This is a genomic window from Synechococcus sp. 'PEA 65AY6A-5F PE A' (assembly GCF_047462575.1).
Taxonomy (GTDB): Bacteria; Cyanobacteriota; Cyanobacteriia; order Thermostichales; family Thermostichaceae; genus Thermostichus.
In genome coordinates this window covers 1-55,731 of sequence record NZ_JAOALE010000002.1, presented here as the reverse complement: position 1 = coordinate 55,731, position 55,731 = coordinate 1, and the positions used below count along the sequence as shown (strand labels likewise).

General features: G+C 60.0%; 57 protein-coding genes and 1 pseudogene (1 of these 58 only partly in view). 27 read left to right on the top strand and 31 right to left on the bottom strand.

The features are described from left to right. A protein-coding gene (gene dxs / locus GG26_RS01075; protein WP_011430533.1) for a 1-deoxy-D-xylulose-5-phosphate synthase crosses the window boundary here: on the bottom strand, positions 1-1,071 show its 5' portion. Its footprint begins 879 nt before the window's first position; 1,071 of the gene's 1,950 nt are visible here — the first part of the coding sequence; its start codon is at positions 1,069-1,071; the stop codon falls past the left edge of the window. A 146-nt stretch (positions 1,072-1,217) separates the two neighbouring features. Between dxs and cysK the strand changes: the two genes are divergently transcribed. Further along, positions 1,218-2,198, top strand: coding sequence for a cysteine synthase A (gene cysK, locus GG26_RS01070; protein ID WP_414388478.1), 981 nt, complete (start codon positions 1,218-1,220; stop codon positions 2,196-2,198). Between the two features lie 29 nt (positions 2,199-2,227). Here the strand turns inward: cysK and ileS are convergent, their stop codons facing one another. Continuing rightward, positions 2,228-4,993, bottom strand: coding sequence for an isoleucine--tRNA ligase (gene ileS, locus GG26_RS01065; protein ID WP_414388576.1), 2,766 nt, complete (start codon positions 4,991-4,993; stop codon positions 2,228-2,230). A gap of 564 nt (positions 4,994-5,557) precedes the next feature. After that, positions 5,558-6,331: a nuclear transport factor 2 family protein gene (locus tag GG26_RS01060; RefSeq protein WP_240527866.1), complete on the bottom strand. Its 774-nt coding sequence runs from the start codon at positions 6,329-6,331 to the stop codon at positions 5,558-5,560. A gap of 202 nt (positions 6,332-6,533) precedes the next feature. Here GG26_RS01060 and GG26_RS01055 point away from each other — a divergent pair, with 202 nt between their 5' ends. From GG26_RS01055 to GG26_RS01040, 4 genes are all read left to right on the top strand, one after another. Continuing rightward, positions 6,534-6,947, top strand: a complete 414-nt coding sequence (locus tag GG26_RS01055) for a rhodanese-like domain-containing protein (RefSeq protein WP_414366866.1) — start codon at positions 6,534-6,536, stop codon at positions 6,945-6,947. Positions 6,948-7,078: 131 nt separating this feature from the next. Further along, positions 7,079-8,926: an aminopeptidase P family protein gene (locus tag GG26_RS01050; protein ID WP_240527865.1), complete on the top strand. Its 1,848-nt coding sequence runs from the start codon at positions 7,079-7,081 to the stop codon at positions 8,924-8,926. A gap of 88 nt (positions 8,927-9,014) precedes the next feature. Then, positions 9,015-9,440, top strand: a complete 426-nt coding sequence (locus tag GG26_RS01045) for a TerB family tellurite resistance protein (RefSeq protein WP_011430539.1) — start codon at positions 9,015-9,017, stop codon at positions 9,438-9,440. 184 nt (positions 9,441-9,624) lie between these two features. Beyond that, positions 9,625-10,752, top strand: coding sequence for a TMEM43 family protein (locus GG26_RS01040; protein WP_414388475.1), 1,128 nt, complete (start codon positions 9,625-9,627; stop codon positions 10,750-10,752). A 248-nt stretch (positions 10,753-11,000) separates the two neighbouring features. Here the strand turns inward: GG26_RS01040 and GG26_RS01035 are convergent, their stop codons facing one another. The 9 genes from GG26_RS01035 to GG26_RS00995 all read right to left on the bottom strand — a co-directional run bounded on the left by GG26_RS01035 (position 11,001) and on the right by GG26_RS00995 (position 16,805). Continuing rightward, on the bottom strand, positions 11,001-11,147 hold the full coding sequence (locus GG26_RS01035) for a hypothetical protein (protein WP_206336951.1): 147 nt from the start codon (positions 11,145-11,147) through the stop codon (positions 11,001-11,003). Between the two features lie 27 nt (positions 11,148-11,174). After that, entirely contained in the window at positions 11,175-12,206 is a 1,032-nt protein-coding gene (locus GG26_RS01030; RefSeq protein WP_414388473.1) for a PLP-dependent aminotransferase family protein, read from the bottom strand. Positions 12,207-12,232: 26 nt separating this feature from the next. Next, positions 12,233-13,330 (bottom strand): hypothetical protein, encoded by a 1,098-nt coding sequence (locus tag GG26_RS01025; RefSeq protein ID WP_228375226.1) that lies wholly within the window; start codon positions 13,328-13,330, stop codon positions 12,233-12,235. Continuing rightward, on the bottom strand, positions 13,327-13,869 hold the full coding sequence (locus GG26_RS01020; protein WP_187147154.1) for a hypothetical protein: 543 nt from the start codon (positions 13,867-13,869) through the stop codon (positions 13,327-13,329). The genes GG26_RS01025 and GG26_RS01020 overlap by 4 nt, the downstream gene beginning before the upstream one ends. 101 nt (positions 13,870-13,970) lie before the next feature. Beyond that, entirely contained in the window at positions 13,971-14,669 is a 699-nt protein-coding gene (gene pyrF / locus GG26_RS01015) for an orotidine-5'-phosphate decarboxylase (RefSeq protein WP_011430543.1), read from the bottom strand. A gap of 20 nt (positions 14,670-14,689) precedes the next feature. Further along, positions 14,690-15,121, bottom strand: a complete 432-nt coding sequence (locus GG26_RS01010) for a DUF6464 family protein (RefSeq protein ID WP_240527863.1) — start codon at positions 15,119-15,121, stop codon at positions 14,690-14,692. Between the two features lie 55 nt (positions 15,122-15,176). Further along, positions 15,177-15,518 (bottom strand): hypothetical protein, encoded by a 342-nt coding sequence (locus tag GG26_RS01005; RefSeq protein WP_011430545.1) that lies wholly within the window; start codon positions 15,516-15,518, stop codon positions 15,177-15,179. Positions 15,519-15,582: 64 nt separating this feature from the next. Next, positions 15,583-16,395 carry a peptidoglycan editing factor PgeF gene (gene pgeF / locus GG26_RS01000; protein ID WP_011430546.1) on the bottom strand — a complete coding sequence of 271 codons (813 nt, stop codon included), beginning with the start codon at positions 16,393-16,395 and terminating at the stop codon, positions 15,583-15,585. Further along, on the bottom strand, positions 16,392-16,805 hold the full coding sequence (locus tag GG26_RS00995; RefSeq protein WP_011430547.1) for a DUF3119 family protein: 414 nt from the start codon (positions 16,803-16,805) through the stop codon (positions 16,392-16,394). Before GG26_RS00995 ends, pgeF begins: the two co-directional genes overlap by 4 nt. A gap of 150 nt (positions 16,806-16,955) precedes the next feature. Here GG26_RS00995 and arsB point away from each other — a divergent pair, with 150 nt between their 5' ends. Beyond that, on the top strand, positions 16,956-18,104 hold the full coding sequence (gene arsB, locus GG26_RS00990) for an ACR3 family arsenite efflux transporter (protein ID WP_099813388.1): 1,149 nt from the start codon (positions 16,956-16,958) through the stop codon (positions 18,102-18,104). A gap of 16 nt (positions 18,105-18,120) precedes the next feature. Continuing rightward, positions 18,121-18,537 (top strand): YidH family protein, encoded by a 417-nt coding sequence (locus tag GG26_RS00985; RefSeq protein WP_011430549.1) that lies wholly within the window; start codon positions 18,121-18,123, stop codon positions 18,535-18,537. Here the strand turns inward: GG26_RS00985 and GG26_RS00980 are convergent. Continuing rightward, a complete protein-coding gene (locus tag GG26_RS00980; protein WP_049749757.1) occupies positions 18,504-18,911 on the bottom strand; it encodes an ArsR/SmtB family transcription factor in 408 nt (135 codons plus the stop codon). The genes GG26_RS00985 and GG26_RS00980 overlap by 34 nt on opposite strands. Positions 18,912-19,023: 112 nt before the next feature. Between GG26_RS00980 and GG26_RS00975 the strand changes: the two genes are divergently transcribed. The 4 genes from GG26_RS00975 (at position 19,024) to GG26_RS00960 (ending at position 22,654) form a co-directional block, all read left to right on the top strand. Further along, the gene (locus tag GG26_RS00975) at positions 19,024-19,743 is read left to right on the top strand and encodes an MBL fold metallo-hydrolase (RefSeq protein ID WP_099813148.1); all 720 of its coding nucleotides are present in this window, start codon (positions 19,024-19,026) and stop codon (positions 19,741-19,743) included. Between the two features lie 64 nt (positions 19,744-19,807). Continuing rightward, on the top strand, positions 19,808-20,275 hold the full coding sequence (locus GG26_RS00970; protein ID WP_414388467.1) for a DUF29 domain-containing protein: 468 nt from the start codon (positions 19,808-19,810) through the stop codon (positions 20,273-20,275). A 19-nt stretch (positions 20,276-20,294) separates the two neighbouring features. Then, positions 20,295-20,876 carry a rhodanese-like domain-containing protein gene (locus GG26_RS00965; RefSeq protein WP_414388464.1) on the top strand — a complete coding sequence of 194 codons (582 nt, stop codon included), beginning with the start codon at positions 20,295-20,297 and terminating at the stop codon, positions 20,874-20,876. 59 nt (positions 20,877-20,935) lie between these two features. Continuing rightward, positions 20,936-22,654 (top strand): SulP family inorganic anion transporter, encoded by a 1,719-nt coding sequence (locus GG26_RS00960; RefSeq protein WP_414388461.1) that lies wholly within the window; start codon positions 20,936-20,938, stop codon positions 22,652-22,654. Here GG26_RS00960 and GG26_RS00955 read toward each other — a convergent pair. Continuing rightward, positions 22,629-23,885, bottom strand: coding sequence for a hypothetical protein (locus tag GG26_RS00955; protein ID WP_414388459.1), 1,257 nt, complete (start codon positions 23,883-23,885; stop codon positions 22,629-22,631). The genes GG26_RS00960 and GG26_RS00955 overlap by 26 nt on opposite strands. A gap of 209 nt (positions 23,886-24,094) precedes the next feature. Here GG26_RS00955 and trxA point away from each other — a divergent pair, with 209 nt between their 5' ends. Next, a complete protein-coding gene (gene trxA, locus GG26_RS00950; RefSeq protein ID WP_011430556.1) occupies positions 24,095-24,427 on the top strand; it encodes a thioredoxin in 333 nt (110 codons plus the stop codon). Between the two features lie 13 nt (positions 24,428-24,440). After that, complete coding sequence (gene lipB / locus GG26_RS00945) at positions 24,441-25,211, top strand: lipoyl(octanoyl) transferase LipB (RefSeq protein ID WP_414388456.1); 771 nt, start codon at positions 24,441-24,443, stop codon at positions 25,209-25,211. A 34-nt stretch (positions 25,212-25,245) separates the two neighbouring features. Here lipB and GG26_RS00940 read toward each other — a convergent pair whose 3' ends face one another. Next, positions 25,246-25,578 (bottom strand): tetratricopeptide repeat protein, encoded by a 333-nt coding sequence (locus GG26_RS00940; protein WP_414388454.1) that lies wholly within the window; start codon positions 25,576-25,578, stop codon positions 25,246-25,248. Between the two features lie 96 nt (positions 25,579-25,674). Continuing rightward, positions 25,675-26,256, bottom strand: a complete 582-nt coding sequence (locus tag GG26_RS00935; RefSeq protein ID WP_011430559.1) for a Uma2 family endonuclease — start codon at positions 26,254-26,256, stop codon at positions 25,675-25,677. A 133-nt stretch (positions 26,257-26,389) separates the two neighbouring features. Between GG26_RS00935 and purB the strand changes: the two genes are divergently transcribed. The 7 genes from purB (at position 26,390) to GG26_RS00900 (ending at position 34,665) form a co-directional block, all read left to right on the top strand. Then, positions 26,390-27,685: an adenylosuccinate lyase gene (gene purB / locus GG26_RS00930; RefSeq protein ID WP_099834868.1), complete on the top strand. Its 1,296-nt coding sequence runs from the start codon at positions 26,390-26,392 to the stop codon at positions 27,683-27,685. A 9-nt stretch (positions 27,686-27,694) separates the two neighbouring features. Next, positions 27,695-28,675, top strand: a complete 981-nt coding sequence (locus GG26_RS00925) for an aspartate carbamoyltransferase catalytic subunit (RefSeq protein ID WP_414388450.1) — start codon at positions 27,695-27,697, stop codon at positions 28,673-28,675. Between the two features lie 517 nt (positions 28,676-29,192). After that, positions 29,193-30,254 (top strand): phosphate ABC transporter substrate-binding protein PstS, encoded by a 1,062-nt coding sequence (gene pstS, locus GG26_RS00920; RefSeq protein WP_414388447.1) that lies wholly within the window; start codon positions 29,193-29,195, stop codon positions 30,252-30,254. A 240-nt stretch (positions 30,255-30,494) separates the two neighbouring features. Continuing rightward, positions 30,495-31,385, top strand: a complete 891-nt coding sequence (pstC, locus tag GG26_RS00915) for a phosphate ABC transporter permease subunit PstC (protein WP_414388445.1) — start codon at positions 30,495-30,497, stop codon at positions 31,383-31,385. A 38-nt stretch (positions 31,386-31,423) separates the two neighbouring features. Continuing rightward, a complete protein-coding gene (gene pstA, locus GG26_RS00910) occupies positions 31,424-32,317 on the top strand; it encodes a phosphate ABC transporter permease PstA (protein ID WP_414388442.1) in 894 nt (297 codons plus the stop codon). Positions 32,318-32,387: 70 nt separating this feature from the next. Then, the gene (pstB, locus tag GG26_RS00905; RefSeq protein WP_011430566.1) at positions 32,388-33,185 is read left to right on the top strand and encodes a phosphate ABC transporter ATP-binding protein PstB; all 798 of its coding nucleotides are present in this window, start codon (positions 32,388-32,390) and stop codon (positions 33,183-33,185) included. A 112-nt stretch (positions 33,186-33,297) separates the two neighbouring features. Further along, positions 33,298-34,665, top strand: coding sequence for an FAD-binding oxidoreductase (locus tag GG26_RS00900; protein ID WP_414355895.1), 1,368 nt, complete (start codon positions 33,298-33,300; stop codon positions 34,663-34,665). A 146-nt stretch (positions 34,666-34,811) separates the two neighbouring features. Here GG26_RS00900 and GG26_RS00895 read toward each other — a convergent pair whose 3' ends face one another. The 4 genes from GG26_RS00895 to GG26_RS00880 form a co-directional block, all read right to left on the bottom strand. Beyond that, the gene (locus tag GG26_RS00895; protein WP_414388439.1) at positions 34,812-35,246 is read right to left on the bottom strand and encodes a DUF29 domain-containing protein; all 435 of its coding nucleotides are present in this window, start codon (positions 35,244-35,246) and stop codon (positions 34,812-34,814) included. A gap of 331 nt (positions 35,247-35,577) precedes the next feature. Next, positions 35,578-36,627 (bottom strand): permease, encoded by a 1,050-nt coding sequence (locus GG26_RS00890; RefSeq protein ID WP_414388574.1) that lies wholly within the window; start codon positions 36,625-36,627, stop codon positions 35,578-35,580. Between the two features lie 78 nt (positions 36,628-36,705). After that, positions 36,706-37,842, bottom strand: a complete 1,137-nt coding sequence (locus tag GG26_RS00885) for a citrate synthase (protein ID WP_099834862.1) — start codon at positions 37,840-37,842, stop codon at positions 36,706-36,708. A 193-nt stretch (positions 37,843-38,035) separates the two neighbouring features. After that, positions 38,036-38,578 (bottom strand): NYN domain-containing protein, encoded by a 543-nt coding sequence (locus GG26_RS00880; RefSeq protein WP_011430571.1) that lies wholly within the window; start codon positions 38,576-38,578, stop codon positions 38,036-38,038. Positions 38,579-39,030: 452 nt separating this feature from the next. Between GG26_RS00880 and GG26_RS00875 the strand changes: the two genes are divergently transcribed. Next, positions 39,031-40,833 (top strand): ABC1 kinase family protein, encoded by a 1,803-nt coding sequence (locus GG26_RS00875; protein WP_414346951.1) that lies wholly within the window; start codon positions 39,031-39,033, stop codon positions 40,831-40,833. Between the two features lie 242 nt (positions 40,834-41,075). Here the strand turns inward: GG26_RS00875 and GG26_RS00870 are convergent, their stop codons facing one another. Next, positions 41,076-41,459 (bottom strand): hypothetical protein, encoded by a 384-nt coding sequence (locus GG26_RS00870; protein WP_011430573.1) that lies wholly within the window; start codon positions 41,457-41,459, stop codon positions 41,076-41,078. A gap of 371 nt (positions 41,460-41,830) precedes the next feature. Next, positions 41,831-42,370, bottom strand: a complete 540-nt coding sequence (locus tag GG26_RS00865) for an ATP synthase F0 subunit B (protein WP_228375231.1) — start codon at positions 42,368-42,370, stop codon at positions 41,831-41,833. Between the two features lie 179 nt (positions 42,371-42,549). On the opposite strand from GG26_RS00865, the gene GG26_RS00860 reads away from it, so the two are divergent. From GG26_RS00860 to GG26_RS00845, 4 genes are all read left to right on the top strand, one after another. Next, complete coding sequence (locus GG26_RS00860; RefSeq protein WP_041439081.1) at positions 42,550-42,804, top strand: DUF751 family protein; 255 nt, start codon at positions 42,550-42,552, stop codon at positions 42,802-42,804. An 11-nt stretch (positions 42,805-42,815) separates the two neighbouring features. Then, positions 42,816-42,986 carry a PCP reductase family protein gene (locus GG26_RS00855; protein WP_011430576.1) on the top strand — a complete coding sequence of 57 codons (171 nt, stop codon included), beginning with the start codon at positions 42,816-42,818 and terminating at the stop codon, positions 42,984-42,986. A gap of 83 nt (positions 42,987-43,069) precedes the next feature. After that, positions 43,070-44,605: a site-2 protease family protein gene (locus GG26_RS00850; RefSeq protein WP_099813133.1), complete on the top strand. Its 1,536-nt coding sequence runs from the start codon at positions 43,070-43,072 to the stop codon at positions 44,603-44,605. A 45-nt stretch (positions 44,606-44,650) separates the two neighbouring features. Beyond that, a complete protein-coding gene (locus GG26_RS00845; protein WP_414388435.1) occupies positions 44,651-46,474 on the top strand; it encodes an aspartate kinase in 1,824 nt (607 codons plus the stop codon). Here GG26_RS00845 and GG26_RS00840 read toward each other — a convergent pair. Further along, positions 46,471-47,529 (bottom strand): Photosystem Q(B) protein 1, encoded by a 1,059-nt coding sequence (locus GG26_RS00840; protein ID WP_414388432.1) that lies wholly within the window; start codon positions 47,527-47,529, stop codon positions 46,471-46,473. The genes GG26_RS00845 and GG26_RS00840 overlap by 4 nt on opposite strands. 334 nt (positions 47,530-47,863) lie before the next feature. After that, positions 47,864-51,088, bottom strand: coding sequence for a carbamoyl-phosphate synthase large subunit (carB, locus tag GG26_RS00835; protein WP_414388430.1), 3,225 nt, complete (start codon positions 51,086-51,088; stop codon positions 47,864-47,866). Between carB and GG26_RS00830 the strand changes: the two genes are divergently transcribed. Beyond that, positions 51,069-51,503 carry a FitA-like ribbon-helix-helix domain-containing protein gene (locus GG26_RS00830; protein WP_414346946.1) on the top strand — a complete coding sequence of 145 codons (435 nt, stop codon included), beginning with the start codon at positions 51,069-51,071 and terminating at the stop codon, positions 51,501-51,503. The two genes, carB and GG26_RS00830, sit on opposite strands and share 20 nt — an antisense overlap. On the opposite strand, the gene GG26_RS00825 is transcribed toward GG26_RS00830, so the two are convergent. Genes GG26_RS00825 through GG26_RS00795 form a run of 7 tightly spaced genes read right to left on the bottom strand, consistent with a single transcriptional unit; the run spans position 51,498 to position 55,435 of the window. Further along, entirely contained in the window at positions 51,498-52,157 is a 660-nt protein-coding gene (locus GG26_RS00825; protein WP_011430581.1) for a Na(+)/H(+) antiporter subunit B, read from the bottom strand. The genes GG26_RS00830 and GG26_RS00825 overlap by 6 nt on opposite strands. Continuing rightward, a complete protein-coding gene (locus GG26_RS00820; RefSeq protein WP_414388426.1) occupies positions 52,154-52,675 on the bottom strand; it encodes a DUF4040 domain-containing protein in 522 nt (173 codons plus the stop codon). The genes GG26_RS00825 and GG26_RS00820 overlap by 4 nt, the downstream gene beginning before the upstream one ends. Before the next feature lie 9 nt (positions 52,676-52,684). After that, positions 52,685-52,966 carry a monovalent cation/H(+) antiporter subunit G gene (locus GG26_RS00815; RefSeq protein WP_011430583.1) on the bottom strand — a complete coding sequence of 94 codons (282 nt, stop codon included), beginning with the start codon at positions 52,964-52,966 and terminating at the stop codon, positions 52,685-52,687. 11 nt (positions 52,967-52,977) lie between these two features. After that, complete coding sequence (locus GG26_RS00810; RefSeq protein ID WP_011430584.1) at positions 52,978-53,229, bottom strand: hypothetical protein; 252 nt, start codon at positions 53,227-53,229, stop codon at positions 52,978-52,980. After that, positions 53,226-53,630, bottom strand: a complete 405-nt coding sequence (locus tag GG26_RS00805; protein WP_041438403.1) for a Na+/H+ antiporter subunit E — start codon at positions 53,628-53,630, stop codon at positions 53,226-53,228. The genes GG26_RS00810 and GG26_RS00805 overlap by 4 nt, the downstream gene beginning before the upstream one ends. After that, positions 53,614-55,104: a cation:proton antiporter gene (locus GG26_RS00800; protein WP_414388424.1), complete on the bottom strand. Its 1,491-nt coding sequence runs from the start codon at positions 55,102-55,104 to the stop codon at positions 53,614-53,616. Before GG26_RS00800 ends, GG26_RS00805 begins: the two co-directional genes overlap by 17 nt. Then, positions 55,097-55,435, bottom strand: a complete 339-nt coding sequence (locus GG26_RS00795; protein ID WP_011430587.1) for a cation:proton antiporter subunit C — start codon at positions 55,433-55,435, stop codon at positions 55,097-55,099. Before GG26_RS00795 ends, GG26_RS00800 begins: the two co-directional genes overlap by 8 nt. 169 nt (positions 55,436-55,604) lie before the next feature. Here GG26_RS00795 and GG26_RS00790 point away from each other — a divergent pair. Then, positions 55,605-55,731 (top strand): annotated as a pseudogene (locus GG26_RS00790) (RNA-guided endonuclease TnpB family protein); the annotation flags it as partial.

Here is a 55,731-nt window from a genome sequence, read left to right as displayed (position 1 = left end):
TAGGCCGGTGCCGGTGTCCATAGCCGCCGTGATGCCAATGATGCGGGGATCCCGCTCCGCCAGTTTACAAAGAGTGTGGCCGAAGACCTTGCTATAGCTAGGGGGAGTGGGTTTGGTAGGAGGATAGGGTTTGCCGGTGGCTAGGTCGAAGCGGGATTGGGCGTGATAGCTTACCTGCTCAGCCTCTGCCGGTGGGTAGCCCTTGCCCTTGACCGTAGCCACGTGCACCAGCACCGGCCCAGAGATGCCGTGGGCCAGCTCAAAAGCATCCAACAATTCCGCCAGGTTGTGCCCGTCCACCGGCCCTACGTAGGTAAAGCCCAGCTCCTCAAAGATGATGCCGGCCTTGTTGTTCTGCACGGCAGTAACCAGCTTCACCGTCTCCTTGAGACGGTCGATTTCCGGGCTGAGGCTGGAGCCAACTAGAGGTAGGTTCTTTAGCTGCTCCTCCAGGCTGTCGGCCAAAAACTGCACCGGTGGGCTGAGGCGCAGGCGGTTTAAATAGCGCGGGATGGCCCCCACATTGGGGGAAATCGACATGCCGTTGTCGTTGAGAATCACCATCAAGTTGGTCTTGGGCAGGTGCCCGGCGTGGTTGATGGCTTCATAGGCCATGCCCCCAGTCAGGGCGCCATCCCCGATGATGGCCACCACCTTGAAGTTTTCTCCCCGCCGATCCCGAGCGATGGCCATGCCCAGGGCTGCCGAGATGCTGGTGGAGGCGTGGCCGGCCCCAAAGTGGTCGAAGCGGCTTTCGCTGCGCTTTAGGTAGCCGGAGATCCCCCCCTTTTGGCGAATGGTGTGGAAGTTGTGATACCTGCCGGTGAGCATTTTGTGGGCATAGGCTTGGTGCCCCACATCCCAGATAACCTTGTCGCGATCCAGGTCGAGGGTTTTGTAGAGCGCCAAGGTCAGCTCCACCACCCCCAACCCTGGCCCTAGGTGACAGCCGACTGGGGAGTTGGCAGCCGTTTGCAAGTGTTTTTCGCGGATCTGGCGAGCTAAGCTGCGCAACTGGCTGAGGCTTAGGTTGCGGAGCTGGTTGGGATGAGTGATTTCACTCAGGTGCATAGGGGATCTGTCCTTCCGGTGTGATCTCACTCTAGATCATGGCTTTCCCAGAGGGCTTGGCTGGAGTCTTTTCAAAACTTCGCTGGATGTCTCCCGCTGCAGGGTTAGCATCGGACAAAGGCCCCGCTTTTCGAGGTTGCCTGCCCATGAGGATTGCCGACAACATCACCCAACTCATCGGTCGCACGCCGTTGGTGCGGCTCAACCGGATCCCGCGGGCGGAGGGATGCCTGGCGGAGATTGTGGTTAAACTGGAGAGCTTCAACCCGGCGGCCTCGGTAAAAGACCGCATTGCCGTCAGCATGATCGAGGCAGCTGAGCAAGCCGGTTTAATTTCCCCCGGCAAGACCATTTTGGTGGAACCCACCTCCGGCAACACGGGCATTGGCTTAGCTATGGCGGCAGCGGCCAAGGGCTACCGGCTCATCATTGTCATGCCTGAGAGCATGAGCCTGGAGCGGCGGCTGCTGTTGAAGGCCTACGGGGCAGAGGTGCACCTAGCCAGCAGCGCCGGTGGCATGGGAGAGGCCATTTGGAAGGCGGAGGAGATCGTGCGCCGCACCCCCAATGCCTACATGCTGGGCCAATTCACCAACCCCGCCAATCCCCAGATCCACGCCCGCACCACCGGCCCCGAGATCTGGGAGGACACCGATGGCCAGGTGGATATCCTCGTGGCGGGGGTGGGCACTGGCGGCACCATTACTGGGGCGGGCGAGTTTCTCAAGAGTAAGAAACCTTCCATTCGGCTAGTGGCCGTCGAGCCCAAGGCAAGCGCGGTTCTAAGCGGGGGACGGCCCGGTTTTCACCGCATCGAGGGCATCGGGGCGGGGTTTGTGCCGGAGGTGTTGCGGCGCGACCTGCTGGACGAGGTAATTGCGGTAGATGACGAGGAGAGCATGGTCTACAGCCGCCGCCTGGCCAAAGAAGAAGGGATCCTCTCCGGCATCTCCACCGGGGCAGCCCTGGCTGCCGCTATCCAGGTGGGGCGGCGACCGGAAAACGCCGGCAAGCTGATCGTGATGATCCAGCCCAGCTTTGGCGAGCGCTACCTGAGCACGCCCCTCTTCCGCAACCTGGAGCGGGAGGAGGCCGACGCCGGGATCCTGCAGGCCAACCCAACCTAGGCCAACAATTCCGACAATCCATCCGACGTTCAAAATTCGCCGGCCAGGGCTGCCACACAGCGCTCGCACAGCTCTGGGTGTTCGGCAAACTCGCCCACCCGGGTGGAATAGTTCCAGCAGCGCACGCATTTTTTCCCCTCCGCTGGCTGAACGGCAACCTGTAGATCCTCCTCTCCAGGGCCGGCCTTGACCAACTCGACTTGGGAAGTGATAAACAGGTAGCGCAGCTCGGCTGCCCGCTCCTCCAGCAGGGCATGTAGGTGGGGATCCGCCACCTTGAGGATGAGTTTGGCCTCGGTGGAAGCGCCGATGACCTTGTCGGTGCGGGCCTGCTCCAGGGCCTTGTTCACCTCCTGCCGCACCGCCCGCAGCTTTTCCCAGGTGGCGGCCAACTGGGGATCCCGCCACTGCTCCGGCAGCCGCATCCAGCCCCCTTCGAACACCGAGCGGGTGGGCTTGGGGTAGGGCAGGTAGCTCCAGATCTCTTCGGCTAGGTGGGAGAGCACGGGGGCAATGGCCTTGGCCAAGTTCTCCAGCACCAGCGACAGCACCGTCTGGCACTGCCGCCGCCGCAGGCTGCGGGCGTGGCTGATGTAGAGGCGATCCTTGCCGATATCCAAGTAGAAATTGGAGAGATCCACCACACAGAAGTTTTGAACCGCTTGGAAAAAGCGGTAGAACTGGTAGTTTTCAAACGATTCGGTGATCTCCGCTCCCACCTCCTGCAGGCGGTGCAGGATGTAGCGATCCAACTCCGTCAACGCTTCAAAAGGAACAGCATCCTGCGCCGGGTTGAAGTCGTAGAGGTTGCTCAGCAAAAAGCGGGCCGTGTTGCGGATCTTGCGGTAGACATCCGCCATCTGCCCCAGAATGGTCTTGCCTATCGGCACATCGCCGGAGTAGTCGACGCTGGAGACCCACAGCCGCAGCACATCGGCCCCGTAGGCGGGATCCGTCTGCGGATTGCTGCCGCCGTTGATGAGCAGCAGGGGATCGATGACGTTGCCCAGGGACTTGCTCATCTTCTGGCCCTTTTCGTCCAGCACAAAGCCGTGGGTGAGCACCGCCTTGTAAGGGGCCTGGCCGTTGACGGCCACGGAAGTCAGCAAGCTGGACTGGAACCAACCCCGGTGCTGGTCGGAACCCTCCAGGTAGAGATCCACGGGGTAGCCCAACCCGCGTGCCCGGGCCACCGCCGCCCAGGAGGAGCCGGAGTCAAACCAGACATCCATGGTGTCTGTGCCCTTGCGGTAGGTGCGGCCATGGCGGCGGTACTGCTCCGGCAGCAGCTCTTCCACCGGGCGCTTCCACCAGGCGTCGGATCCCTCTTGGGCGAAGATGGCCTTGATGTGGTCGATAGTTTCGGCTGTGAGCAGCACCTCGCCGGTCTCCTCGTCGTAAAAGACGGGGATGGGCACGCCCCAGGCCCGCTGGCGGGAGATACACCAGTCGGAGCGCTCCTTGACCATGGCGGTGATGCGGTTTTCCCCTTCCGGCGGGATCCACTTCACGGTTTTGATGGCCTGCAGAGCCAGCTCCCGGAAGCCGGCTACAGAGGCAAACCACTGCTCGGTGGCCCGGAAGATGGTTGGTTCTTTGGTGCGCCAGTCGTAGGGGTATTTGTGGTTGTAGGGTTCTTCCTTGAGCAGGGCGCCGACAGCCCGCAAAGCCTTAATGACAGCTAGGTTGCCACTGGTTTCTGGTTCTTTGGAGAGCACATCTAGCCCGACAAACTGGGATCCGGCCTCGGCGGTGAATCTCCCCTGCTCATCCACAGGGCTGAGGATGGGCAGGCCGTATTTTTGGCCGGTCTTGAAGTCCTCTTCCCCATGCCCCGGCGCCGTGTGGACAATGCCGGTGCCGGACTCGGTGGTAACATAGTCCCCCAGCACACAGAGGCTGCTGCGGTCGAAGAGGGGGTGGCGTCCCTGGCAGTACTCCAGGGCGGATCCCGGCAGGGTGGCCTTGACCTCTAAGGGGGTCTCCAGGACTTTCTCCAGCCGCTGCCGCAAATCGGCGGCAATCAGTAGTAGGCCGAAGCGGGGAGACTCCACCACCGCATAGGTAAGCTTGGGATTGAAACAGAGAGCCAAGTTGGCCGGGATCGTCCACGGGGTAGTCGTCCAGATGGCCGCCCGCAGGCCTGGCAAGAAGGGCTCCAAAATCGGCTGCGCCGCCGGGCTGAGGCTCTGCAGAGGAAAAGCTACGTAGATGCTGGGGGAGATGTGGTTGTCGGGATATTCCAGCTCCGCTTCCGCCAGGGCTGTCTGGGAGCTGGGGCTCCAGTGGACGGGCTTGAGGCCGCGGTAGATGTAGCCTTTAAGGGCCATCTGGCCAAACACCTCGATCTGGGCCGCCTCGTACTCCGGCGATAGGGTCAGGTAGGGCCGATCCCAATCTCCCCATACCCCCAGCCGCTGAAAACTGGCCCGCTGCACGTCGACGTAGTGCAAGGCGTACTCTCTGGCCTTTTGCCGCAGTTGTAGGGGGGTGAGGCTCTGCCGCTCCTGGGGGGAGAGGCTTTGCAACACCTTCAGCTCGATGGGCAGACCGTGGCAATCCCAGCCGGGCACATAGCGCACCTTGCGCCCCTGCAGGAGGTGGTACTTGTTGATGATGTCCTTGAGGATCTTGTTGAGGGTGGTGCCCATGTGGATGTCGCCATTGGCATAGGGCGGCCCATCGTGCAGCACAAAGGGATCCCCAGGATTGTTCTCCGACAGACGCTGATAGATTTGCTCTTCCTGCCAAAAGGCTTGGATGGCGGGCTCCCTCTTGGCAGCCTCCGCCCGCATGGGAAACTGGGTTTGCGGCAGGTTGAGGGTACTTTTGTAGTCCACGGCAACTTGAGCAGGCTAAAGGGCGTCCTTCTATCCTACGCCGTTGCCTCGTTCTCAGTCTCCTTGGCCTGAGGGGAAGGGATCCGGCCCGCCACCTTGGTAAAGATTTGTGCTAGCCTCAGGATGTCGTTGAGTAAGGGAGGTTCCAGCGGATGCCAGATAGTAGTTGTTGTAAGGGTCGTCAAGTTGGGTTCAGCCGGCTGTGCGCCGGGGCTGTTCTCTAACGGCCTGAACTCAGATCCTTAGCTTGCTGAGGAGTCTTCGCGTTCTGGCTCGCTTGGAGTTCCTCCCGGCAGTCAGGTTCCAGTTGAAGGCCCGCTAGACCGCTCTCTCCTGGACCGCCTGTTTTGCCTGGGTGGTGGGGGAGAGCGGATAGTTTTTCTGCAAGTTTTCGACGACCGCCGGGGCTTGGAGTCGAGCAGAAATCTTCCGAGGGCTTCCAGACCTCTCAAATCTCAGCTTCGCCCAAAAGATCTCAACAACTACCCAGGTCAAGAGTCCTTAAGGGCTGTCGATCCCTCAGGGTTGAATGACGAGGCGCCGGCTTTCGACAACAAGGCCACTCTGGTTGACTAGCATCACCGAGAGCCAGCGGGCGCCAGCTTCTGGCGGCGCATCTGCCTGCAGGAAGAGCCCGCCCGCCTGCAGAGGTTCAAGGGCAAACGAAGTTAGATCTAAGTAGCCGGCCGCAGCCACGGGCTGCTCCTCGACGGCGCCCAACAGCAAAGATTGGGCGAGGGGCTCGGCCACAATGGCCTGCAGCGAGTAGGGGGATCCCGGCTTGACCACCTCCGGCAACCTGAAGGTGACGGTGGGGGGCGCCGAGCCGGAGGTGAGGGTGCTGGCCTCCCGCAGCACTTCCTGCTCCACCAACAGCAGTTGCTCCGGCTTGGCCGCATTCGGGCGGTAGCGGTTGCGCACCAGGGCAGAGGCCTGCACCTGAAACTCCCCCCGCGCTGAAGATTGGGATCCCTGCACTTGGCTGGCGATCTCGGCCACGATCTCAGGGCCTAGCCGCCGCCAAGAGAGAATTTCCGCTGCGTAGGTCAGCTGGGGATGGGCCTCCCACAGCTTGCGAATGGCCCTTTCCACCCCCTGCCGATCCAGGCCGTCGCGGTGGCGGAAGTCGGGGCTATAGCCGGCCATCACCTCCTCCAGATCCCGCCGGTTGGCGGCCTCTATTTGCTCTTGCAGCCACTTCACCAAGGGAGCCGGTGCCGGGGCGGAGACCTGTTTTTGGATCCCGCTTTCCAGAGGCAAGGGGGCAGCCTGGGCCGCTGCCTTGCTGGGCAAAGGGATCCCCCAGCTCAAAGTCAGAGCAAGGAACCCAAGCAGTTGGGAAAGGGTGGATTGGAAGCTCAAACTGGGGGCCTCCGGCGGCAAATCTGCCTTTCTTTAGTTTAGCTTGCTGAGGATCGAGGTTTTGAGGTTTGGCGTTGCCTCAATGGAGTGGGCCTGGGTTTATCCTGGGAGCTGGGTTCTCGGCGAGGTGTGCATGGCGTCCCACCACTCCCCTGCTTTCTTAGCTTTGGTCAACGAGGCCAAAAGCCGCATCCAAGAGCTGACAGTCGAGCAAGTCAGGCAGAAACAACTGCAAGGGGATCCCTTTTATTTGGTCGACGTGCGGGAAGAGTCGGAGTGGCAGGCCGGCCACATCGTCGGCGCCATTCACCTCAGCAAAGGCATTATCGAGCGGGACATCGAGAAGGTGATCCCAGACAAAGAAGCCGAGATTGTCCTCTATTGTGGCGGCGGCTTTCGTTCGGCGCTGGCAGCCGATAACCTGCAAAAGATGGGCTACCGCCGCGTGATCTCCATGGACGGCGGGATCCGCGCTTGGCGAGAGGCCGGCTTTCCCGAATCTCAGCCCTCACCCCCAACCCCTCTCCCAGAGGGAGAGGGGAGTTAGAGCGGTGCGTTCGCAACCGCGTCGCCTAGCAATAACGCAGAAGCCCTTGGCTACTGCTTCGCAGTTGACCAGCGGCCTAGGTAGCCGGTTCCTCTCTTCCCATCTGCTTTCCCAAGGTAAAGAGAACTATATTGGTCTCTAAGGTCATCGGCCCAGATCTCCCTCTCATCCCCACCATGCTCCAAACCCTGCCCCGCCTGGATATTGCCACTCGTTTGCAGCAGTTGCGCCAGCTTTTGCAGGAACAAAATCTCGATGGCTTTTGGGTGCCCTCGGCTGATGAGCACCTCAATGAGTATTTGCTGGAATATCGCAAGCGGCGGCAGTGGATCACGGGCTTTACCGGCTCGGTGGGCGATGCCCTAATCAGCCAAGACCGCGCCTGGCTGTGGGTGGATCCCCGCTACCACGAGCAGGCGGAGCGGGAGGTGGATCCCAACCTGTTTACGGTGATCAAAGGCGGCCTGCCGGATCAGCCCAGCCTGATGGAGATCGTGGAAGAGCTGGGATCCGGCTTTCGCCTGGGGGTGGATCCTTTTACGGTGTCGGTGGCCACCTACCGCCAGTTGCAAGCCCACGCCCAAGCCGGAGGAGTGCTGCTGGTGCCGGTTAGCGAAAACCCACTGGACAAGCTGGCCAAGGAATCTAGCCAAGCCCTCTTGGAGCAACCCATCTACCCTGTCCCTGCCCAGCTCTGCGGAGCCCCCCCCAGCGACAAGCTGGCCCAGGTGCGCCAGGAGATGCGCCGCAAGCGGGTGGGACTGTTGCCCCTAACCAAACTGGATCAGGTAGCTTGGCTGTTTAACCTGCGCGGCTCCGACATTCCCTACAACCCGGTCTTCCGCGCCTATGCGCTAGTTGCCCTGGAGAGGGTTGCCCTGTTTACTGATCTGGAGCGCCTCACTCCCTCCGCAAAGCAAGTGCTGGCTGAGGCAGGGGTAGAGCTCTGGCCCTACGAGGCCTACCGGGAACAACTGCCCCAGTGGGCCGAGCGCTACGGGCCAGTGGGAGTAGATCCCAAGCAGACTACCCAGGGCACGCAAGAGCTGCTGCGGGGGGCAACCTGTCGCGAGTTGGATCACCCCGTGGATCTCCTCAAGGCGGTCAAAAACCCCACCGAGCTGGAGCAGATGCGCCTGGCCAACCGCAAAGCCAGCCGGGCCAAGATCCGCACCCTGGCCTGGATTGACCGGCAAATCCAAGCAGGGATCCCCATCAGCGAAGCCGATGTGGCCGCTGTTATGGAGGCCCACTACCGCGAGGAAGGGGATTGGGTGGGCCTGAGCTTCAACACCATTGCTGGGGCCGGCGCCAACAGCTCCATCGTCCACTACGGCACCCCCGATCCCCAGAAGTTCTTGCAGACAGGCGAGTTGTTTCTGTTGGATTCCGGATCCCACTACCTGGGGGGCACGACCGACGCTACCCGCACCCTCTGGATTGGCCCGCAACCGGCGGATCCCCTGTGCCGGCGGCGCTACACCGAGGTGCTCAAAGCCCACATTCACTGCGCCCGTCAGATCTTCCCCCCCGATACCTACGGCGTCTCCTTGGATGGCATTGCCCGTTCCAGCCTTTGGCAAGCGGGGCTGGACTACGGCCACGGTACCGGCCACGGTGTCGGCGCCTTTTTGAACGTCCACGAGGGGCCCAACGGGATCCACCGCCGCGCCAGCACCCCCCTCAAGGTAGGCATGATCACCAGTATCGAGCCGGGCTACTACCAGCCGGGCTGGGGTGGAATTCGCCTAGAGAACCTCTACGAAGTGATTGCAATTCCGGAGCCAGAGGGCTGGATGGGCTTTCGCTCCCTGACTTGGATCCCTTTCGATAGGCGGCTGATCGATTGGGATCTCTTGGACGAGGCACAGCGGGCTTGGCTTGAGGAGTATCACCGCCAGGTCTACGCCATTCACCACGCCACCTTGTCAGAACAAGATGCCGCCTGGTTAAAACGCGCCTGCGGCCTCGCCGAGTGAGACTGCCCCTGGCCAGCCCCTTCCCAGCTCGCTCAGGGCCCCAGAACCCCGACCGCCAGCGGCACCTCTAGCGACAAGGGATCCCGCCATGAACCCGACAACCCAACATCGGCTCATCCTCAAAATTGTGGCCGGCTCCGCCTGGGCCGATGGGCACCTAGAGCCGCAGGAGTTGGCCTATCTGAGATCCCTGCTGCGCCGCTATGGTTTGGAGCACGATGCCGAGCTGCGAGAGCTGATCCAAGAGCCCATTCCGATGGCGCAAACGGAGCGCTGGATGGCCGATTATCTCGCCCAGGCCACCGAAACCGAGCGCCTACAACTTCTGGGGGCAATCGGCAACCTGATGATGGCCGACAACGCCGTTTCTCCGGAAGAGCACGACCTTTTGGATGACTACTACACCCTAATGGCAGGGATCCCGCCTCGCCCAGAATCGGCACCCCATCTGGTGAAGGGCGTGGGGCAGTTTTTCCGGCGCCTGGTCAAGGCTGTAAGGGGGGACATTGCTTAATCAATTCTTAGCTGAAAAATAGGGTTCTCATAACCTGTACGAGGTGCAATCTACTTCTGGAATAGACATAAGTTTGGAAAAGTTAAAAACTTGCTCTGAATTCTATAATTCTATAAAACGGCTAGATTTCATGGATAAATAGAAGGGGCTGTGCTAGACTGAAGTCATCGCTGGGGACAGGGCTATGGCTGAGCGTTATAGACAGGTAGAGCGGGTTGGGTTTGGCTCGCGGCTGGCCAGTTCTTTTGTATCAGTGTTTGTTGGATTGATTTTATTTTTGGGATCGTTCTGGCTTTTGTTTTGGAATGAGGGGCGGGTCAACCTTGCCCAAGTGGCAACTGGGGCCATTGAAATCAGTCCATTGGGCTCGCCCTCTGCGCCTCTTGGAAGCTTAGTATCGCTCACAGGCCCAATTACCAGCAATGAGCTTTTGGGCGATAATCTCTTCCTGCGGCCAGGGCCGTATATTGCCGTCAGGCGCAAGGCGGAAATGTATGCTTGGGAAGAGGAAAAAGAAACTCGCACTCAAGAGGAGTTTGGCGGATCGGAAGTCAGAGAGACAATCTATACTTACACCAAAGTCTGGACGGAAAACCCCGAAGATTCAAGCCGGTTTTATCGCAGCAGTGAGCACGTCAACCCACCGATGGCTTTTTCCAGCCAACTCTTTCGAGTCAGCCAGGCTCAAATTGGGAATTACCGAATTGGAATGCAAGATTTGCAGATCGAAACTCCCTACGCTGTTCCTCTGGAGCCCCAAACGTTGATCCTGGGGATCCCAGCTAGGGTGGAAGGCTCTTATGTTTTCAAGGGGCGGGGAACCCTGGCCAATCCACAAATTGGCGATATGCGAACTTCGTACACTGCCTTGTACAGCGGAACTCAAGTAACTGTCTTTGGTCGTTTGGCCACCCCTAACAGCCTAGAGAGCTACCTGGGGCCGCGCAGCATTCGATTTTATCGGCTATTTGCCAGCGATCGATTTGCAGCCATTGAGCGTCTTGCTGCCGAACACAATGCCCTGACTTGGATCCTGCGCTTTGTGGGATTCTTGATGATGTGGATCGGGGCCGACTCTTTCTTCGTCCCCCTTCATACGATGCTCAGCATCTTTCCTTTTCTAAGCGGCCTGGGGCGATCTATGACGAGAGTGGTCACCTTTTTCATAGCCTTGGTTTTAACAGGGACGACTATTTTAGTCTCATCGATAGTGCATAATCCGGTGGCGCTGCTCCTCTGTTTGGGTGTGGCGGGAGTTTTCATCCTCAACGTGCTGGGGCGACGTCCCAGACGGCAAGTGGCAGGTTTTTAAGAGTTCCTCTGCCGGCACAGCAAAGAGCTTGCAGCGCTGCTGCATCCATTCAAATATGGCTGCTCCGAAGAGCAGCGAAATAGCTTGTCTCGATTCCTCTTACTTTCCCCTCACCCCCAACTTCTCTCCCGAAGGACAAAAGGAGCTGGGGATCAAGGCAAACGGTTTCAACGCAATTTGGAGCGACCAACCTACTAATCCCCGAAGGTTAAGAGCCGCTTTGTGGCTGCCCTAGCAGATTCTTTTTCCTATATTGATCGTTGGCCCATGAGTTTGTACAGTTGCTCTCCGAGGATCTGGATGCCGCTGAGGATGCGCTCTTCCGGTTGGTAGCTGAAGGCGAGGCGCAGGGCGTGATCCCCTTGGCCATCAGCAAAGCAGTGGGTACCCGGCAAGAAAGTTACCCCCAGCGCTCGGGTGGCCTACAGCAAGGTGTTGGCACTCAGGGGAGGGGGCAGCTCGCACCAGATAAAGAATCCACCCCCAGGGGCCTCCACCTTGACTTCAGGGGGAAAACATTGAGCGATGGCCTCCAACATCAGGTGGCACTTTTCTCGGTAACGGCGGATCAAAAGCTGAATGTGGCTCTCTAGGCGGCCTTCCCCGCAGTATCGGGCCACCACCCGGCCCAAAAAAGGCCCCAGGGATCCCTCGCTGCGAAACATCTCCAAGCGGCGGATGATCTCGGGATGGCCACAGGCCCAGCCCACCCGCACCCCCGGCGCCACAATCTTGGAAAAGGTGCCCACGTGCAGAACCCAGCCCTCTTTATCCAGCGCGGCCAAACTGGGCAAGGGATCCCCGACAAAGCGCAGGTCGTAGTAGGCCTCGTCCTCCACCACCACCACGCTGTATTCAGCCGCCAACTGCAGCAGCTTCTGCCGCCGCGGCCAAGAGAGGGTGCAGCCCCTAGGGTTGTGAAAGGTGGGAATGGTGTAGATAAAGCGGGGTGGGATCCCTTGGCGGGCTAGCTCGCGCAACACCTCTTCCAGGCGATCCACCACCATGCCCTCCCCATCCACCGGGATCGAGATCAGACGCGCCCCTGCCGCCGCAAAACGGCTGACCGCCCCCATGAAGGTGGGCCCCTCCACGATCACCACATCCCCCGGCTCCACAAAGACCTGGGGCAAGAGGCCAAGGATCTGCCCAGAGCCATAGCCGATCAAGAGGTTTTCCGGCTGCGCCTCCACCCCTCTGGCCCGCATCAACTGCTGCACCACCTCGATCAACCCGGCAAAGGTGCCGCCGTAATTGAGGGCAGCATCCCCATCTTCCGCCAACACCTCCGCTGTCGCCCGCGCCAGGTCGGCCTTGGGAAACAACCGCGGATCCGCCAGGCCAAAGGTAAAACTGGTTACTACCGGCACCGCCCCAGCGATCTCCGCGCCAACAGGAGGCGGGATCACCGCCTGGGCCCGCCGGGCGAACAGGGTCTCTAAGAGGGGCCGCATCCGAATCTTCAAGGCAGGAGAAGAACTCAGGCCAACGCTTGCCACGATAACAAGAACGAGCTGGCTAAGAGCAGGGATCCCAAAAACTGTCGCCAGCCCCGGCAGGGGATCTCCGCCAAGACGCCACCGGCACTCAGGCACAAAAAGGGCAGGGCCACTAGGCCCCAACGGGCGCTTTGCTGCAACAGGTTCATCTGGGGATCCCAAAGCCAAGCTGCTAGCACCCCCATCCACAGGACATGGCCCAAACCAGCCAAGCTGAGCAGGGTTTGTTGGCGTTCCGCCCAGGGCCAACCCAGCCGCACCAAGGCCAGCCCCAAGGGCAACATCAAGGTGGCCAGAACAGCCAGGCCGCTTTGGCTGGTGAGCGAATAGGACACCGTCGCCGTAGGAAAGCGCTCTGTCCCGGTGAAGGGATCGGCGGGCAGCTCGACCCGCAGCAACCAGGAGAGGCCAATCACCAGCAGCAGCCAGAGTAGCCCTTGCAACCGCTGCCGCGGCCAGTGTTGGCTAGTCCATAGCGCCCCCCAGAGCAGGGCCAAGAGCCAAACTTTGTAGCTCAAGGCACAGGCCAGCGCCAAACCCCCCCAGCGCAGGCGGGATCCCGGTCCAACACCGCTGCTGACCAACAAGACCAGGCTGGCCAAGATCTCGTTGCCCGGCTCCAAACCCTGGGTCAGCACCCAGGGGCTGAGTCCCCACAGGCCAGCGCTCCAGAAATTGCCCCAGCTCCAGCACAACAGCAGGATTACCAGGCAGGCCAGGGCCGAGACAGCTCGCAGGATCCCTTCGGGGGGGATCCCGGTTCCCTCAGCCAGCCAGGGCAGTAGCCCGTTTGCAATTGAATGGTAGAGAGGCAGTTCCGCTTGGACAGGGGGCAGGGATCCCTCAGGGCCACTGATGGGCACAGCGCGCCACCACAGCATCTGAGCCGGTTGCCCCACAAAGCGGAGCCGCTGACCCAGCAGCAACCCCATCCCTCCCCACAGCAGCCAGTGGCTCACCCAACTGAGCCCGTCTGGGCGGTGGTGCCGACGTTTGTCCGCCCTGGACAGGCTCAGTTGAGGAAAAGAGGGACGAGACAGCCGTTTGCCCTGAGGAGGCATGGCGGGGGGAAACTTCATAGGGTAGGCCTAGTCAACTCTAGATCGCCCGTCAAGGGACACCCAGCCTCCTGCCAGCGACGAATGGCTTGGGCGGTCAGTCCTTCGGTGACGTCGCGGACAGGAACACCGGCGCCGGTAACCTGCAGGCGCACCAGTTGCCAGGGATCCCCAGGTGTAGCCCGCAGCACATAAGCTTCATAAGCCAGTTGCAGGGTTTCGCTGCGCCGACCGGCTAGGGGGTTATCCTCCCGCTCGGGCTGCTGGGGCAGAACCAAGCGGCGCTCCAGCGTGGTGAAATACAAGCGAAAGCCTTGGGAAGCCGAGGCGGCTGGGCTATCCGGCAGAAGCTGGGCCAGCTCCTCGGCAGAGAGGAGTTCGGCCTCTGGCCGGCCCACCAACACCACCTGAAAGTCTGAGCGGGCGCGGCTCAAGGCCAAATTGAGAAACAAGGGCAACTGCTCTGTCAGGGCTTCAGCCCAGGTTTGCGGATCGGCAGCACAAACTTCTCCTCTGGCTGCTGTGGCAGTAAGGCAGCACAACCCCAAAGCCGCCGACAAACCTATCCGCCACCCCCCTCGGGCGGGGTGGGGGAAAAGATACCCGCCCGCTTGTCTTCTTCGCCGGCTACACCAGCCTAGGAACGGCATTGCCCCAATCCTCAGCCGATCGCTTCCTCTACAGCTTGAAAGCGTTGCCAGGCCGAAACGGGATCCGCAGCCGCCGTGATGGGGCGGCCCACCACCAAATAATCGGCCCCCGCCCGCAGCGCTGCCGCGGGGGTGCAGACCCGCCGCTGGTCGTCCTCCGCTTCTGGATCCCCAAGGCGGATCCCTGGGGTTACCAGCAGCACCTCCGGCCCCAAAGCCTGCCGTAGCCGTCCCACTTCCTGGGGGGAGCAGACCAGCCCGCTCACGCCTTGATCCAGAGCTAGCCGCGCCAACTGCAACACATAGTCGCCGGGATCTCGTTCAACGCCCAACTCCTGCCGCACCTGGTCGGGGCCAAGGCTGGTGAGAAGAGTAACTGCCAACAGCCGGCAAGAACTGCCCTGGGTGGCGGCCACTGCTGCCCGCAACATGGCACTGCCGCCAGCGGCATGAACGGTGAGCAGATCCACCCCATAACCAACGGCCACCTGAGCGGCCCGCCCCACTGTGTGGGGAATGTCGTGCAGCTTTAAATCGAGAAAAATGCGCTTGCCCCGTTCCTTAAGGGCCTGCAAAATCTGAGGGCCAACAGCCGTAAACAGCTCCAGGCCCACCTTCCACCACAGCACCTGGGGCAGGCGATCCACCCACTTCAGGGCCTGCTCCCAAGAAGCGGTATCTAGAGCAACAATGAGGCGGCTACCCTGCATGGCGAAAGCCCTCAGGCCGGCTAACGCGAAGGGCTCCGCTCTCGCGGCTCATAGTGGGGGCAGCCTTCACAGGGGCCATAGGGGTTGACGGCACAGCGCAACTCCGGGGAAAGGGCATTGTAGCGACAGGTGGGATCCCCAATCCAGCCAGGCGGCGAAGCGACATAAGTATAAACAACTACACCCCCGAACCCCAGTGGGCTGACGAAGAAACGGCTGGTGCTGAAGGACTCCCCCCCAGCAGGGTTGAACGTTTCCTCATCGAGCTCTGAACCGGGCTGCGGCTCCTCCTCCAGGCTCCAGAAGGCTTCCCACTGCCGAAGGGTTTCTTGGAGAGGCGCGGCCAGGTGTTCCGCCAACTCCGTCAGGGCGGCTTCCAAAGCGGTGAGGCTTTCTTCCGCCGCCTGGGTGAAGGCTGCCACCCATTCCTCCAAGAGCTTCTCAAAATCCATGCAGCAGCAACCTGAGAGCTTTCTTTTCACCTTACCGCTTGCCTGGGCAAGCTGGCTAACTTCCCCCTTGACAAACGGCATCTACTAACTCTTGGTTGACCAAGGGAAACAGCTCCGCCAATTCTTCGGCAGATAGGTTGCCGGTACAAACATTGGCGCGGATATGCCACTCTGCCCACATCAGCGCCGAGGGAACGGTGGGATCCTGGCCTTGCTCGGAGCCGGAACCCTTTGCGGGCCCTGGAGCCAGGCGGCGTCCGGGCCCGATGTTCAGTTGCAGTACGTTGTCGCGGTTGATGCCCGTCAGAGAGGTCTGGGCAGGGGCTTCTCCGACAAAGGCAAAAGGGAAAGACAAAGCCACCCAAACCAACCCCCGAAGGGCAAGCCGGCAAAGCATGGGATCCCTCCCCCGCGAGATAGGGTTGAGTTTTGAGGGCAATTATAGCTGCTATTTTTGGCAGCTAGGATTTGTCAAAAGCCGCCTTTGGCAGGCCAATCGCCGACCACTGCACGCAACGACGGCCCTGGTCATCCTCTAAGGCCCCCTCGCGGCGATAGGAAAAGAAATCCTGAGGCTGGCCAAAGGTGCAATGAGGACTGATGGCGATGTGCTCCGGCGGGATCCCCTGAGCTTCGGCCTGGGCGCGGTTGATCCAGCGCAGATCCAGGCGCACCTTACCCGGCAGAGGATCTGGCCAGAGGGCAGGTTGTGGGTCTACCCCTGAAGGCAGCGACTGCAGCACCTGCTCGGCCACTTCCTGAGAAACCTGGTAGGCTGGCCCGGAGATGGCCGGCCCCAGGGCAATGCGGATTTGGCTGGCAGGGATCCCCCCCTGGAGAAAGGCCTGCAGCACCTTAGTCAGGATACCGGCAGCCGTCCCCCTCCAGCCGGCGTGAACTGCGGCCACCCAGTGGGGGCTGGCCACCAAAATGGGCACACAGTCGGCAGTGCAAACCCAGGCCGAGTCCCCTGGGCGACGGGCGATCACGGCATCTGCTTCGGGACGGGCGAAACTCCCTTCCCCGACGTGAGAACCTGAAGCCCTCCCCTGGGAGAAGACAACTGCATCCGCCCACGTCCAGCGACAGCCATGCACCTGGTGGCCCCACGCAGCTCGTTCTGGGAGGAGTTGCAACTGGTCGGCCATATCGGCTGGTTGATAGGGGGAAGCTTGACGACAGCCAAAAGCATGGGGCCACCCCGCCAGCAGTTGACACTGCAGCCAACGCCATCTCCCTGCCTCTTGCCAAACCCAGCCCCCGGAACCGCTCATCGGCCTGATGGGTGGAAAGGGGATCCCTGCCGTCGGGCGTGCAGGTGGCCTAGCCGCTCCTCCAGGCAGATGCGCAGCTCGACCGGGTTGAAGAGCATCGGCAAAAAGTGAATGCTCCGGCTTTCTCGGAAGAAAAACAAAATCGGCACCGGCCGCCAGAAGATCTGCCAGTCCTGCCACTCGCTGTAGGGGAACTCGCGGATGCGCCGGGAGCCGCTGTAGACCTGCAGCGCCGTGCGGGTAAAGGCCAGCCCGATCAGACAGGTCTGTACCAGCAAAAACAGGCCAAACAACCCCACTCCCAACCCTAGCCAAAACGAGAGCCACAACAGCGGCACCGCCAAAGCCAGCACTGCCAAGCTGAGGCGGAAGTCGGGGGTCAACAGATGGGCAGAGTGGGGTTTGATCACTTTTTGCTTCTCCTCCGCTTGCCAGCTCCATTTTACGCCGCTGCCACTACCTTTCTCCGGAGGGATCCCGCCTCTGGGTAAGTTGGGGGCATACCAAACAAGTTGTTTTGATGTATCCTGACAGAGCACACAGGAACGCGGCTTTTGATCATGGCCCTAACCGCATCTGACCCCAAAGCTCTCCCCAGCGGCGGCTCCCTGAGCTTTTTTGAGCGCTATCTCACCCTTTGGGTGGCCCTGTGTATTGTTGCCGGGATCCTCCTGGGGCGATGGTTTCCGGGCGTGGCCGAGGCTTTGGATGCCTTGAGCCTCTATCAGGTCTCCCTTCCCATTGCCGTCTGCCTGTTTTTCATGATGTATCCCATCATGGTGAAAATTGACTTCGGCCAGGCAGCCTATGCTTTGAAATCTCCCAAGCCAGTGCTGTTGACCCTGGCCGTGAACTGGCTGGTGAAGCCCTTTACCATGGTGGTGATCGCCCAGTTTTTTTTGGGGTGGCTGTTTGCCCCTTGGATAACCGGCACGGAAATCATCCGCGGCACAGAGATTAGCCTCAGCAGCTCCTACATTGCCGGGGCCATTTTGTTGGGCATTGCTCCTTGTACAGCCATGGTGCTGATGTGGGGCTATCTCAGCTATGGCAACCAGGGCCACACCCTGGTGATGGTGGCGGTGAACTCTTTAACCATGCTCTTCCTCTACGCACCGCTGGGCCGCTGGCTGCTGGCCATGAGCGATTTAACGGTGCCCTGGCAAACCATTTTGCTGTCGGTGGCCGTCTATGTGGGCCTACCGTTAGTTGCAGGAGCAGCCTCCCGCTATTGGATTCTCAAAACCAAGGGCCGGGAATGGTTTGAAAAAGCTTTTTTGCGCTACCTCAACCCCATTGCCATTGCCGCCTTGCTGGTGACGTTGGTGCTTCTTTTTGCTTTTAAAGGGGATCTCATTGTGGAAAATCCCTTCCACATTTTGTTGATCGCAGTGCCTCTTTTCGTTCAAACCAACCTCATTTTCGGCATCACCTATGTGGCAGCCCAGAAACTGGGCTTGTGCTATGAGGATGCGGCTCCGGCAGCTTTAATCGGCGCCAGCAACCACTTTGAGGTGGCCATTGCAACGGCGGTGGTGCTGTTTGGCTTGAACTCAGGGGCCGCCCTGGCCACCGTCGTAGGGGTGTTGATCGAGGTGCCGGTGATGTTGATGTTGGTGGAGATCTGCCGGCGTACCGCCTTTTATTTCCCCCGCCAGCCGGAAAAGGCCAGCTTGCCCGATCCCCGCTGCCTTAAAATTAGCCCCTGAGGGATCCCTTCAGCCCATGAACCTGCCCCCGGATCGCCAACGGGAACACCAGGCCAACGAGCGCACCTTTCTGGCTTGGCTGCGCACCTCTGTGGCTCTCATTGCCTTTGGTTTTGCCCTCACCCGCTTCAGCCTCTTTCTGCAGCAGATCGAAGCTTCCAGCTCCCCCGAGCAGCCCTCCCCGAGCCACGGCCTCTTGAGTACCCAGAACCTGGGCCTCCTGTTGGTGATCTTTGGGATCCTGACAATTGGCCTTTCAACCTGGCGCTACAACCAGGTGATGCGGCAAATCGAGGCGGGCAACTTTCGCCCCAGCCGTTTTCTCGTCTGGATCATGGCTGCGGTGGTGGCCCTGTTTGGGCTGCTGAGCCTTCCCCTGATGCTGCGCCGCCCCCGCCCTCAGGAGCCTTCCCGGCTCAGCCTGCCGGAGTGAAGGGCTGCCAGCGGCTGCAATTGCCGGGCTTGCTGCTTGAGCCGCTCGATCAACTGCTTGCACACCACCTCGCACAGCTCAAAGCAGATGGGATCGGCAATTTGGTAGTAGACGCTCACGCCCCTGGGCTCGCGGCTGACGATCCCTGCCTGCGCCAAGATCTTGAGATGTTTGGAAACGTTGGCCTGGCCCATGCCGGTGGCCTCTAAGATCTGGGTGACGTTCTTGGGTCCCGAGCGCAACTGACACAGGATCTGCAGCCGGCTGGGCTCCGCCAAAACCTTGAAGTAATCCGCTACGCTGGTCAGCACTTCCGGCGTCAGAGTCAACTGGCACTCGTCTTTGCCACCTTTCACGAGCTCGTCCCAATCCATAGCCTGTCTTGAGGGATGCGCTGGCTTGATTTTAACACTAAATAGTTATACAGTAGATCTAGAGGCCCGAATTGGATCGCGTTCGGGTTTTGCCAACAGACAGGAGGGCAGCATGCTATTTCGCCAACTGTTCGACACCGAGACGAGCACCTACACCTATTTAATCGCAGACCCAGACACCCGCGAGGCAGCTCTGGTGGATCCCGTTTTGGAGCAGGTGGAGCGGGACTTGAAGTTAATTCGAGAGCTGGGTCTGACCTTGAAGTACTGCTTGGAAACCCACGTCCACGCCGATCACATCACCGGCACTGGCAAGCTGCGCGAGCTGACCGGCTGCCAAGGGGTGGTGCCGGTTCAGGCCAAGGCGCAATGTGCGGATCGCTTTATCGGCCATGGGGAAACGCTGCAGGTGGGATCCATTGTCATCGAGGCCATCGCCACCCTGGGCCACACCGACAGCCACATGACCTATCGCGTCAATGGGGATCGCGTTCTTACCGGCGATGCCCTGCTCATTCGCGGCTGTGGGCGCACGGATTTCCAGAGCGGGGATCCCGGCCTGATGTATGACCATGTTACCCAGCACCTGTTTACCCTGCCGGACGAGACGTTGGTCTATCCCGGCCATGACTACCGGGGGCACACCGTCTCCACTATTGGCGAAGAGAAGCGCTGGAACCCCCGCTTTGTGGATCCGGAGACCGGAAATTTGCGTTCGCGGGAGAGCTTCATCGCCCTGATGAACAGCCTCAACCTACCTCAGCCCAAGAAGATTCAGGAGGCGGTGCCGGCCAACGAGCAGTGCGGCCAAGTGGCAGCAGCCGCGGTTTAGGGGGAGGCCGCAAGGCTTGGCGCTGGGTAGACTTCTCTCAGGCAGCCCGTCAGGAGGGTTGAGAGTGGAACCCCAAAATTTCTATGAGAGGGATTTCTATGCTTGGACGCAGCAACAAGCCCAACTGCTGCGGGAGCGGGCCTGGGAGAAGCTAGACCTGCCCCATTTGATTGAGGAGATGGAATCGTTGGGCAGGCAACAGCGGCAAGAGCTGCGCAACCGGCTAGGGGTTTTGGTGGGGCACCTTCTGAAATGGGAGTATCAGCCGCAGGCTAGATCTGTAAGCTGGCTTCTTACCCTACAGGTGCAGCGACAGGAAGTTCTGGATCTATTGGAAGAAAACCCCAGCTTGAGGCCCTATTTGCCGGAGGCCATCTCCAAGTCTTACTTGAGGGCGCTGCAGGTGGCCCTGGAAGAGACAAAGCTGCCCAGAAAAACTTTTCCCAAGACCTGTCCTTATTCTCCCGAGCAAATCCTGGATAGCCAGTTTTACCCCGGCGAGCCCAGCAGGTTGCTTGAGGAAGAAGGTTAGTTACCCGAGGAGGAAACCAATGACTGTAGCCCGACAAAATCCTACGCCTTCCGCTCAGCAGGAACGGGATCCCCGTCTTAAGGAGATCGACGCCCTGACCTTGAAGCAGTGGCTAGATCAGGGGCGGGTACAGCTCATCGACGTGCGGGAGCCGGGAGAATATGCCGATGAGCGGATCCCGGGGGCGATCAACATGCCTCTGTCTAGCTTTGATCCGGCCAAGGTGCCCGCCTCGACGCCGGAAAAACCGGTGGTGTTGCAGTGCCGCATGGGCAGCCGCTCCATCCGCGCCGGCTGTCAGTTGCTGGAGTACGGCTGGCCGGAAGCGATGAGCCTAAAGGGCGGGATCGAAGCCTGGAAGGCCGCCAAGCTGCCCACCACCCGCACCCGCAACGCCCCCATCTCGCTGATGCGGCAGGTGCAAATTGCGGCGGGATCCCTGGTGCTCACCGGAACCTTGCTGGGAGCCTTTGTCCATCCGGCCTGGCTGGTGTTGAGCGGCTTTGTGGGAGCCGGGCTGGTGTTTGCCGGGATCACCAACACCTGCGGTCTGGCGCTGCTTTTGGCCCGCATGCCCTGGAACCGAGGTCAGGCCCTATGAGCGGGATCCCTTCCCCCCAGAGAATCCTGGCGCGCTACCTGCCCTTTACCAGGGATTCCTTGTGGTGGCTTCGGTATCGGCCAGAGGATCTGCCAGGGGATCTCATTGCCGGACTGGTTACAGCCACTCTCCTAGTGCCCCAGAGCATGGCCTATGCGCTGCTGGCCGGGCTGCCTCCCCAGACAGGTCTCTACGCCGCTATCCTGCCGGCCATCGCCTACGGCTTTCTAGGCTCCAGCCGGGCTTTGTCGGTGGGGCCGGTGGCCATCATCTCCTTGCTGGTGGCATCGGGCTTGGAGCCGCTGGCTGAGCCGAGCAGCCCGGAGTATGGCCGGCTGGCGCTGGGCTTGGCCCTGGAAGCGGGCTTGATCCAAGTAGGGGTAGGTCTGCTGCGCTTGGGGTTTCTGGCCAATTTCTTGAGCCACTCAGTGGTAACGGCCTTCGGCAGCGCGGCAGCCTTGATCATCGCCTTCAGCCAGCTCCGCCATCTGTTGGGGGTGAAGATCGCCAACACCGAGTCCTTCTGGCTGCTGCTGCAACGGCTTTGGCAGAGCCTGGAGGGGGTAAACTGGGTCACCCTGGGGCTGGGGCTGTTGGCCATCACCCTCTTGGTGTACGCCCAGCAGAAGCTCCCCGCTCAACTGCGCCGCTGGGGGATCCCACCCCTCTGGGGCCTACTTCTCACCAAGGGCGCGCCGCTGGGAGCCGTCTTCCTGACCACGCTGCTGGTGTGGGGGTTGAACCTCTCGGAAAGAGCAGGAGTGGCGGTGGTGGGATCCATTCCGGCGGGTTTGCCCCCCCTGACCTTCCCTTGGCTGAGCTGGCCAGAGTGGCGAGCTTTGCTGCCCACAGCCTTGGCCATTAGCTTGGTGGGCTTTACAGAAAGCTATGCGGTGGGTCAGTCGCTGGCCAGCCAGCGGCGGCAGAAAGTGGATCCCAACCAGGATCTAGTGGCCCTGGGGGTGGCCAACCTGGCCGCAGCCACAAGTGGTGGCTACCCCGTAACCGGTGGGATCAGCCGCTCGGTGGTTAACGCTCAGGCCGGGGCCAACAGCGGCCTGGCCTCGGTGGTCACGGGATCCCTGATAGCCCTGGCCGTGATCTGGCTGATGCCCCTGTTTACCTTCCTGCCCCAGACGACCTTGGCAGCTATTGTTTTGGTAGCCGTGTTGGGGTTGGTGGATTTTCACCCCTTGCTGCAGAGCTGGCGCTACGACCGCGGCGATGCCTTGGTTTGGCTGGTCACCTTTGCCAGCGTGTTGGGGATCGGGGTGGAGCCGGGGATTGGGCTGGGGGTGCTGGTTTCCATCCTGCTCTTTCTTTGGCGGGCCAGCCGTCCCCACATCGCCATTGTTGGCCAGGTGCCGGGCACCGAGCACTACCGCAACGTGCTGCGCCATGAGGTGATTACCGATCCGCGCATCTTGGCGGTGCGGGTGGATGAAAGCCTGTTTTTTGCCAACGCGGCCTACCTGCAGGAGTCCATCCTGCAGGAGGTAGCAGCGCGGCCAGCAGTGGAACAGGTGCTGCTGGTGGCCAGCGCCATTAACTTCGTCGACGGCAGCGCTTTGGAGGCCCTGGCCCAGTTGGTAGAACGTCTGCAGCAAATGGGGGTGGGCTTTGCCCTGGCCGAGGTGAAGGGGCCGGTGATGGATCGCCTCAAAAGGGCTGGGTTTGTGGAGAAAGTGGGCGCCGAGCGCTTCTTCTTGTCGACCCACCAGGCGATGCAGGTTCTCAAGTCTCAGACGAACTCTATGCCGGCAGCCGCTTCCGGATGAGCACAATCGGCGTTTGCTCTGCCGCATTGCCGGCTGGGTTCTTGCGCAGCGCCTGCTCCACCAGCTCCTCCTCCACGCCAGGGCTGGTTGCCAGAACGCTTACTTCGCCTAGATCGTTGGCATCGACAATGGCCACCTCGTAGCCGGTCTGGGCATGGAGCTCGGCCACCAGCTTGGCCGGATCCCGCGGCCCCAAGACGATGAACTGGTCGTAGGGGGGCAAAGTGCCGGTGACATCGTCGATCAAGGCCGCCTGCTCCCCCGCCAGGGCGTAGAAGGCTCCGCGGATCCCCAGCAATTTGGCCAGGGATCCGACGACAAAAGCCCCCAACACCCGCCAGGCCCCCGAACAGTCGATCAACGTCTGCATCCCATAGCAGCTTGAGAGACTGGTTTTGGAAGGGAAGAAGTAGCAGAGGGTGCGGGCCAGCCAGCCGGGCTGCACCTGCAGGGGATGGCGAAAGTTGCCCTGGACGATGGCCGCCGCGCTTTCCGAGATGGCCACAATATCGCCGGGCTGGATATGGGGGCCTACGTAGTGCCGCAGCACCTCGGCTAGGTCGTCGCTGGGGGTAAGCAGATGGGTGGGAACAGGGGCCCAAAGGAGGGATCCCTGCTTCTGCCAGTTCAGCTCTGGCAAGGGCTCCACTTCCTGCAGCGGCAAGATGAGGTGGCTGGTCTTCAGGGTGCGCCGTTGCCGCCCGTACTGGATGTAGTCCAACTCCAGCCAGGCCGAGCGCAAATCTGCCAGCCCTTCCCCCTCTAGCTCGATCTCGACTTCTAAGCCGGTCTGGCTTTGGGGGGAGATGATGTAGGCCTGCCAGTAGTTGTCTGGGCGGGGGGGCAGATCCGGATGGCGGGAGCGCAGGCGGATCCTACTTTGGATCCCTTCGAGGGAGCCGGCGCTGAGCAGATGCAGCCGCGGCTGCACCTGGGCCAAGGTGACCTCAAAAAGGGGGTTGAGGTTGCGGGCCACAAACTCGGCCTGGATAAGCCAGCGATGAGGGCTGAGGCGGCTGAGGCGCAAGCTCTGGGGCTCCACCAGCAGACAGTCGGCGGGGCGGGTCTTCAGCCAGTACAGCAACGTCGCCACACTTAGGAGCAGCCCGGCCACCACCTGGATCCAGGCCGAGGGATCCCAAAGCCAGCGCCCGATCCCCCAGAGGCTCAAGACCATGCCAGCCAATACGCCAGCCACCACACCTCGGCTCACCATCCGAATGGTTGCCATTGGGATCCCACTCCTTAAACCCTGCTCAAGTCTGCCCCTTCCTTCAGGCCTGCACCCTAGACTACAGGTACGCTCCCCAGCCCTAGCCATCCTACCGGGAAACCGCCAGCACCCTGTAGCAGGATCCCTATCTACACCTTCATCTCAAACAGTTAGACTAAAAATAGATTGCACCCTAAGTTTTCTGCCGCATCCTTTGGAGGTTGCCCATGGCCCAAAAACAGCAGTTCAAGAGCTTTGACGACATGATCCAGGGATCCAAAACTCCCATTCTGGTGGACTTTTACGCTACCTGGTGTGGTCCCTGTCAGGTGATGGCTCAGGTGTTGGAGCAGGTGAAGCCGCAGGTGGGGGATGCTATTTCCTTCGTGAAGGTGGATATAGATAAATACCCCAACATTGCTGCCCGCTGGGGGATCTACGCTGTGCCGACTCTCATCCTGTTCAAAGACGGGAAGCCGGTTGACCGCATCGAGGGGCTGTTGCAGCCTCGCGCCCTGGTGGAGCGGTTGCGGGCGCAGATCGGCCTGCCGGTCAGCTAAGGGCAGATAGACCTTGAGGGCGTTTTGGCAGGAGCTTGAGGCGGGGCCGGTTCTCCAAGTTCACCAGGCGGGAGAGGTGCCCTACCGCAGGGCGTGGGCTTGGCAGCAAGTCAGGTTGGCCCAGATGATCCGCGATCCCCAGGTGCCAGATGGGCTTTTGTTGCTCACCCACCCGCCGGTCTACACCCTGGGGGCGGGGGCCGATCCCAAGTTTCTCAAAAGCCTGGCTGGACAGATAGGATCTCCAGACACTCAGCCAGAGTCCCCTGTTACTGAGGGGCCGGAGATCCTGCGGGTGGAGCGGGGCGGCGAAGTGACCTACCACGGGCCGGGCCAGTGGGTGGGTTATGCCCTGCTCAACCTAAAGCGCCATAGGACTGTCTATGGCTCCCACGGCCAGCCGGATCTGCATCGCTACCTGCGCCACCTAGAAGAGGTGCTCATCCAGACTGTGGCCCACTTCGGCCTGCAGGGGGAGCGGATCCCTGGCCTAACAGGGGTTTGGGTGCAAGGCCACAAGGTGGCGGCCATCGGCATCAAGGTCTCCCGCTGGGTTACCTACCACGGCTTTGCCCTCAACGTTTGTCCGGATCTAGCTGCCTTCCAAGCCATCGTGCCCTGTGGGATCCCTGACCGGCCCGTGGGATCCCTGGTGCACTTTTGTCCGGGGGTGACGATGGCTGCCGTGGCCCCAGTTTTGGTGCAATCTTTTTGTGAAGTTTTCGGGCTGCAGGCCCAGGCCGTTTCCCTGGCCGAGTGGTTGGGAGAACCTCGGTTTGCCTAACTCCGAGATGGTTCTAGATCCAATCCAAGGGCGACTACTCCACCCCCAACTGGCGCAGCAGTTGCTGCAGGATGGCCTGGTTGGCAAAGTTGCCACTCTTGGAGAAGAGAGCCAACGCCTGGCGAAAGTCGGCCATCGCCGCTTCTCGATCCCCCAACTGAAGATAGGCCACCCCGCGGCTAAAGTAGGCTTCTGGAATTCGCGGATCCAACTGGATGGCCCGCTCCGCATCGGCCAGGGCCTTTTGGGGCTGGCGCAACTGGTTGTAAACGTAGCTGCGGTTAACGTAGGCTGGCGCATAGGTGGGATCCAACTGCACCGCCCGATCCAGATCCGCCAGGGCAGCCACGGGATCCCCGCGCAGCAACTTGAGGGATCCCTGCCAGTTGAACTCGGAAGCGGTGTTTGGGGCCGAGGTCTTCTCAGGAGGAGGTCTATTGGCTAGAGTGAGGGCGGGGGGATGTTACAAGGAAAGCTTCTGGAATAGATGAGCCACCGGCAGGGCAAATCCTGGAATAACCTCTTCACCTTCTAGAAGATCAACCGATTTCAGGAGGCGGTCAGGCTCTTGAGAGCTGCGATACACCAGGACGTAGTGCTCGCTGGGGTGAACCAGCCAAACCAGGCGGCTGCCATTTTCAAAGTACTCCACCAGCTTGTCATGAATTTCTTCAACCGTATTGCGGGGGGAAAGCACTTCAACAGCCAGATCTGGAGCCCCTTCCAAAAATCCTGTGGGCAGTTCAGCCATGCCCTGCAAGCGTTCTTTAGCAAAAAAAGAGATGTCAGGGGAGCGCCAATTTCCACTCTTCATCTTAAAAGCAGTGCTGGAATCTAAAACGATCCCCAGCTTGTTGGACAAAACGTAGGGGGTCAAAGCTGCCAATAGGAGGCTGCAGACATAACCATGGAGTGCCCCCGCGCTTCCCATATCAATTGGCTTCCCATCAACAATCTCGTAGCGATGTCCCTCCCTGGACAACGCCATGAATTCTTCGGCTGTCCAAGCTCTTTTTCCCTGAGTTGGCACAGCTCCGACGGTCATCTGCAAACTCCTTGCTGCTCCTTCGACACCGCAAGCCAAGCCCGCAGGGATCCCCCAGCGGCTTTTCCTCGAGGGGGGACGCCAAAGGCTAAAATAGCCTAGCTCATCCTACTGTACCGACGGAAAAGGCACCTTGATCGAGCGCTACACTCTGCCCGAAATGGGCCAGATTTGGTCCACTGCCCACAAGCTCCAGACCTGGCTGCAGGTGGAGCTGGCTGTCTGTGAAGCGCAAGCGGAGCTGGGGCGGATCCCGCAAGAAGCCCTGCAGGAGATCAGAGCCAAAGCCGCCTTTGACCCGGCGCGGGTTTTGGAAATTGAGGCGGAAGTGAAGCACGATGTTATTGCCTTCCTAACCAACCTCAACGAGCACGTGGGCGAGGCAGGGCGCTACATCCACCTGGGCCTGACCAGCTCGGACGTGTTGGATACCGCTCTGGCCGTGCAGCTTGTGGCCTCGGTGGAGATCTTGCAAGCTCGCCTGGCCGACCTCATCGCTGCTATCCGCGACCAAGCTCGGCAGCACCGCTACACCCTCATGATCGGCCGCACCCACGGTGTTCACGCCGAGCCGATTACCTTTGGCTTTAAGCTGGCAGGGTGGCTGGCCGAGTGCCTGCGCCATCAGGAGCGGCTGGAACGCCTGCAAGAGGTGGTGGCAGTGGGCAAGATCTCGGGGGCAGTGGGCACCTACGCCAACGTGCCTCCCCAGGTGGAGCAGTTGGCCTGCGCTCGCCTGGGCCTGAAGCCCGATACAGCCTCGACACAGGTAATCTCGCGGGATCGCCACGCTGAATACGTGCAAACCTTGGCTTTGATTGGCTCTTCCCTAGAGCGCTTTGCTACTGAAATCCGCCACCTGCAGCGAACAGAGGTACTGGAGGCTGAGGAGTACTTTGCCCCCGGCCAAAAGGGATCCTCTGCCATGCCCCACAAGCGCAACCCCATCAAGGCGGAACAACTGACGGGGCTGGCCCGTCTCCTGCGCGGGTATGCCGTCTCGGCCCTAGAAAACATTCCCCTTTGGCATGAGCGGGACATCTCCCACAGCTCGGTGGAGCGGGTTATCCTGCCCGATGCCTCCATCCTCTGCCACTACCTGCTGGTGAACATGGCCGACCTGGTGCGCCACCTGCAGGTTCACACCGGCAACATGGAGCGCAATCTCAACCTCTACGGCGGCGTCATCTTCAGCCAGCAGGTGCTGCTGGCTTTGGTGGAGAAGGGCTTGAGCCGCGAGGAAGCCTACCGCCTGGTGCAGGAAAATGCTCACCGCGCCTGGAACCAGCCGCAGGGGGACTTTCGCGCCAATCTGCTGGCGGATCCCCGGGTGATGGCTCACCTCAGCGAGGCGGAACTGCAGGCTTGTTTTGATCCCCAGCGCCACCTAACTCACCTAGACGAGATCTTTGCCCGCCTGGGCATTTGAGGATCCCCTATGGTTTGGCAGCGACAGCACGTCTTGGGCTTGGCGGACTTTACCCCCGAAGAATATCAAATCGTTTTGCAAACCGCTGCCAGCTTCCAGGAGGTGTTGACGCGGCGGTTGCCCAAGGTGCCCACCTTGCAGGGGAAGGTGGTGGTGACGCTGTTCTTCGAGCCTTCCACCCGCACTCGTTCCAGTTTTGAGCTGGCGGCCAAGCGCCTTTCGGCAGATGTGCTCAACTTTTCCCCAGGCACCTCTTCCTTGGGCAAGGGGGAGACGCTCTTGGATACGGCCCGCACCTTTCTGGCCATGGGATCCGATCTCTTAATCGTTCGCCATGCCCAGGCAGGAGTGCCCCAACAATTAGCTGCCGAGATCGACCGCCGCGGATCCCCTGTGGGCGTTCTCAATGCTGGGGATGGCCTGCACGAACATCCCACCCAAGGTTTGCTGGATTTGTTTACCCTCTGCAGCCATCTGGATCCCCGGCGTCCCCGTCTGGAGTTGCTGCAAGGGATCAAAATCGCCATTGTCGGCGATATTCTCCACTCGCGAGTGGCCCGCTCCGATATCTACGCCCTGGTGGCCGCCGGAGCTGAGGTTCACTTAGCCGGCCCTCCCACCCTATTGCCCAAAGATTTTGCCCATTTTGTACCCGGCCATACGCTCCCTGTCCATTGGCAGCTAGAGCCTGCCCTCGAAGGGGCGCGTTTTGTTATCACCCTACGCCTGCAACAGGAGCGCATGGGCGAGTTCCTTCTCCCCAGCTTGCAGGAGTACCATCACTTCTTCGGCCTCACGCGGCAGCGGCTGCGCCTGTGCCACCCAGAGGTGAGGGTTTTACACCCCGGCCCGGTCAATCGCGGTGTGGAACTCAGCTCCGAGGTAATGGAGGATCCCGGCTTGAACCTGATTGAGCAGCAGGTCACCCACGGCGTGGCGGTGCGTATGGCTCTGCTGTACCTCATGGGGGGCGGGCGGATCCCAGCTTAGAGCCCAGATCTTTCTCTGCTCGGGGAACATGTAGAGCTGCCCCACGTCTGGAGTGTTGAAGTCCATCTCCTAGCTAATTCTCTCTGTCAAAACTGTCAAAAGTCGGAAGAAGCTCTGGCCAGAGCTTTTCCCGCCCTGCTGAAATCATGTCCAAGCTTGCCGAGAGGGGGGTAACATCTTTGTATCAAATTTTACACATCTTGGATCTGGATCGAGTTTTTTTGCAGCCGTCTAAGCTTAGCTCTTATTCAAGTTGTGTCCGTTTGATTGGTTGTCAAATGAGATAGAAGTTCAGCAGCATAAGCCTTTTCGCGGATCCTGGGCTCCAGGATCCTGATTTTGCTGAAATCCAAACTGGCCAAGACCACCAGATGGAAAATCGAGGTTTGGAAACGAGCCAGCACACTCAAAAATATCGATTTTTCTCTTGACTTAACCCAAAGTTAACCTTTAGATATCCTTCTGTTAACTTTGAGGTTATAGGGTTGAAGGTGTTGATTCGCCACAGATATTACCCATGCGAACCCTGCTTTCTGCTTTCTCCCTCACCGCTCTAACAGTAGGATTTCTAACAGCGACCTCGGCTCAAGCCCAAACCGTGCAAATCTCCGGGGCGGGCGCGACCTTTGCGGCTCCTTTGCTGCAACGTTGGTTTGACGCCTACAACCGCACCGTAGACCCCACTGTGCAAGTCAGCTATCAGTCTGTCGGTAGTGGTGCTGGCCTAGAGCAGGTGATCAATGGCACTGTGGACTTCGGCGCTTCCGAGGCGCCTTTCTCCGGTGCTCGCCTGGAAAGCTTCCGAGCTAAATACGGCTATGAGCCCCTACAGTTGCCTCTGGCGGGAGGGGCCATCGAGTTTGCCTATAACCTGCCCGGCATTGAAGACGGAGAGCTCATCCTGAAGCGGGAAACCTACTGCGGCATCGTGACCGGTGAGATCACTCGCTGGGACGACATTCGCATCAAGGCCGAGAACCCAGGTATAGCAAACAAGCTGCCACCCCTGGACATCACCTGGGTACACCGCTCTGATGGTTCTGGGACTACCTTTGTGTTCACCAACCACATCAGAACTGTCTGCCCTAATTGGACAGCCGGTGCTGGTACTTCTGTCGAGTGGCCTGTTGGCATTGGAGCCCAAGGGAATGAGGGCGTAGCCGCCACCATCAAGCAGGAGCCAGGGGCAATTGGCTACGTGAACCAGTCCTATGCCAAGCTGGAAAAGATGGCCACTGCTCGCCTGGAAAACAAAGCGGGCAACATTGTTAAGTTCTCGACTGAGGCAGCTACCTCGGCGCTGGATGCTCCCATTCCTGATGACTTTGCGCTGTTGGTGCCCGACCCTGAAGGGCCAAATGACTACCCAATCGTGGGCTTGTTCTGGGTGATGCTGTACCGCGAGTATCCCGATCAGCAGAAGCTGACCAAGCTGGTGGAGGCTCTGAAGTGGACCCAGGGGCCGGAAGGTCAGGCCATTACCCGCGAGCTGGACTACATCCCTATGCCTGAGGCGGCTATCCAGCGGATCTTTGCAGAGCTGGATGCCATCACCGTTAACCCCAATGCGGTGCGATGACTGGGTTGCAGCCTGAACTCCACTAGAGTGGAGCTGGTGGCCGGCTGAGGAGGCAGATGAGGCTTTCTCGGTCGGCTGCTGGGCTTACCTTGCACGGTGGGATTTTTAGGAAAGTTTTGAACCGAAGATGATCATGGGAGAGAGGCTATGACTTCAGCGGCTACGGGTTATGGTTCACCACCAAACCCGGATATCGATGTTGACATTGAGAAAAAGGCAAGCCCGTCCCGGGCTGTTGATGTGGGTTTTGTCCGCCTGACGCTGGCCTTGGCGGGGTTTGCCGGCATTATCCTCATCTGGGTGATTCTTCAAACCACCGAAGCGGCTCTGCCGGCGATCCAGCAGTTTGGCTTGGGCTTCCTGGTTACTACCCGCTGGAACCCGGTGGAAAACATCTACGGGGTACTACCACAGATTTATGGCAGTTTGGTAACCTCTCTGGTGGCTTTGATTTTTGCCATCCCTCTGGGCATTGGCACTGCCATCTTCCTGACGGAAGGTTTTGCCCCCAAGTGGGTAACGGCGCCGATTGGCTTTGCGATTGAGCTGATCGTGGCCATTCCCAGTGTGGTGCTGGGGCTGTGGGGGATCTTTGTGCTGATTCCAGCAGTGCGGCCCATCTTTCGAGCCATCAACCAGACGCTGGGTTGGATCCCTTTCTTGAGTGGCCCGGCTCCGCGGGGGCCCAGCTTGTTGATTGTGGCTATGGTGCTGGGGATCATGATCTCTCCCATCATCATCTCCATTACCCGCAGTACCTTTGAATCTCTGCCACGCAGCCTAAAAGAGGGCGCTTTGGCTCTGGGGGCAACCCGCTGGGAGACCATCTTAACGGTGATGATCCCTGCCGGCCTGTCGGGCATTGTCAGCTCGATCATGCTGGCGCTGGGGCGGGCCCTGGGAGAGACCATGGTAGCGGCCATGCTTTCCGGCAACGCCAACCGCATCAATATCTCCCTAATGCAGCCGGGATCCACCATTACTGGCTTGATTGCCTCTCAGTTTGGCGAGGCAGGACGCTTGCAGGTTTCGGCTCTCATGTATGCCGGCGTGGTGCTGATGGTGCTGACGTTATTGGTCAACATTGTTGCCGAGATCATCATCCGCAAGTTTCAAAACTTGGAGCAGTAACTTGGGAAGCAGAAAGAAGATAAAGGAGCACTGTTATCATGTCCGACTCAGCACAGCTTGCCCCTGAGAAGGTTGACATCGACATTACCCGTGCCGCCATTGCCCCTGTCCGCAATTACACAGGCATTGTCCTAACCCTGCTGAGTGGCCTCTTTGTGGCGGTGATCATAGCTTCCCTATCTTGGGTGCTGTGGGATGTGGGCAAGGAAGGCATCCAGCGGATAAATTGGGATGTCCTCACCCAGACCCGCTACCCTGCCCCTGGCCTGGCGGAAGGGGGCTTTGGTCACGCAATTGTCGGCAATTTAATGGTGCTGGCTACGGGGGCGGCTTTGAGCTTTCCCTTCGGCATCTTGGCGGCAGTGTACTTGTCTGAATTCGGTCGCGGCACCCGCTTTGCTTATCTGGTTAAGTTTTCCTGCAATGTGCTCACGGGGGTACCGGCCATTCTCTGCGGCCTGTTTGCCTATGCTGTGGTGGTGAGGGGATCCGGCTTTTCGGCTTTCTCGGGAGGGGTGGCTTTTGGCGTGCTGATGCTGCCGATTGTCATCCGCTCCACCGAGGAGGCGTTGCTGCTGGTTTCGCCCGACATGCGCTTGGCTTCCCTTGGCCTGGGCTCAAATCGCTTTCAGACCACAATGCGCGTTGTTTTGCCGGCAGCGGCACCGGCCATCGTAACCGGGCTAATCCTGGCTTTGGCCCGAGCGGCAGGCGAGGCTGCACCTCTGCTCTTTACCGCCTTCAACAACAATTTCTGGTCTACTGATCTCTTTGGCCCGGTGGCTACCTTGCCGGTGATGGTCTACTTTTTCTCCATCATTCCCTACAGGGTGCAGCAGCAGCTGGCTTGGGCGGGCGCTTTGGTTTTGTTAGCCATTGTTTTGGCGGCCAGCTTGACCGCTCGCTTTTTGGTGTACAAGACCAGGAAATAGCCTGAGGATTCTCAACAAAGTCTTGAATCGAACTCTTCGTCGAACTCTAGCTCTTTCTGTGAGTGCTGCCATGCAAACTCAATCTCTTAACCAGACCTCTTACGTTTTCAGGACCGAGAACCTGAATGTCTACTATGGCTCCAATCTGGCTGTAAAAAATGTTACTCTGGACATCCCAGCCCGACAGATTACTGCGTTTATCGGCCCTTCCGGCTGTGGCAAAAGCACGATCCTACGTTGCTTCAACCGCACCAACGATTTGATCCCCGGTGCTCGTGTAGAGGGCAAGCTCACCTACCACGGCAAGGATCTCTACGCCAAAGAGGTCGATCCGGTGGCGGTGCGGCGGCGTATCGGCATGGTCTTCCAAAAGCCCAATCCCTTCCCCAAAAGCATTTACGACAACGTGGCCTACGGCCCGCGGGTGCTGGGGATGAAGGTAGACTTGGACGAGGTGGTGGAAACCTCGCTGAAACGGGCTGCCCTCTGGGATGAAGTCAAAGACAAGTTGAAAGAAAATGGTCAGTCGCTGTCGGGAGGGCAGCAGCAGCGCTTGTGTATTGCCCGCGCTCTGGCGGTGCAGCCGGATGTGATTTTGATGGATGAGCCCTGTTCGGCACTGGATCCCATTTCCACCCGCCGCATTGAGGAGCTGATGAAGGAGCTGGTACAGGACTACACCATCATCATTGTCACCCACAACCTGCAGCAGGCCGGCCGCGTCTCGGATATGACGGCTTTCTTCAGCGTGGAGCTGGTGGGATCCAACCGTGTGGGCGAGCTGATTGAATTTGACAGAACTGAAGTCATCTTCAACAGCCCCACCAAGCAAGCCACAAGAGATTATGTGGAGGGCCGCTTCGGCTAATCGACCTGGCCGGACAGGGATCCTTCCCATACTGTTCTCGGCAAACCCTTTTGCAGGCAATTTCTGCCGATGATGGAGTCTGAAGAACCGTTGCACCCAAATACGGATACCTATGATCGTTGCCGCTCCTGACAAGCTGCAGGCTTTGCGTTCTGACTTAGAGGGTATTGAGATCATCACTGATCCGGCTCAGGTGGCCAAGTTGTCGTTGGATTTTTACCACTACAGCCCCGTGCTGAGCCGACAACTGAGCGACAAGCGGGGAGATTTGGTGGTGCGCCCCGCCGATGAGGCCGAGGTGATGCGGGTGGCGGCGGCCTGTGCCAGGCTGCGGATCCCGGTTACGGTGCGCGGTGCCGGTACCGGTAATTACGGCCAATGTATCCCGCTGGCCGGGGGTGTGATCCTGGACATGGGCAAGCTCAACCAGGTGCTTTGGGCAAAGCCGGGCTTGGCGCGGGTGCAGGCGGGGGCCAAGTTGATGGCCATCGACAAACACACCCGGGAGATGGGCTGGGAGATCCGCATGGCTCCTTCCACCTATCGCACGGCCACCATCGGGGGGTTCATTGCTGGCGGCAGTGGTGGCATTGGTTCTGTGACTTACGGCCAACTGCGGGATCGCGGCAACATCTTGGGTTTGCGGGTGGTCACCCTGGAGGAAGAGCCCCGGGTGCTGGAGCTGCGGGGAGATGAGGTATTCAAAGTAAGCCATGCCTGGGGCCTCAATGGGATCATCACCGAGGTGGAGATTCCGCTGGCGCCTGCTTATCCTTGGGCGGAGCTGGTGGTGGCCTTTCCCCCTGAAGTGGGCTTTATGCCCTGTGCCCATTTTGGCCAAGCCCTGGGAGATGCCGATGGGATCCTCAAGAAATTGGTCAGCCTGCACGCTTGGCCGATCCCCAGCTACTTTGCACCGCTGCGGGGTCATTTGCCAGAAGGATCCGCTGTGGCCCTGTTGATGGTGGCCGAATGCAGCCTGGAGCCGCTGTTGGAGCTTGTCCGGGAACATGGGGGCCAAGTGGTTTACAACAAAACGGCCCAGGAGGCCAGCAAGGGGATCTCGCTGGGGGAATTTTCTTGGAACCACACCACCTTGCACTGCCGCAGCGTGGATCCCAGCCTGACTTATTTACAATCGGCTTTTCCCGCCGATCGGGAGCTGAAGCTGGTGCAGCACATGTACGAGTATTTTGGCGACGAAGTGCTGATGCACCTGGAGTGGATTCGCATCAACGGGCAAGCTACCCCTGTCGGCCTGCAAATTGTCCGCTTTACCACCGAAGAGCGTCTAAACGAGATCATGCGCTACCACGAAGAGCAGGGAGTATTTATTGCCAACCCCCACACTTTCATCATCGAAGACGGTGGGCGTAAGGTGATGGATCCGCGCCAGATTCGTTTTAAAGAAGAAGTGGATCCCTATGGGTTGCTTAATCCGGGCAAGATGCGCACCTGGCAGGAGCGCGCCTCTGCTTGAGGAATAGCAACAGTAGCACAGCAATTGGCCTCAGTCTATCTATGTTGCCGGTATTTAATGCATAATGGACTGCCTGTGTGAGGCAAGACCAGGCCAGAACTGTGGGGTCGGTGCTGTGGGAAATGCCGTCCACTGTCGAATGCTTGTCAAACTTCCGGCAGCCAGTCCTCTGCAAGCACCAACTCTGGAGAGTAGGGACAGACATCTGGAAATGTCGAGATTTCTATCCCCGTTTGCCTGGCTGCTTGGCGGCGCGCCCGTTGATAACTCTCTTCAAGTTGCTCTACCAGATAACCTTTTAGGCTAGGGCTATCTTCTATGGCCAATCCGATTTGGGTTCGCGCATCTGTAATGGAATCTAGCCAGCTATCTGAACGGCGCTGAGGTTGATATTGCCACTTGAGTAGATGCAGCAGAAGGCGAGTTAATTGACTGGTAATCCCTCGTCGTTCGCTCTTACCCAAATTCTCAACCTCTTCAATTAAGTGTGTTAGGTCAATTTCATGCCAGCGCCTTTCCCGCAATAGCCGGGTTGTTCGGTCAATCCACAAGTTAAAGTCTGTCGAGTATAGACTGCTCATAGCTTTGTCCTGATGAAAAATAGGGTCGCAATAATTATGAAATCCAGACTACGTCCTTCTTGAGTTTACTACAATAAAACCTGTAACACCTGAGTTCTCAACCGTCTGGGAGCAGAGTCCTCTGGTGACAAACCTTATCCAGGCAACTCTTTCTATGGTCATTTCGACTTAAACCGGAACACTGCACCCACACCTAGGGTGCACCGAGCCAGAAGGCTGTTCTCAATAGCCCAGGCGTCTTACCCTAAACTGAAGCAACTATATTTGACGAATATTTGACGGAGAGTGGATGGAGAGGGTGTCCCTGTGGAGAAAGGTTCAAACAAACGCTTTAACTGCCATAGTAGTTGATGGCTAAAGCTCCCACCAGAGTAAGCTGAAAGACCAAGATCACGAAGTAGAAAATGGCGCGGGGCTTGAACAGAGTGAGCATCAAGCCTATGGCTTTCAAGTCTACTATCGGCCCAAACACCATAAAAGCCAACAGGGATCCCGGCGTGAAGGTGGCGGCAAAGGAGAGGGCGAAAAAGGCATCCACCGTCGAGCAGATGGAGATGATCCCGGCCAGGGCCATCATGATCAGGATTGAGAGCAATGCATCTTGGCCATAATCCAGCACAAACGAACGCGGGATCACCGTTTGAATCAGGGCCGCCATCGCCGAGCCCAAGATGAGCACGGATCCCAGCTCGCGAATCTCTCTAGCCCAGGTTTGCAGCAGCAGCAATCCCTTTTGCCGCCAAGAGAGAGCAGGGGCAGCGGCCAGCGCCGCCCGATACACCTCTTCAGCCCTCTGCAGAGTGGCCAGGGATCCGCCAGAGGGAGCAGGGCCTCGCGAGCCAATCCAGAAGGTGCCCCCCTGCAACAACGGCGAGCGGGAGGTGCTTTTCAGAGCTGCCTCTTGGCAGCGGTTGCGCTGCAGCTCTCGCCAAACCGCCGGTTGCAACAAAGGCTCCAGATCTTTTTGCACGCTGAAGAGCAAGCCGATGGCCACCGCAATGCCAAAAGAAAAAAGAACCCGGTAGGCCACCAGCTCCGGCATGGAGCGAAAGGCAATCCAAGTGGAAAAGATCACCACCGGGTTAAACACCGGCGCCGCCAACAGAAAGGCCACCGCCACGTGGGGTGGGATCCCTTTGATCACCAGTTGACGGGCCACCGGCAGGTTGCCACACTCGCACACCGGGAAAAAGAATCCTAAAGCGCCACCGGCCACCGCGCTGCCGATTTTGCCTTTGGGCAGGAAACGGGCCAACTGGGATCCCTCCACAAACACCGCCAGCAGCCCCGACAGAAACACCCCTAGCAGCAAAAATGGCATGGCCTGCACCACGATGCTCAAAAAGAGGGTGAACCCATCGCGCCAGAGAGGAGAATCCAAAAGGCTCAACGCACCACCTCACACCAATTTGGGCTCTATTGAGTTGGGATCCCGGCCCAGCGCCCTGTCAAACGGCTCTCAACCCCGCTCTTCTATAGGGATGTAGCGTTGCTGGCGTTCACCTGTGTACACCTGGGTGGGTCGGAAAAGCCGATTATCGGACAACTGCTCCCGCCAATGGGCCAGCCAACCCGCCGCTCGGGCAATGGCAAACACCGGTGTAAACAAATCTTCTGGGATCCCCAGCTTGGCGTAGACCAACCCTGAGTAGAAGTCCACATTCGGGTAGATCCCCTTCGGCCCCAGCAACTCCTCACACACCCGCTCCACCTCCAGGGCAATGTCGTAGTACTTGTCGTGGCCGTAGCGCTCGAACAGCTCCTCTGCCAGCCGCTGCAGGATGGTGGCCCGCGGATCCTTCACCTTGTAAACGCGATGGCCCATGCCCATAATGCGCTCTTTTTTGGCCAGCTTCTCTTCGATAAACGAGCGCACATTTTCCACCGAGCCGATTTGTCGCAACAGCCTCATCACCTGTTGGTTGGCCCCGCCGTGCAACAGCCCCGAAAGGGTACCCACCGCCGTGGCCAGGCTGCTATAGGGGCTGGCCAGGGTAGAGGCGCTCACCAGCAGGGCAAAAGTAGAGGCATTGACTGTGTGTTCGGCGTGCAAGATCAGGCAGGTATCGAAGATGCGGGCCAGCCAGGGATCCGGCTTCTTGCCGGAGAGCATGTAGAGGAAATTGGCGGCATGATCCAGGCTGTCGTCGGGGGGGATGGGATCGTTGCCCTGGCGCATCTGGTGAAACATCGCCACCATCGTCGGCAGCTTGGCGAGCAGACGGGTAACCGTGCCGAACACGTAGTCGGGATCCGCCTCTCGCACCGGATAGAACATCCCCAGACTGGCAACACAGGTTTGCAGGGCATCCATGGGGTGGCCCGACTCGGGAAACGACTTGATCATGTCGCGGATGCGGTATTTCACCCGCCGATGGCTGCGGACGGCCTGATCGAAGTTGTCCAGCTCGGCTTGCGTCGGCAGCTTGCCGAAGATCAGCAGATAGGCCGTCTCCAGAAAGGTGCTCTGGGCCGTCAGTTCCTCGATGGGAATGCCCCGATACTCCAGGATCCCTGCCTGGCCATCGACAAAACTAATGTTAGAGCGCGTGGCCGGAACGCCTTCTAGCCCCGGCCTGTATTCGCCATCCGCCATAGTCGGATCCCTGAAATGAGCCCCCCAAGGAGAGAACAGGGGCGTCACTACATTCGCTACATTAAAGCAGATCTGGATCTCTGAAGCCAGATCCCGCCTTTGCCTACCCTGAGAAGGGCTTTGGCAACCCATATCAGCCAGGGTGAGAAAGACCCTGCTCCGGTATCAGGTTTGCCTCGGAGCACCTCGCCAGTTAATGTACGGGATCCCGACCGGAGAGTCGCCAGCGGTTGAGGCGAGAGAAGGTCTCCGGGTTCAAATAGAAATCAATGCCCCGCCTGCTCGGCAGCCGCTTGGGCTGGATGCGCCGGATCTGCTCTTGAGCCTGCTGCACTTCTGCCCACAGTTGTTCTGCCGAGAGCCATTCTGCGTTGTAGCCGCCGATCACCCACTGCTGGACGCGATCTGAGGTGGCCACCCGTACCCGATAAGCCTTTGCCTGCAACTGAGCACAGAGCCGTTCGATGCAGGCGTCGGCAGTTTCCCCGTAAGCAGTGTAGAAAATCTCGATGCCGGAGGGAGAACGCTCCTGTCGGGCAGGAGTGGGCTGGGTATAGGCGTCGTACACCACAGTCGCCCGGTAGCCGCGGAAAGCCACGTAGCTGGCCAAAGATTCCACCAAGCGCAGACGCGCCAAGTCCAGCAGGGAGCGACGTGCCAACTTCTTTAGGGTGGGCCAAGCTCCGATGATGTTGTAGCCGTCAACCAATAAAACTGTGGGGGAGGAAGCTGTCATGCATAGTGGTGGATCCCTTGCCCAGGATCGCACCAATTTGTATCAGTTTGCACCCTTATCCTAATCCTTATCAAAGAGCGCCGTAAAGACCCTTTTGAGGCTGGCCCACTCACAGTCTTGGGCTTGCAAGTGAACCAGGAGAGGAAGACTGCCTCAAAGACGCCCCCCAGGGGTTGCAAGTCCTCAAGGAAAGCAGTCGTAAGGGGTCTGCCTCAGGCCCAAAGCTTTTTTCTACGCGACTTCCCTTGAGCGGTTGGGTGTTACTTTTCGCCTGAGTTCGCCCGCAGGTTTGTCGAGAAGACCATTTTTACCGCACCCGAGCTAGCAAGTTAAGATGTGTTACGAGATCCGTCGGGACTTCTATGGGCGCAATACCGTCAACAGCAGCAGTAACCAAACCAGTGGCAACCCAGCCTCGACCGGCTTCGGCAGCGGCGGGGGCTGAGGTTACCCTGTCGCAGCCAGCCCTGCGCTACGATCCGGAGCAATTGGCCGAGCAATACCGGGGGCGCTGGGATCTGGTGCTGGGGCGTCTATTCCAGTTGATCACCCCCTTTTTGGGTCTGTTGGCCTGGGTGTTTTGGGATCGCTGGCGAGGGGTGGAGCTGAAAAATCGGCCCAAGCACGCGGCGCGGCTGCGGGAGATCCTCACGGAATTGGGGCCGACAGCTATCAAAATTGGCCAGGCTCTCTCCACCCGTCCTGACCTGGTCTCGCCTCTTTTTTTAGAAGAACTGGCCAAGCTTCAGGATGAGCTGCCCCCCTTCGACAATGCCACCGCCTTTGCCCTTATCCAGTCGGAGATCGGCCAATCGGTAGAGCAGATCTTTCGCGAGATCGGCCCGGAACCGGTTGCCGCTGCCAGCCTGGGGCAGGTTTACCAGGCCTATCTGCACACAGGGGAGAAAGTCGCCGTCAAGGTGCAGCGGCCCGATTTGATCGGGCGCATCTCCCTGGACATGTACATCATCCGCAGCCTGGCCGCCTGGGCCAAGCGCACCTTCCGCCGCATCCGCAGCGACTTGGTGGGCATTGTGGATGAGTTTGCCGGGCGGCTTTACGAGGAGATGGACTACACCCAAGAGGGCCGCAACGCTGAGCGCTTCCTGGAGCTGTACCGCCACCCCTCCATCTACGCCCCGAAAATCTATTGGCAGTACACCCGCACCAAGGTGCTGACGATGGAGTGGATCGACGGCATCAAGCTGACCCAACTCGACAAAATTGCCGCTGCAGGGCTAGATGGACGGCACCTGATCGAGATTGGGGTTAACTGCTCCCTTAAGCAGCTTTTGGAGCATGGCTTTTTCCATGCTGACCCCCATCCGGGCAACCTCTTGGCCATGCACGACGGGCGGCTGGCCTACATCGACTTTGGCATGATGAGCACCATCCAGCCCCACCAGCGCTACGGCCTGATCAAGGCCATCGTCCACTTGGTGAACCGGGATTTTGTTGCCTTGGCGCAGGACTACGTGGATCTGGAGTTCCTGGATCCCGATACGGATCTCACCCCCATCATTCCCGCTTTGGAAGCTGTCTTTGCCGAGGCCCTGGGCAGCTCCGTGGCCGAGCTGAACTTCAAAAGCATCACGGATAAGCTCTCGGGGGTGATGTACGATTTTCCCTTCCGCGTGCCTGCCTACTACGCCCTGATCATCCGCTCTTTGCTCACCCTGGAGGGGATCGCCATCAGTTTGGATCCCAATTTCAAGGTGTTGAGCGTGGCCTATCCCTATGTGGCCCAGCGGCTGCTCACCGACCCGGCTCCAGAGCTACGCGCCGCCCTGCGGGAGCTGCTGTTTAACCAGGGGCAATTCCGCTGGAACCGCCTGGAGAACCTGCTGCGCAACGCCGCCAACAGCGAAGACTTTGACCTGCAGGGATCCCTGGAAAAGGCCGTCGATTTTATCTTTTCCGAGCGGGGGGCTTTCTTGCGGGAGCGGCTGGTGGATGTGCTGTTCTCCAGCTCGGGGAACGGCACCTCAGACGGCTTGGCTCATTTGCAACGTCTGTGGGAACTCCTCAGCCGCAACCCGACCTTTCAGCCGCTGCAGCTTCTGCCCATCGTCGCCAAGATAGCCACCAAGCCGGAAGCCCAGCAACTGGGCCGGCAATTGGCCTCCCGCTGGTTGCAACGCTCGGCAGCCCGGCTTATCCGCGACCTATTGTTGTCGGAGGATGAGAAAAAGCCCGTAAACGGGCACAACGGGAGCCCTGGGCCGATGAAAGCTGCAAAACCTGCTGCTGCCTGACCTTCCCCTTGCGCTGAACAGACCAGAACCTTTCTGCTCTGCGGGGCAACAAGACCAGCCTCCGGGAAAAAGCTTTGGGTTGCCCCGCGAGTGTCGGCCACTAACTAAGAAGAGCAAGCCGGGAAAATCCCAACGACATCCTTATGTTGAGAGAAGCAGGCAGAAGGAACTTTCCCGGCTGAACCCAATGGCGCAGTCTCTTCAGCGTAGTTCAGGTCTGCCCCGACGAGAGTCTACCTCTCCTAGCTGGCGCTCTCGTCTTTGGGGCTGACGGCATTGAGGGCTAGCGTCATCCACTCAGAAAATTCATCGCGGCGGAAAACCTGGGGGCAGGAGCGCGGGCCAAAACGCAGCAGGCTGGGCATGCCGTACTCCTTGAGGCGGTTCTGCAGCCAGGTGCCAACGCCGGTTTTGCCGTCGTTGGGCATTTCGGTTTGGAAGTCGCTGTACATCAGCAACAACTGGCTGCGAGATTGGAGCACAGCATTCTCTTGGATCAACTTCGGCAGGGAGAGGCTGGCGGCTGGATTGGCCCCTTTGATCCCTTTGGCCGATTCACGGCGACGGCTGCGGGAACGGGAGTTGGCATTTTCGCGGTTCTTACGGGCTTTCGGTTCAATGGTCATAGAATCTCCTAGACGACTGAGTGGTTCCCCAAAAGGGGTAAAAGCCGGAACTCGCAGGCTGAGGACAGAGCCCGCCGCGGAAGGTAGCTCGATGAGTCCAATGTTGGGGCAATCGCTGAGAAGAGGAACACACGCTCTCAGTTAAGCGAAGGGAGAACTGCGCCAGCTTGCCACAAAAGCTCGAGGTTCCTTGCCTGCAGCAGCAATCTACAGCGCGTCGAGTTCCTGGCCGCCCATCCGAGACTTGTCTTCGTCTTTCCTGGCGGAGGTTAGTTTGGTTACCACAGATCCGCAGGGTAAAGAAGCCCGGATGCTACCTTTTATATTGGCCTAAAACTGAACCGATGAACACTCTCTGGTCGAGCACAAATTTAGGTCTGAAGGTTTTGTCGCCCGTTGCGGATCACCCGCAGAGACTCCAACAGCCGCAGCTCTAGGTCTTGCAAAACCTGATCCACGTAATGATGGGCCTCCCGTTGTAGGCGCTCCGACTCCTGCAGCGTCTGTCGCCGCACCTCCTCGCTCTGTTGGTAGGTTTGTCGCAGCAACTGTTCTGCCTGCGCTTGAGCCTGGCGTAGGATGGTCGATTCGCTGACGAGCTGCTCGGCGCGGCGCTGGGCCACGGCCACGATCTCCTGGGCGTAACGATGGGCCTCGGCCAAAATCTGATCCCGCTGGCGCAGCACCTCCTCGGCTTCCTCCAAGGCTGTGGGCAGGTTGAGGCGGATGAAGTCCAACTGCTCCAGGATCTTCTCTTCGTCGATAAGGGTGCGAGACCAGAACAGACGAGGACTGCTGAGAATGGCTGCCTCCAGTTGATCCAAAGCCTCCTGGACGCGCATCAGCGCCAGGGTCTGTTCCCCAAGCAGGTCACCGGCGCGATTGAGGGCATCGGGGGGCAATTCTCGCATCAGGCCAGAGAGTGGGTGGCTGGGCTGAGCTAAGCAGGCAGGATAACGCCTACCATATCAGGTTCTCGCGGTTCTGAGCCTGGGCGGCTTCCCCCTGGTTCCTATCCCTCTTCAGCCGGGGGGACAGAAACCGGTCTCTGTGGCAAACTGAGGGGAAGTTGTTGGATTGCGATCTGCCCATGCCACAGCCGCAGCCTCCTCGTCGACTGGAAGATCAATTTGTGGAGAATGTCTCCCGCTACCCTACCTACTTCATTACCGTCTTGCTGGGGGGGATCTGGGCTGGCTTACAGCCTTTTGTTAACCTGTACCGCAAAAGTCCGACCTCGGCAGCCCTGGTTGTGCTGGGATCCCTGCTGTTGCTGCTGTTTGTCTATTTCACCCTGCGAGGCATGACAGGGCACACTCTCCTGCCGGCGTGGATGTTGCGTTGAGGGCAGGGGGGATGGACGAAGCGATAGAGTGGACGCCAGAAGCAGAGGCGCGCCTTAAAGAAATCCCCTTCTTTGTGCGTCCGGCTGCCCGTAAGAAGATTGAACAGTTTGCCCGCGAAGCCGGGATCCAGAAGATCACAGTGGCAGTTTACGAGCAGGCCAAGCAAAAGTTTGGCTCTTGAGGGATCCCCCCTGCTGGCCATAGCAGGGAGATTGGGTTTGCCGCTAGCTTGGTAGAGGTGTTCTCCTCTGTTTTTTGCAACTCATGGCAGATTGGATCCTGTTGGCACTGGTGGGTTCTGCAACCTACCTGCTGCTGCAAAAAAGTGTGGCCCGCCTCTCCAAGGTGCCCTGGCGGATCCTGTGGCTGGTGATGATGATGCCCCCTTTGATCTGGGTGCTGGGGCGTCAGGTGTTTCAGTACGAAATGCCCCCCCTGCTCATGTTGGGGCTGTTTCTGGCTTCCTATTTTACCAGCATGACTTTGGTACGCCGGGGGCGCCTCCGACCTCCAACGGCAGGCTCTCAACCGGGGGCGGAAAACACCTCGCCGGTTGCGGGATCGGATCGCGAGTCTTTGCTTGAAGCAGAGGAAGAAAAGGAGGACAGTGCTGCAGATCTGGCCTCGGCGGCTCTTGTCCACACCCCCATCTCGGAGGTGCCGCGAGAAAAGCTCAACCACTGCTTCCCCTGGAATGTTTTTTATTTGCAAAGCGTGGAGTACCGTCCCCAGGCCATCATCTGCCGCGGCAATTTGCGGGCGGATCCCACGGAAGCCTATGAGCGGGTGCAGCGCAATGTAGAAAACACTTTTGGCAAACGCTTCTTGGTGGTGCTGCAGGAGGGGTTTGCCGGCAAGCCTTTTTTTGCCTTGGTGCCCAACCCGGCGGCACGGCGCTCCCTAACCCGTCAGCAGGAGTGGCCTCTGCTGGCGCTGGGGCTGCTGCTGTTTACCTTTTGGACGACTCTCACTGCCGGGGCCCAGGCGGCTGGGGTCGGCCCTGACCGGCTGCTGCATCTCCCGTCTCTGCTGAAGGGGTTGCCCTACGCAGTTGGGATCCTGGCCATTCTGGGATCCCATGAGGGGATCCGCTACTGGGTGGCCCGCCGCCACGGCATCAAAACCTCGCTGCCCTATTTCATCCCGGTGCCCTTTGTGTTGGGAACTTTCGGGGCTTTCATCGAGCTGAAAGAGCCGGTGCCCAACCGCAAGGTGTTGTTTGATATTGCCATTGCCGGGCCGCTGGCGGGCAGCCTGGTTGCTTTGGCGATGTTGCTGCTGGGGCTGTCCTTTTCGGCGCCTGGGGATCCGCCGGCGGTGCCGGAGGGGCAGCCCACCCCAATTAGCTTCCATCGCATCGACCCACGCCTCTCGGTGCTGCTGGCGATCTTGGCGCGTATGGTGCTGGGGGATCAGTTGCAGCCGGGCCAGGTGATCGATCTGCACCCGCTGGCCTTTGCCGGCTGGCTGGGCCTGGTGGTGATCGCGTTTAACCTGGTGCCGGTGGGCCAACTGGATGGGGGGCACATTGTCCACGCGGTGTACGGGCAGCAGATGGGAGCCAATGTGGGCCGGGTAGCTCGCTGGCTGGTGCTGCTGTTGGCTTTGACGGTGCAGCCCTGGCTACTCTTGTGGGCGCTGCTGCTGTTTGTCATCTCCAGCGCCGACGAGCCGGCCCTCAACGACGTCACGGAGCTGGACGAGGGGCGGGATCTGCTGGGGCTGGGGATGCTGACGCTGCTGGTGCTGATCCTGCTGCCGGTGCCGCCCTTTTTGCAAAGCTGGCTGGCCTTGGCCTAGTTCGGGGTAGGATCCAAACCACGTCCAACCAGCTCAGCCCAAGCCATGCAAGCGGGTTTAATTGTCCAGAAGTACGGCGGCACCTCCGTCGGCTCCATCGAGCGCATCCAAGCCGTGGCCCAGCGGGTGGCCCACACGGTGGATCGGGGGCAGCGGGTGGTGGTGGTGGTCTCGGCCATGGGGGACGAAACCGACCGCCTCGTGGAGCTGGGGGAGCAGATCTTGCAGGGATCCCCGACCACACCGGCCCAGTGGCGGGAGTGGGACATGCTCCTTTCCACGGGCGAGCAGGTAAGCATTGCCCTGCTGGCCTTGGCGCTGCAGCGCTTGGGCTATCCTGCCGTTTCGCTGACGGCGGCTCAGGTAGGGATTGTTACCACCCGGGATCACGGGCGGGCCCGCATTTTGCACATCCACACCGACCGCCTCTGGCAACACCTAGAGCGGGGAGAGGTGGTGGTGGTGGCCGGGTTTCAGGGCATCACCAGCCCGGCGGAGCTGGAGATCACCACCCTGGGGCGGGGGGGATCGGACACCACAGCGGTGGCCTTGGCGGTGGCTTTGGGGGCAGAGCTGTGTGAGATCTACACCGATGTGCCGGGGATCTTTACCACCGACCCGCGCAAGGTACCCGAGGCCAGGCTGTTGCCGGAGATTACCGCCGACGAGATGCTGGAGCTGGCCAGCCTGGGGGCGCAGGTGCTCCACCCCCGCTCGGTGGAGATTGCCCGCAACTACGGCGTCAAGCTGCGGGTGCGCTCCAGCCTGGAACCGTTGCAGGCGGGATCCGAGGGCACCCTCATTCTTGCTCCCCCTCCCCGTCCTCGCCCCGCCGACAGCAGCATTGAGCTGGGCCAGGCAGTGGATACGCTGGAGCTGGATCGGGATCAGGCCAAGTTGGTGCTGGTGGGAGTGCCGGATCGCCCGGGCATTGCCGCGCAACTGTTCCAGGAAATTGCGGCAGCCGGGATCAATGTCGATTTAATCCTGCAGTCGCTCCACCTCAGTGCAGCCGAGGGATCCCCTATCAACGACATTGCTTTTACCGTCAGCCGGGCGCAGGCGGCCCAGGCGGCAGCCGTGGCGCGGCAGGTGGGCCAGCAGCTGGGGTGTAGGGAAGTCATCGTCGATGAGGCGGTGGCCAAAGTCAGCATTGCCGGGGTGGGGATGATGGGCCGCCCGGGCATTGCCGCCCAGATGTTCCAGGTGCTGGCAGAAGCTGGGATCAATCTCCAAATGATCTCCATGTCGGAGATCAAGGTGAGCTGTGTGGTGGCTGACGAGCGGGCCGGGGAGGCCGCCCTGGCGCTGGGGGAAGCGTTCCAGGTGATCCCCCATTTGCATCGGGTCAAGGCAGCCCCTTGCGGGGATCCCCGCCCAAGCGACCACCCGGTGCGCGGCGTTGCCCTGGATTTGAAGCAGTCGCGGCTGGGCCTGCGCAAGGTGCCGGATCGCCCGGGGACGGCTGCCCATCTGTTTGGACGCCTGGCCGCTGCCGGTATCATCGTCGACACCATCATCCAAAGCCAGCGGGGCTACCACAACGGGATCCCCAGCACCGACATCGCCTTTACGGTGCCTCAGGATCAGGCCAGGGCGGCTGAGGCCGTGTGCCGGCAGGTGGCCGAGGAGCTGCAGGCGGCGGGGGTCGAGACCGACCACGACATTGCCAAAGTCAGCATCGTCGGTGCCGGGATGGAAACATATCCCGGCGTGGCTGCCCGTTTGTTCAAGGCTCTGGCCGACGCCGGGATCAACATTGAGATGATCGGCACCTCAGAGATTAAGGTGAGCTGCGTGGTGCGGCGGGAGCAGGGGGTGCGTGCCCTCCAGGCCGCCCACCGTGCCTTCGGGCTGGATCGACCCTAGTCCACCTTGGCCGCTAGCAAGAGAGGAAAGTGGTGGGCGTTGGGGGCGTGCATGGCCTGGATCCCCAGATTGGCGCGGTTGATCAAATCGGCGTAGGTGGGGATGAACCGGCCCTGGCTGTCCAGGAGGGACTGGTTAAAGTTAAAGCCGTTGAGGTTAAAGGCCATCATCCCAATGCCGATGGCTGCCGCCCAAATCCCTACGGTGGGCAGAGCCGCCATCCAGAAGTGGACGGAACGGCTGTTGCGCCAGCCAAGGCCGGGGATCCCCAGCCGCCCCAAGAAGGCGTAGTGGCCGGCCAGGAAGTTGTAGGTAACTTCTTCTTGGCCAAAGCGGTAGCCAGCATTGGCCGACTCCTCCTCCGAGGTCTCCCGGATCAGGCTGGAGATCACCAGCGAGCCGTGCAGAGAGGCCAGCAGGGCGCCGCCAAACACCCCCGCCACCCCCAGCCAACTGGTGGGGTGCATCAAGATGTTGTGTTCCGCCTGGAAGGCCAGCATGAAGTGGAAGGTGCCGGCAATGCCCAGCGGCAGCCCCTCCGAAAAGCTGCCCTGGCCGATGGGATAGACCAAGAGCACCGCCGTCGCAGCCGCCGCTGGGGCGGAGAAAGCCACCGCAATCCAGGGGCGCATGCCCAGCCGGTAGCTCAGCTCCCACTGCCGGCCCAAATAGCACCAGATGCCGATTAAAAAGTGGAGCACGATGAGCTGGTAGGGGCCGCCGTTGTAGAGCCACTCCTCCAAAGAGGCAGCTTCCCAGATGGGGTAAAAGTGCAGGGCAATGGCGGCTGAGGTGGGCACCACCGCCGCAGAAATGAGGTTATTGCCCCCCAACAAAGAGCCGATCACCGGCTCGCGGATCCCGTCCACATCCACCGGCGGAGCGGCAATAAAAGCGATAACAAAACAGAAGACCGCCGCCAACAACGTCGGGATCATCAATACGCCAAACCAGCCGATATACAGCCGATTTTCGGTGCTGGTGATCCATTGACAAAAACTTTCCCAACTCCAGAGCCGCCGCGCGGCCGCGGAGCGACGAATGACCGTACTCATAGGCCAACTCCTAGAAAATTTCACCAAAGCCCCTCTCTCTTGGGCTTGCCAAGCCGACGTCAGGAGAGCGCCCGACAAGGCCTGGCCTGAGGGAGCTTTCTTCCAAACTAGACAGTTTTCGGGATGCCGGCAGGGATCCCTAACTTGCGCAGCCAGAATGTGAAACAAATTGATTTATCGATACAAATAGGCAAATCAGTGTTGCGATTTTGATGCATTGGTCTCAGCTTTTCCTGGGCAGCCAAAGCCACTTTCGCCAACCGAGAACTTCAGAGTTTCTTAAGGTTAAGGTCTTAAGAATTTCTTCAGAAAGGCAACCCAAGAAGGCTGAGATCTATCGTCCCATTTCGGCGTGAAACTCCTGCAGCGACTTCACCCCCAGGGATCCCGACTGCAGAGCGCGGATGGCGGCAGCGGTGGCTCTGGCCCCGGCCAGGGTGGTGACCAAGGGGATCTTGTAGGCCAGGGCAGTGCGGCGGATCTTTTGGCCATCTTGCTGCGCCTCGACACCGGAAGGGGTGTTGACGATGAGCTGAATCTGGCGGTTTTTGATGGCGTCGATGACGTGGGGCCGGCCCTCGTGCAGCTTGAGCACCTTCTCGACCGGGATCCCGTGCTCGGCCAGCACTTTTTGGGTGCCGGCAGTGGCCAGCAGGCGAAAGCCCAGCTGGACAAAATCTTGGGCCACCGGGATCACCGCCTGCTTGTCGCGGTCGCTGACGCTGATGAACACCGTGCCCTCTAGGGGCAGGTCCTGGCCGGCAGCCAGTTGCGCTTTGGCAAAGGCGCGGCCAAAGTCCGTATCAATCCCCATCACCTCACCAGTAGAGCGCATCTCTGGCCCCAGCAGGGCGTCGCTACCGGGGAACTTGTGAAACGGCAGCACTGCCTCCTTGACCGCCACGTAGGGTGGGATCACCTCCTGGGTAAAGCCCAGCTCCGCCAGGGTTTTGCCGCTCATCACCTGGGCGGCGTAGCTGGCCAGGGGGTGGCCGATGGCCTTGCTGACAAACGGCACGGTGCGGGAAGCGCGCGGGTTGGCCTCCAGGATGTAGACCTGCTTTTTCTGGACGGCATACTGCACGTTCATGAGCCCCACCACCCTGAGAGCTTGGGCCAGCTTCACCGTCCAGTCGCGAATGACTTGCAGCACTTCGGGGCTGAGGGTGCGGCTGGGCAAGACACAGGCAGAATCCCCGGAGTGGATCCCGGCCTGCTCGATGTGCTCCAGGATCCCGCCAATGGTTACAGCCCCGGTGTGGTCGGCAATGGCATCCACATCCACCTCCACCGCGTCTTCCAGAAACTGGTCCACCAGCACGGGACGGTCGGGATCCACCGCCACGGCTAGCTGCATGTAGCGCCGCAGGTCTTGATCCGAGTAGACAATCTCCATGGCCCGTCCCCCCAGCACATAGCTGGGCCGCACCACCACCGGGTAGCCGATGCGGCGGGCAATCTCCAGGCTTTCTTCCACGCTGCGGGCAATGCCGTGGGCCGGCTGGCGGATCCCCAATTCCTGGAGCAGGCGCCCAAAGCGGCCGCGATCCTCGGCTATGTCGATGGAGTCAGGAGAGGTGCCCCAGATGGGGGCCTGGGCTGCTGCCAGCCCCTGGGCCAGCTTCAGGGGGGTTTGGCCGCCAAACTGCACGATTAGGCCCAGCGGCTGCTCCGCTTCCACCAGGTTCATCACTTCCTCATGGGTCAGGGGCTCAAAGTAGAGGCGATCAGCGGTGTCGTAGTCGGTGGAAACGGTCTCGGGGTTGGAGTTGACCATGATGGTCTCATAGCCAAGGCGTCTGAGGGCAAAGACGGCATGACAGCAGCAGTAGTCGAACTCGATCCCCTGGCCGATGCGGTTGGGACCGCCCCCCAGGATCATCACCTTTGGCTTGGCGGTGGGGAAGGTCTCGGATTCGCTCTCGTAGGTGGAGTACTGGTAAGGGGTGGCCGCCTCGAACTCGGCAGCGCAGGTGTCCACGGTTTTGTAGGTGGGGATCACCCCCAGGGCCTTGCGGCGATCCCGCACCTGGGCTTCCGTGCAGCCGGTCAGGTGGGCAATTTGTCGGTCGCTAAAGCCCATCTGCTTGAGATGGCGCAGGTCTTCGGCCGTCAGGGATCCCAATTCCCGCCCCTTGAGGACCTGCTCCACCTCCACCAGCTCCTGCAGCTTGTCGATAAACCAGGGATCGATGTGGGTAAGCTGAGCAATTTCCTGAACGGAAAAGCCCATGAGCAGAGCCGTGCGGATGGTCAAGAGGCGCAAGGGGTTGGGGGTGCGCAGGTTGGCCCGCACCTCCTCTGGGGTGGGGAAGACTTCAGGCCGGTTGCTGCCAAAGCCGGGGCGGTCGATCTCCAGGGATCGCAAGGCCTTCTGGATGGACTCCTGGAAGGTGCGGCCAATGGCCATCGCCTCCCCCACCGACTTCATCTGCGTGGTCAAAACCGGCTCCGAGCCGGGAAACTTCTCAAAGGCAAAGCGGGGGATCTTGGTGACCACATAGTCAAGGGTGGGCTCGAAGCTGGCCGGGGTTTTGCGGGTGATGTCGTTGGGGAGCTCCGGCAGCGTGTAGCCTACGGCCAGCTTGGCGGCGATCTTGGCAATGGGAAACCCAGTGGCCTTGCTGGCCAAAGCAGAAGAGCGGGAAACCCGCGGGTTCATCTCGATCACCCGCACCTCGCCGTTGGCGGGGTTGACGGCAAACTGCACGTTGGATCCCCCGGTTTCCACCCCAATCTCGCGCATGATGGCGATGGCGTAGTCGCGCAGCCGCTGGTACTCCTTGTCGGTGAGGGTCTGGGCCGGGGCCACGGTGATGGAGTCGCCAGTGTGAACCCCCATGGGGTCGATGTTTTCAATCGAGCAGATGATCACCACGTTGTCCGCCAGATCCCGCATCACCTCCAACTCAAACTCCTTCCAGCCGATCACCGACTCCTCCACCAAGATCTGGGAAACGGGGCTGGCCTCCAGGCCGGCGGCGCAGATCTCTTCAAATTCTTCTTGGTTGTAGGCCACCCCCCCCCCTGTGCCCCCCAGGGTATAGGCGGGGCGGATGATGAGGGGATAGCCGATCTCGTGAGCGATCTGCTTGGCTTCGGCCAGGCTGCGGGCCAGCCCCGAGCGCGGCACCGCCAGGCCAAGCCGCTGCATCGCCTGCTTAAACAGCTCCCGATCCTCGGCTTTTTCGATGGCCTCCCGCTTGGCCCCGATCAGCTCCACCCCGTACTGGTCCAAGATCCCGCGCCGGGCCAGCTCCACCGCTACATTGAGGGCCGTCTGTCCCCCCATGGTGGGCAGCAGGGCATCGGGGCGCTCCCGCTCGATGATCTGGGCCACGAAGTCCGCCGTCACCGGCTCGATGTAGACGCGATCCGCCATACTGGGATCCGTCATGATGGTGGCCGGGTTGGAGTTGACCAAGATCACCTCGTAGCCCTCTTCTCGCAGGGCTTTGCAGGCTTGGGTGCCGGAGTAGTCGAACTCGCAGGCTTGGCCAATGACGATCGGCCCCGCTCCGATGAGCAAGATCTTGTGAATGTCGGTACGGCGCGGCATAGGGATCCCAGGGGTGGCAGGGTCAGCCTTCTATTGTAGAGGTCGCCTGCAGGTCAAGTTGCTCAACGGACAGGGAAACGTCCTGCTGTCAACGCTATCTTTGCGGCAAAGCCATCCATGGATCTGCCGATCGAGGAGACGCTCTACGGCCACTCCAATTGTTCGCAACGTTGATGGGGCCATTGTCAAAGTTCTGAAAGAAAGGGCTAGGCCTCACGGTGGGAGTGCAGAAGCCGAACATCGCAAAATCCTCAAGCAAGTCTTACTCCAACTTGCAAAAAAGTCCTTTGCCAAGTGCTCGGATCGATCCCAAACATTGGTGAAGATTCGGACTTCGAGCGGATGCAAGAAGATAACACCGCCCACGATGTATTGGCTTGACACGAGCGTTATCAACCCGTTCGAGCCTTCATAACAAGCCGCGGTAGCGAATAAAAATTAAAATCGCCGCCCAGGATCCCAGCGCCACCTTGATGGCCACCAAAATGTTGAGGATTGGGATCCAGCCGCCGCTAAAAAGTGCCCCCAGCTCGCCCTTGGGTAGTTCCCAACCGGCCAGGGCGATTACAGCCACCCCGATAAACGTCACCACCGACAGCTTCTCCCACATCGCGGCTTGCCACCGCTTGTAGATGGCCTCCATCCAGGTCGAAGAGGCGGTGATCGCCACCAAGCCAATCGCCGTTCCTCCCGCCACGCCGGCAGCAAACCCCCCGCCCGGCGTCAGGTGACCCCGAATGGCCAGCTCCACCCCAATCAGAGCGGAGATGGTGGCCCCCACCCGCGCCAACACAATTGAGGGAATATCGGTAAACTGAGCTACATTGGCCGTCGGTCGCTCATCCGCCAGCAGGTACTGCGCGCCCAGAATGGCCGTAGAAAACACGACGACTTCAAAGACGGTGTCGTAAAGGCGGTTGCGCAGGATCAAGCCCGTCACCGTATTGGGCACGCCGCTTTCTCCGGCCAGAACCGCCACAGGCTCAAAGGCAGGAGAAACAGCTCCCGCGTCGGCAACCATGAGCTGCAAGGCTGCCAGCAGCGCCGCCACCCCGTACAACCACCTCATGGCAGGAGGACCTCAGAAAGCAGGGCTTGTTGCGTCAAGATGGCCTGCAGGCGGGGCACGCGCGTTACCAAGCGATACTCTGCCACCTCCTCATCGGGCTCAAGGGCAATGGTGTGCACCTCCCGGCTGTGAAGGGCAGCCAACAACGCCTCTGCACTTCCATAGACGGCCAACTCCAGACGCATGTGGTACTGCTGTAGCCCTTGGCGCATCTGCTGTAACAACTGCTGTGCTACTGAGGTCCTGGCCGCCAACAGAGGACTGTCTTCGAGAACGCCCAAGCGCATACTCAACGAGGAACGCACCGCGATGGCATAGAGCGTAATGGACAGCATGGTGCCCACCAGCGCCTCAGTAAGCGCCACATCCGCCGCCCCAAACAAGGCATAGATCAGAGCAGCGATGGATCCCAGAATGCCGCGCATCACCAAGGCATGATAGGGATTGGTCTGGGTCACCACCAAGGCAGCCGTCAAGGGCAACAGCAGGGCGATCACCAGCAACAAAGTCTCTTCCATCCTGTCCTCCTATAGGGACTTGCGCTGCGAGCAAAAGGCCAGCACATAGCCCAAGATGGTGTTCCAAATGGCCAAGGAAATCAGGGCCAACACCAGCAGAGGCCACTCCCTTGGGATCCGCAGCAACAGCCCCAGCATGATGCTCATGGATCCCAGCGTGTCCGACACCGAAAGGCCGTGCAGCTTAAACAAAATCGAGCGATCCCCAAGGAGCGGCGCTGTTCCCCACAGCCAAAACAGCACCCCGATCCCAAACAGAAGATAGCTGAGAGCCTCCACCAAAACTTCCATGTTGATTCCCCTTAAAGCATTTCCAAGCGCTTGAGCACGTGGGCCAGCAGCATTAGGGCTGCATTGCCCACCGACAAAATCAAGACCCCCACAATCCCGATCATCCAGTCATCCCGCACCACAGATACCACCAAAACCAGGATGGCCGTCTTGGTCGATAAGCTGGCAAAAGCCAGCATCGTCTGCCAAATATCCTCCTTCAGCCAGGCGGCATACAGCGGCAGGCATAGGGTCAAAGTCAGCAGAAACAGCAGTAGATTCACGCCTCCTCCCGCGGCTTGAGCAGATGCACCTCGTAGGTGCCTTGGGCATCGCAATTGAGCACAATGGTTTTGGGCGTAAAAGTAATCAAAAAGATGTCGAGAAACACTAGTCCCGCCGAACGATTGGGGAGAGTTTGTTTGTATACAACCTCCTCTACGGTGTGGGGTCTGAGGATCATCTCAAAGGCCTCCCAGTAAGCTTTCGGAACGGCGAAAACGATCTCCCTGAGCACCCGCCCCCAATCCCGCCACCGCACTGGCGCAGAGGCCTGCCGAGGCAGCAGCAGCGTCGCCGCCACCCCGATGGCCACATTGTCCCAACTCAGATTACCCGTCAGCAAAAACCAAATCAAAAGCCGCAGGCCAATTTCCAGCAAGCCCAACTCAGGGTAGCGCCACATGGTTCACTCCACTTAGCAGAATCCAGGCCAGCACCAACACCACGCTCAAGCCGCCCACCACTGCCTCTAGCCCTTCATCCAGACGCCATCCCTTCACAGGAATTCGCTCCCAAAACCAGCCCAGCGGGATCCCGAGGCCCAAGCTAAGGAACGCCTTGATGAGATTATCGACGTCATAGGCCGCTGGCAGCCAGAACCAGAGCAAGCCCCCGCCCCAAAGGACTAGGGCCACCTTGTCTGGCCAACCGGCTGCCGGGGTAGTGTCCCCGTTTGTTTGAGAAGGAAAAGCTCGCAGCACCCGCACGGCTATGCAGGTGGTGCCGACAGTAACCCCCACCAGCAGCCACTCGTGCCAGGGATCCAGAGCTGACAAGCTAAGGGCCTTGGCTGCATAGCCCAAAGTGCCGGGCACCCCCGCCAGCGAGGCCGTCCCCAAGATCAGCAGCGACCAGCGCCAGCGATTGGTTATCGCAGCCCCGACAAACAACAAGGGCTTCGCCAGCCCATGGGCCAGGCCGTACAAACCCGCCCACTGGGGTGCAGCGATGACAAATCCCATCTGCGACACCGAGCTCCAGGCCAAAAGGCGCTGGGGCGTGCTGGCCATCAAAGCCAGAAGGATCCCAAAGACCGCCGCGCCTGCGCTGAAGTAGGGCAGCCCCTGCGCCAAGACGGGCGAGAACTCGCTGCAGCGCACAAGGGCCATGGCGCCTGCTTTTGTAGTAAAACCGCTGAGCACCGCCGCAATGACAGGATCGGCAGTGGCGTAGGTGAGGGGCAGCCACAGGCCGGCGACGAAGACTGCCCCCTTGGCCAGAAGGCCAACGGCAATCAAGGCAAGAGCCGTGGGGTCGGCCAGGGCCAAGCCGCTCATCGCCAGGGATCCGGTGCGCACATAGACCAGCATGGATCCCACCAGGTAGAGGAGCATGGCCACATTGCTCATGAACAGGTAGCGCAGCCCCACCCAGAGCTGACGGTCGCGAGAGCGGTGCGGGGCGCTTTCCCCCAGGATCGGCTGGGACTCTGCTCGGCGACTGTAGGTGAGCAGCAAAAACACGCCGATGCTGAGCACCTCCAGGGCCACATAGACGCTGATCAGGTCAGCGCTGATGACGACGGCGTTGGCGCTGCCGTGGACGATCAGCAACTGCATGGCCAGAAAGCGGCTGCCCACAAAGCGCCGATCCAAATACAGGGCCACCCCAAGGGTGACCAGGCCATGGGCCAGGAGCATGGCCGCGGCGTTGCCATCGATCCGCAACGTCACCCCGAAGTGATCCAGCAACTGGAGCTCCAACGGCGCAGCAGTTGCCCCTGGCAGGCCTCCCTGCTGCACTGCGCAGGCTATCGTCAGTCCAGCCATGATGACCAGGCTGGGACGGGTCAAAGCCGGCAGCAAGTAGGTGGCAAAGGCCAGCCAAAAGGGCAGTGCCACCCAGACCAACGTCAGTTCGGTCGTCAGCTCAGTCATCAGCTACCGCCTGCTCAATACTCTCCACTTCCAAGGTGGGATGATCGCGGGACAGCTTCATCACCCCCACCAACATCAGGGCTTGTACCGACAGGCCGATGACGATGGCCGTGAGGATGATTCCTTGCGGAACCGGGTCGGCATAGTCCACCTGGCGCCAGGGCTTGTAGATGGGAGTGAACACGCCGGTGCGGGCGGCCCAAATGACAAAAAAGGCGATGACCCCAGTGCTCATCACATCCATGGCCAAGATTTTCATGATCAGATTGCGCTTGACCACCACTCCCCAAAAGCCCAGCAGGATCGTAAGGATAATTGCAGCGTGTGCCATGGGTACCTTGCCGTTTGAGCCTCGATGGTGATTTTCCATTCAGCTAGAAGCCGCAGGAGCCCTGCTCCGTACCCCCCTATATCCCCCCCGTATACGGGGGGACTGGGGGGCCGGGGGCCGGGCCGGTCAGTGACGGGAGAAATGCGGTCTGTTGATGTACCATCACAGCATGACTCAAGTCCTGACCATCTCCTGCAAGCTCAAGGTATCTAATTCCCAAGCCGCCAAGCTGGATGCGACTCTGGACGCCTTTGTGCAGGCCTTGAACTGGGTCAACCAAAACACGCCGGAGAAGA

What these genes read in the sequence shown, in the direction of transcription:
- GG26_RS00845 (WP_414388435.1), top strand. Translation starts at nt 44,651, where the DNA reads ATGCAAGCGGGTTTAATTGTCCAGAAGTACGGCGGCACCTCCGTCGGC.
- GG26_RS00865 (WP_228375231.1), bottom strand. Translation starts at nt 42,370, where the DNA reads ATGCGAGAATTGCCCCCCGATGCCCTCAATCGCGCCGGTGACCTGCTT.
- GG26_RS00900 (WP_414355895.1), top strand. Translation starts at nt 33,298, where the DNA reads ATGATCGTTGCCGCTCCTGACAAGCTGCAGGCTTTGCGTTCTGACTTA.
- GG26_RS00935 (WP_011430559.1), bottom strand. Translation starts at nt 26,256, where the DNA reads ATGACCGTCGGAGCTGTGCCAACTCAGGGAAAAAGAGCTTGGACAGCC.
- pstA (WP_414388442.1), top strand. Translation starts at nt 31,424, where the DNA reads ATGTCCGACTCAGCACAGCTTGCCCCTGAGAAGGTTGACATCGACATT.
- GG26_RS01055 (WP_414366866.1), top strand. Translation starts at nt 6,534, where the DNA reads ATGGCGTCCCACCACTCCCCTGCTTTCTTAGCTTTGGTCAACGAGGCC.
- GG26_RS01005 (WP_011430545.1), bottom strand. Translation starts at nt 15,518, where the DNA reads ATGCTTTGCCGGCTTGCCCTTCGGGGGTTGGTTTGGGTGGCTTTGTCT.
- GG26_RS00800 (WP_414388424.1), bottom strand. Translation starts at nt 55,104, where the DNA reads ATGACTGAGCTGACGACCGAACTGACGTTGGTCTGGGTGGCACTGCCC.
- GG26_RS00965 (WP_414388464.1), top strand. Translation starts at nt 20,295, where the DNA reads ATGACTGTAGCCCGACAAAATCCTACGCCTTCCGCTCAGCAGGAACGG.
- GG26_RS00795 (WP_011430587.1), bottom strand. Translation starts at nt 55,435, where the DNA reads ATGGCACACGCTGCAATTATCCTTACGATCCTGCTGGGCTTTTGGGGA.
- GG26_RS01010 (WP_240527863.1), bottom strand. Translation starts at nt 15,121, where the DNA reads ATGGATTTTGAGAAGCTCTTGGAGGAATGGGTGGCAGCCTTCACCCAG.
- pstB (WP_011430566.1), top strand. Translation starts at nt 32,388, where the DNA reads ATGCAAACTCAATCTCTTAACCAGACCTCTTACGTTTTCAGGACCGAG.
- GG26_RS00870 (WP_011430573.1), bottom strand. Translation starts at nt 41,459, where the DNA reads ATGACCATTGAACCGAAAGCCCGTAAGAACCGCGAAAATGCCAACTCC.
- GG26_RS00855 (WP_011430576.1), top strand. Translation starts at nt 42,816, where the DNA reads ATGGACGAAGCGATAGAGTGGACGCCAGAAGCAGAGGCGCGCCTTAAA.
- carB (WP_414388430.1), bottom strand. Translation starts at nt 51,088, where the DNA reads ATGCCGCGCCGTACCGACATTCACAAGATCTTGCTCATCGGAGCGGGG.
- GG26_RS00815 (WP_011430583.1), bottom strand. Translation starts at nt 52,966, where the DNA reads ATGGAAGTTTTGGTGGAGGCTCTCAGCTATCTTCTGTTTGGGATCGGG.
- GG26_RS00980 (WP_049749757.1), bottom strand. Translation starts at nt 18,911, where the DNA reads ATGGATTGGGACGAGCTCGTGAAAGGTGGCAAAGACGAGTGCCAGTTG.
- GG26_RS00955 (WP_414388459.1), bottom strand. Translation starts at nt 23,885, where the DNA reads ATGGCAACCATTCGGATGGTGAGCCGAGGTGTGGTGGCTGGCGTATTG.
- GG26_RS00830 (WP_414346946.1), top strand. Translation starts at nt 51,069, where the DNA reads ATGTCGGTACGGCGCGGCATAGGGATCCCAGGGGTGGCAGGGTCAGCC.
- ileS (WP_414388576.1), bottom strand. Translation starts at nt 4,993, where the DNA reads ATGCGGGCGGAGGCTGCCAAGAGGGAGCCCGCCATCCAAGCCTTTTGG.
- cysK (WP_414388478.1), top strand. Translation starts at nt 1,218, where the DNA reads ATGAGGATTGCCGACAACATCACCCAACTCATCGGTCGCACGCCGTTG.
- GG26_RS01040 (WP_414388475.1), top strand. Translation starts at nt 9,625, where the DNA reads ATGGCTGAGCGTTATAGACAGGTAGAGCGGGTTGGGTTTGGCTCGCGG.
- GG26_RS00860 (WP_041439081.1), top strand. Translation starts at nt 42,550, where the DNA reads ATGCCACAGCCGCAGCCTCCTCGTCGACTGGAAGATCAATTTGTGGAG.
- pyrF (WP_011430543.1), bottom strand. Translation starts at nt 14,669, where the DNA reads ATGCAGGGTAGCCGCCTCATTGTTGCTCTAGATACCGCTTCTTGGGAG.
- arsB (WP_099813388.1), top strand. Translation starts at nt 16,956, where the DNA reads ATGGCCCTAACCGCATCTGACCCCAAAGCTCTCCCCAGCGGCGGCTCC.
- GG26_RS00975 (WP_099813148.1), top strand. Translation starts at nt 19,024, where the DNA reads ATGCTATTTCGCCAACTGTTCGACACCGAGACGAGCACCTACACCTAT.
- GG26_RS00885 (WP_099834862.1), bottom strand. Translation starts at nt 37,842, where the DNA reads ATGGCGGATGGCGAATACAGGCCGGGGCTAGAAGGCGTTCCGGCCACG.
- GG26_RS00805 (WP_041438403.1), bottom strand. Translation starts at nt 53,630, where the DNA reads ATGTGGCGCTACCCTGAGTTGGGCTTGCTGGAAATTGGCCTGCGGCTT.
- GG26_RS00850 (WP_099813133.1), top strand. Translation starts at nt 43,070, where the DNA reads ATGGCAGATTGGATCCTGTTGGCACTGGTGGGTTCTGCAACCTACCTG.
- GG26_RS00925 (WP_414388450.1), top strand. Translation starts at nt 27,695, where the DNA reads ATGGTTTGGCAGCGACAGCACGTCTTGGGCTTGGCGGACTTTACCCCC.
- GG26_RS00985 (WP_011430549.1), top strand. Translation starts at nt 18,121, where the DNA reads ATGAACCTGCCCCCGGATCGCCAACGGGAACACCAGGCCAACGAGCGC.
- GG26_RS00840 (WP_414388432.1), bottom strand. Translation starts at nt 47,529, where the DNA reads ATGAGTACGGTCATTCGTCGCTCCGCGGCCGCGCGGCGGCTCTGGAGT.
- GG26_RS01025 (WP_228375226.1), bottom strand. Translation starts at nt 13,330, where the DNA reads ATGAAGTTTCCCCCCGCCATGCCTCCTCAGGGCAAACGGCTGTCTCGT.
- GG26_RS00820 (WP_414388426.1), bottom strand. Translation starts at nt 52,675, where the DNA reads ATGGAAGAGACTTTGTTGCTGGTGATCGCCCTGCTGTTGCCCTTGACG.
- GG26_RS01030 (WP_414388473.1), bottom strand. Translation starts at nt 12,206, where the DNA reads ATGCGGCCCCTCTTAGAGACCCTGTTCGCCCGGCGGGCCCAGGCGGTG.
- GG26_RS00880 (WP_011430571.1), bottom strand. Translation starts at nt 38,578, where the DNA reads ATGACAGCTTCCTCCCCCACAGTTTTATTGGTTGACGGCTACAACATC.
- pgeF (WP_011430546.1), bottom strand. Translation starts at nt 16,395, where the DNA reads ATGAGCGGTTCCGGGGGCTGGGTTTGGCAAGAGGCAGGGAGATGGCGT.
- pstS (WP_414388447.1), top strand. Translation starts at nt 29,193, where the DNA reads ATGCGAACCCTGCTTTCTGCTTTCTCCCTCACCGCTCTAACAGTAGGA.
- GG26_RS01045 (WP_011430539.1), top strand. Translation starts at nt 9,015, where the DNA reads ATGAACCCGACAACCCAACATCGGCTCATCCTCAAAATTGTGGCCGGC.
- GG26_RS00825 (WP_011430581.1), bottom strand. Translation starts at nt 52,157, where the DNA reads ATGAGGTGGTTGTACGGGGTGGCGGCGCTGCTGGCAGCCTTGCAGCTC.
- GG26_RS00895 (WP_414388439.1), bottom strand. Translation starts at nt 35,246, where the DNA reads ATGAGCAGTCTATACTCGACAGACTTTAACTTGTGGATTGACCGAACA.
- trxA (WP_011430556.1), top strand. Translation starts at nt 24,095, where the DNA reads ATGGCCCAAAAACAGCAGTTCAAGAGCTTTGACGACATGATCCAGGGA.